Below are 57,671 nucleotides of genomic sequence, written 5' to 3'. Positions count from 1 at the left end.
TAAGGGACACCCCATTTGACCAGCACCGATCAACGTCGCCAACTCCCGCAACAAGCCGTTCCAGCAGGCCATCTCCTACATGACGGGCGGGCATGGCGCGTGGGGCAGTGTCGTCATCGACGACCAGGGCCGCATAGCCCTCAACGCCAAGTACGCGGTCGTCGCCGCGGCGAACCACTTCGACGTCCTCGCGTGGACCTGCCCGTCCCTCACCGGCGAGTACGGCGTGTACGACTGGACCGGCCCCCGGCAGCCAGCTACTGCCCGGTACTCACGCTTGCCGTCGGCGCGGTAGCAGGCAGCGGCGTCTGCCACGGGATCCACGACCACTGGCCGATCGGGCCGGGCTGCGCGTACACGACGCTCGCCTCGGTCTCGACCCTGTTGTGCAGGAGGTTGAACTGGATCTCGTCGCTCAGGCGGACCTTCGTGCCCAGCATGACCGCCGGCGTGTGCGTGATGCCGAGCGCCTTCATCGCCTTGGTTCTCTGGTGGCCAGCGACCAGGGTGCCGTCGGCGTTGAGGATGACCGGCTTGACGATGCCGTGGCGCCCGATGGACTCCTTCAGCCGCTCGAAGGCTTCCTCGGACAGCAGGCGCGGGTTGTAGTCGGCGGGCCGCAGGTCGGCCAGCGGGTACGCCTCGTAGAACGTGGTCGTGGGTGCGGCGGTGCTCATGCGTCCTCGTCCTCCAGGTCCTCGTCGCCCTCGCCGCCGTCCTCTTCCTCGTCGTCCTCGTCGACGTCGCAGGCGGACTGGTCCTTGCCGGGCGCGGGCTCGACGGCGACGGCCGGGGCCTCGGCGGTCTCGGTGTGGGTCTCCTGCAGCAGGTGCCAGCCGAACCCGAGGTCCGAGCGGTTCTCGGTGGTGAACCGCTCGTAGATCTGGTTGAGGGTTTCCGCCTCGGCCGCCGTGATCTGCACGCGCATGTTGGACCACTGCAGGTAGCCCCACTGCAGGTACTCCACCTTGGCCATCGCGCCGGTGCCCTGACCGTCGGAGGGCAGGTCGATCGTCTCGGGCAGGGCCCGGTGGTCGAGCAGCTTGTCCAGGGCGGTCTGGTCGTAGCCGGTGCCATCGAGGTCGGGCAGATCCTCGAGGATGTCGGCCGGCAGCTCGCTGTCGTACCCGGCGAGGTCGGAGGTGCGGTTGTCGACGACGACGATGCGGGCCGCGTCCTCGTCGGTGACGTCGACGAACGTCGCGGCGATCTGGTCCCAGCCGAGCTGCTTGGCGGCGGCCAGGTGTGGTTACCGGCCAGGATCTCGTTGGGGCGGCCGGTGTGGGTGCCGCGGTTGACGACGATGGCCTTGTACTGGCCGTTGACGCGCAGCAATTCGGCGATGGCGTCGACGTCGCCGGTGCGCGGGTTGCGGTAGTACTCGGCCAGGTCGTCGATCGGCACCGCGAGCGGCAGTAGCGACTCGGGGATGCGGGCGGGCGCAGCACTCACAGCAGGAGCCCTTCGTGTAGGAGCGTGCCCCCGCGCCCTACGCTCGCCCAGACTAGAGGATCACGCGCTCAGCAGCTCCAGCTGCGCCTGCGGCTCGGCGTCGGCGGCCGGCTTGTAGGCCGCGCGCAGCAGGTCCCCACTTGGGGCCGACCTGCGACGACGCATCGGGACGGTCTGCCCGGAGCAGTTTTCGGAGGTCACCGAGACTGACGACGAGCCTCCCACGCCAGGTGAGCAGCGCGCTGTGCCTTGTGAACGCTAGCTGCTTCCTCCTGTGAGGCAGGGATCGTCCGCAGGCTGGGACTTCCTTCTGCTGCGCTGGTCCGGATCTCGTCACTCCCGATTCGGGCCCCCTCGTGCGTGGTGCTCTCGGCGACATCAAACACGTGCCAGGTGCCGTGCTCGTTGTTGTCCTCGTCGTCCTCGAACTGCGTTCCCTCCCATTGCCGCCCTTCGAAGTTTCTGACATACCGGCCGATATCGAAACCAAGGTGGTAATAGGTGTCGATCTTGAGCTGGTCGGCGTCCGTTACTGCTTCGCCGGTGCGCCCCCACAGGCGGAGCTTCGCAAGCGCGTCACCACTGGCCGCAGCCTCTTGAAGCTGCTCAAGTGTGGGTTGCTCGCGTTCTGCACGCTTGCGTGCCTCTTCCTTGCCGGCGGGGGTTAGGTAAGGAAACGTAACCGGCAGGCCGAGCTCGGTTTCGATGCGGGTCAGGTGCTCCTTGACCTTGATCGTGATCATCAGGTCGTCGGCTGGCACTCCGTGGTCAAACCACCAACTGAACTGCGGGCCGCGGGCGCCCTTCGTAATGCGATAAGTGACTCCGCGGCCGTCGTCCAAGAGGGGTACGTGGCGGCTGAAGCCCAGCAGCCTGGGCGGGATTGGCGACGGATGCGCCTGTCCCTGACCGCCATCACGCCACGTCCTGGTCTGCTTGAGCGCGATGGCCGGGATGGCGAAGAAGGCAAAGATAGCTGTGATGTAGCCAAAGAATGACGTCTTTGGCACGTAGGGGATCGGAGCGAAGAACAGGACCGCCCACGCAGCCCAAGAGACGGCGAGGACAAGCAGGGTTCGAGCAGCTCTCTTTGCCATGACGTCGTGTCCTTCTCCGAGGTCGAGTCGTGCGACAAAACAGGTCAAGCAGACTGCATCTCCCACGTTCACGGAAGCACCGTTCGGTAACTTCCTGTCGTCGAGCATGAGAGAGCCTGCCATTGTCAGCGACGGCTCAACTGCACCACGAGCCCCATTCAGGGCTCTTCCCAATAGAAGTCCGTGCTTTGTATAGCAGGCTGCGGAGTCGTGGTCTCTGCGGATGATGCCTGCCGCCATCGACGAGCCGGCAGGCGAGGACGACGCGAGCGGGGAGCCCGCCGCGCTCACTATCGTCGACCGCTACTTCCTCGCCCTGACCAACGAGAGGGGCCGGCTGATCTGGATATCCGCAGCACGGCCCAGCGGCACCCACGACAACACCGCCGCCCGCCACGACCACGTCCTGGCCCACCTGCGCACCGCCGGCCTCGGGGCCCTGGCGGACCTCGGCTTCCGCGGCCTGGACAACGACGTACTCGATCCCGTGATCGTCACCGGCTTCCATGCCAACCGCACCCACAAGCTCACCCCCGGCCAGAAGACCGCAAACCGCGTCATCGCCGTCGGCCGCGCACCGGTCGAACACGGCTTCGCCCACCTCAAGAACTGGCGGATCCTCACCAAGCTCCGCACCGAGTCCGCCCGCGCCACCCACCTCCTGCGCGCCCTGCTCGTTCTGACGAACCTCGAAGTCAGCCGCTGACGGACGATCTACTCCGCGGACTGCCGCCGACGAACAGCGTGAGCACCCCCAGAGCCGGTCACACCAGCCCTATGACCTGCGGCTTCAAGTTGGCGGAGGCTCACTGCTGCACATCCATGCGACGGGCGCGGGATGGGACTTGCGCAGAGCATCGCCGTATGGGCTCCGGCGAGCGCTTGGCGAGGTATGGCTCTGTACCCGATGCACGGGCCGGTCATCGTCACCCTAGGTGCTCAGGACGGGGGAGTGGCCGCCCTGGACGCCAGCCTGGCCCAGCACGCTGCACGTGGTGGCGCAGACCGTACGGGAGACACTGGGGAGTGGCGCACCAGGCCGCCCGCGTCCAGCGAGGCGGCCGTGAGCGACCTGTTCGCCTACGCAGCCCGCGACGTCGCCCACAGCCGATAGCGGCGCGCTGCGCACCTGCGTATCCAGCTGCTACAAGGCCTTGCGCACTGCCGTGCCCGGGCCGTTGAGGAGCTCGCTGATGAGCTGAGTAGTCTCCAGCTCCAGCGAGCAGTCCAAGTCCCGGTTGACCTGTTGCACGCGGGTGATCGCGGTGTGGAGCCCGGAGCGGTTCCCGCGCGCAGCCTCAAGACGCATCCAATCCCGACAGAGGAGCTCGGCCGTGGGGTCGACGTCGAGACCGGTCGCGACGGCCTGGCGGGCGGCGCTGAGGTCGTGGTGGGGGCCTGCGGGGATGCGTAACTGGCCACGGTGTGCGCGACGTCGATGATCCGCGTGATCATTTCCTGCTGGTAGGGCTCGGCCCAGGGCAGCGGCCGGCCGCCGAACGGCTTGCCCCGCACCAGGGTTAGCGCTTTCTCCAAGTCGGTCAGGGCGGACGGGCCTAGCGGCAGTGCGCGTTCGTCTACGTGCCGCGCCGCAAGGCTCTTCGCTGGGCGGTCATGACAGGGGTCGGCCTCCAACCCACAGGAGACCGTCGTCACCCACGACACCCGGCTTCGAGAAGGGTGCCGCCCGGTCCCGCGTGATATGTCGCTATTCGGGCAAGGCCGAATCAGGTCGAGGAGTGACGTCTACAAGCCGAAAAGTGGGCGCAGCGCCTTGCGCGGATCCAGAGTCCGTCGGGGGCCCAACGAAGGGGAGCAGTACCTCATGATCGCGAGAAAGCGCCGTTTACGGGGCTTCGCCGCCGCCTGCGCGCTGGCGGCGATGGCGCTGTCATCGATGCCTGCCGCTGTCGCACAGAGCGCACCGGGAACCGACAGCCGATTAGTGCAGACGTCCGCAACGGGTGCCGACACATCGGAAGTGGTCACACCCGTCTCAAGCCTTGACGCGGCCAAGAAGGAGAGCCGGTTGCGGCAGCGGCCGGACGGCGATGCCGCCAAGGTGGCCCCCAGCCCGGCGGCCAGGAAGCTGCCGGCAGTGGACTTTGCCACCGCTGAACGGCGGAACCGGCAGACCGCGATGGAGTACCACCAGACCAGCGACGGGGGAGCCGTCAGTCCTCAGGCGGCCCCGCCGCCCATCGGTGACACACCGGACCCGAAGCTGCTGCAGGAATGCTTCAAGGCCGACGGCGCTACGAGCGACTTCGGCCGGGTGCACAACCGCTTCACCTACTGCAACGAGCGCCACGCCCGAGTGAACTTCTACTGGAAGGTGCGGGGGCAAAAGATCTGGCGCGGCACCAACACGTTCACCTACCAGATCTTCGCCCAGGGCGATGAGACTTCGCGCCGTATTCGGGTGTTCTCCCGCGTCAAGGCAGGCACCATGAGGTACGACTGGGCGTTCCCATGGGACCAATGGACCACTGGCCCCGATACGCGGTTGAACCTCATGGCGAACTGCCCGGACAGCTTCACCATGTGCCATGCAGCCCCCAGTTCGGTCAGCATGCCGTTCATCGCCTGGGACCACAACACCAAGTGGTTCAACTGGGATGTCTTCGGCCACAAGGGCGCAGGCCTCGGCCGGGACAAGATCACGCTGAGCCGATTCCAGATGGATTTCTGGCCTGACTGGAGCAACCCTGCGGAGGTCGACGCCGGTGCGAGCACTCCCCGCTGGATGCGCTGTGACTCCGCCAACTACTTCCGGCGCGGCTCCAAGAAGCTGCCAGAGGCGTGTGTCTTCAATGAGGTGACGCCCCGCTTGACCTACCGGACGGACGCGGGATCCGACCACCGGTCTGTGGCATTCCACATCTACACCGCGCAGTACCACCCCAACCAGACCTACCCCCTGTTGGTGCCTCCCGGGGTGCCTCAGCCGCGGGACAAGCGCATCCCCGGCCGGTACGACCCCGGCCACCCCAATGCGCCGGGCCTGCATCGGATCACCGAGAAGCTGGAGCCGGGCCAGTACAAAGCCAACCGCGACCACAAGGACGGAGCCTGCTACGGCAAGGGCCCGTACCGCGATGAGTATGCGGACACCGGCCTGCCCGCTGACGAGCGGCCCCAACCGCCTGCCTACCAGTGCGACGAGTACCCGTTTGCCTCGACACTGGAAGGCGCGGGCAATCCCTACTGGGACTTCTCTGTCAAAGCCGTCCCCCGGCAGGAGAATGGGGCCGCCGGCATCTTGCTGAAGGGCTACTACGTCGACGACCGGATCCTGGTCTGGGACTCCTCGCTACCCAACCCTGAGGCCAACAACGACCGCTTCTTCGTCCACATCAGCTAGCCCGGCAGCCTCTCGGGGCCCCTGCGCAACCGTCGGGCCCCGAGAGCCGGACCATCAACCGCCGTATGGCATCACTCACCTGGGAGGATCGTGGATGCAAGCCCCCTTCGACCTCACTGAGGCCTTCGGGGAGGCATGGTGCGTGACCATGACCAGCCTGCCGGTGGAGGAGACACTGCACCACATGGGGGTGCCCGTAGTCACGGAGCTGCCAGATGGACTGCGCCAGGTATCCCAGCGACTCGCAGACGCCGCGTCCTCCCGTGACCGCGCGGCCCTGCTGCTGGCCAAGCCAGCGAGCGGAACAACCATGGTGCTGGAGTTGGAGGGCCTGCGCGGATGGATCGGCAGTGACGCCGACGTTCTTGCTGCCCTGTCCGCACCGGACGGCATCGCCTGCTCCATCATGAGTGATCCCAACCAGAGCGAGGCGATGGTCGCCCGTGCCGGCCGGGTCCAGGCCGGCTTGGACACCTTGACCGGTCGCCCATGGGGCACTCTCGGCGACGATCTCATCCGAAGTCTCGGCCACCTCGGCTTCCGCGCTGCACCGGGCGATGACGCCTTTGCCGTACCCGACCAGTGGAACTCCTCGCAATGCGCCGCCTTGGTACTTCAGGCAACCACTGGGGTGCGCCTGACCACACAACACTGCAGCGATCCCTGGGTCGGCGGTCTGTCCCGCCGGCCCGATCTTGGGTAGGTATGGACCGCCGAGCAGAGCCGCTGACGCGTGATCCAGGTCCCGGCCCTCCGGCGCCATCCATGGCCGGCATTCTGCCCAACCCTCTTGCCGGATACCGCGGGGACCGACGAAAGAAGATGGACGGGGCTTCAAAGGGCCCGTTGCATTCCTGGCCCTTCGCCGTGGAGCAGCTCGTTGATGAGCTGCTCGGTCTGGGCTGGGGGTCGCGGCGGATCGCCGAGCGGCTGGGAAGGCCGGTGACGACGGTGCGGGGCTGGCTGCGGTGCTGGTCCCGCCGGGTGGGCCGGACCGCGGCGGTGTTCACCGCGTGGATGGTCGCGTTGGCCGACGACCCTGCCCAGGTGCTGCCGGCGCCGGCGGGGTCAGCGGTCGCCGACGCGGTCTGCGCGGTGACGGGGTTCGCCTTCGCGGCCAGGGCGAGGTCGGGGATGTTGAGGGTGCCTACCTGGTTGCTGGTTTCGGCGGCCTGCCACGGGCGGCTGCTGGCGCCGGGCTGGCCGCCGGCCTGACCACGAAGACGATCAACACGAGCTCACCCTGACGGAAGCGTGGGGCCGGTTCCATCCTGGCGGTTGGCATGTCCGCAACCGTCCTGGGAGGGCTTCGGATGGCGTTGGTCGATGAGGAGGAGCGACGGCGGGCCGAACGGGCCCATCAGGTCGTGGGCAGGCTCCGTTGGAGCGCTGGCTCACCGGGGCACCGTCCCCCACGCCGACACCGGACGCACTGCGGGATGCCTTCCGCTGGTCAGAGCGGCGGAAGGTCGCCAAGACCGCCACGGTCTCGCTGCAGTCCAACACCTACAACGTCGATGCGTCGCTGGTCGGGCGGCAGGTTGAGCTGGTCTTCGACCCCTTCGACCTGACCGACATCGACGTCCGATCCGGCGGCCGCTCGTTCGGCAAGGCGATCCCGTACCAGATCACCCGCCACGCGCACCCCAAAGCGAAGCCCGAGACCCCCGCCGCGGCCCCGCCCGCTCCGACCGGGATCGACTACCTGCGGCTGATCGACACCGAGCGCACGAAGGAGCTCGGCCGGCGGATCAACTACGAGGTCTTCCTGCCGGGCCAGGACCAGCCGACCCCGGCCATCGACCTGAGCGAGGAAAGCTCGTGACCAGCGGTAATCAGGTCCACGAGGGCTTGTCACACGAGCCGGTCACGCGGACGCCTGGGCGCCTGGCTCTGGGGCCGCCTGGAAATCGACGAAGAAGGTGCCGGGGTTGCCGGGCACGACACGGCAACTGAAGTGGCGCCCGAGCAGCGAACCGACCTCGGTCTTGAGGTTCTGCGAGAGAACGGCGGCCGAAGTCACGTACTTGTTCGTCGGGTCGTCGACGGCATGGGCGTCGACGAGCGCTCCGCGGATCCCGGTCACCACGTATTCGACTCGTCGACCGCCGCTGAGGTCGGGCTCTTCGCCCTCGTGGTCGCAGTTCACTACGTGGGCGAGCACGTCACCCAGGCCGGTCTTCGGATGGTCGCTCATGAGCGCACACGCTACTTGGCTGCCACCACGGCCGCACAGAGCCTGCGGCTCTCGGCCTGCCCGCTTCTCCTGCCGGGCCGAGAAGGCCGCCGCTGAACGGGACTGCGCAGTCGCCTACTTGGAGAGGATAGACGGACATTGATAGACAAACTGGCCGCGCACTGGGGCTTCACGCGCATGCTTCGGCAAGGACCTGGCGCCCGCGATGCTGCACCGGCACTCTGCCCATGCGCAGGCCGTCGCCCGGATCACCTGGTGCATCGGCGAACGCGCCCTCGGGGTGATCACCGGCGAGGTCGGCGCGGACCGGGCAGCGAGGTGATCGCTGCGCGCGTGTCCGTCATCCTGGAGCACCCGGCCGGGCGCGTGCCGGGTTGCGTGTCGGGTGGGGTGGGTCACGTACGCGGGCGGCGCCGTCGCAGCAGGCGCCGTCGTCGTCCGGGAGCGCGGAAGACCGCATAGAGCCCGGCGGCAAAGGAGAAGGTGAACAGTCCACCGGCTGTCGCGGCGATGATGTGCGCGGGGGCACCGGCCGAGGCCAGGACCGAACCGGCCGCTGTCATGGCCAGGACCGCGATCACCCCGACGGCCAGCAGCGGAATGCTGCGGGCGGTGGGTGACTCGGCGGAAGTCACCAGCCGTACTTCGGCCTTGAGGTGCCGGACGTCGATGACGACGGAGGCTGTCTCCTTGTCGAACAGGACGCCGCGGCCCTCGTCGGGCTGTTCGTTTGTCAGATCGGTTGTGCGGGTGGCTGAGCTGTTGGCGTGGGTCATTGCGCTTGCCATCCATCGCGGTGTCGATGCTGGATGAGCCGTGGCCGTCGTTCGTGCACGGTCTCGGCGGAGCGACTGCAACCACCCTTAGTGATCTTGAGTCGACTCTACGCAACAAACTAGCACCGCGATAAGAGAATTGACCAGATTATGCATGCCGATAAGACGCTCAATGCATGCTGTTTGTATGCCCACTTGGGGTGTGGGATGGCTGCCGCTGCACGTGAGGCCGGTGTGGGCTCGTCATGTCGCCGCCCCGGGTGCCGCTCTCCTGTCGTGACCTCAGGGCGAAGCTGCGGGTAGGCCGGTTGCCCTGCTGGGTAAAGGCGTTGCCACAGGCAACAGTCAAGATGCCCGGCTGCCCGAGATGCCGGACGGCCGGACGGTCGGCCTGTCAGGGCGGGAGAGTGGGGCGCGGGTGTCTGTCCTGGGTGGCCGGCCCTCTCGATGCGATCACCCCCCGGGGCGGCGGCCCCGGGCTGTGCGCGCGGATATTCACGCGGCTCACGGAGCCTCAGGAAGGCGTCTGACGACCGCCCTTCCGTTCACGCGCCGCCGCAGCGGAACGCCGCCCGCCGAGGGCGCGAGTTCAATACTGCACGCGAGAGAGCAGTGCAACAAGCAGCAGTTAGATGGTTTTTGGCTTGACGTCACGGGGGATAAGGAGTGTACTGGTCCGGCATCACCACACTGGCACAGGTGGGGAGCTACGGGGGCGCGGGCCCATGGGCGATCATTGGCGTTCGCTCGTGGGTACCGATTGCACGACCCGAGGGAGGGAAGGCAACCGCGGTATGGGCCGGGGTGGGCCTTCTTCGGCGTGTCGATCGCCCGACGTGTGCATGCAGTGTGGTCCGTCACCGCCCGACGGGGGTCGGCGGTGCGACGATTGAGGAAGCGTAGAAGATGACTGCGAGCACAGCATCCAGCCGACGAGAGACCACCACCGCCGAACGCGTCACGGTCAACCTCAGCGCCCGGTCATCCGCGGCTCTGGAAACCGCCGCCGGACTATCAGGCGACACCAAGACGGACACGATCAACCGTGCAATCCAGGTCTACGCATACCTGGAGGAGATCGCCAGTCGCGGCGGAGAACTCTTCGTCCGGGAGCCCGACGAGCAGTCCCCGGTCCGGCTCCGGTTCTTCTGACACCCGTCGGCCCGTTCCAACCGCCCGGCGCGTTCAGCCGACCTGTGTGAGGGAGGGACACGATGCCCCAGGACGACCAGCGGGTCCTTTGTCCCTCGGCGCAGGCCGCGCACCAACTTCCGGCAGAGGACCCTGAACGTCACGGCGCCGAACAGCTCGAACTGCTCCGCCAGGGCTTGAACCGCCTGTCTGCGACGATGATCACCGTCGGAGTCCTCGGGTACAGCTCTGCCGGCAAGGCCACGCTGCTTGCCGGGCTGTTCAGTTCGCCGCCCCGACCGGCAGCGTGCCTGCCGGCGGGCGGGCGGATGCGCGCCGCGGACATGCCGGGGCTGTCAGCTGCCGCTCCCGATCGGCCGATGGGCGAGGGGGAGCGCAGTGCACAGTCAAGGCAAGGCACACCGAGGTGCCCAGCACGGTTGCCGTCCAGATCGCGTGGGTGCTGGGGGTTGACCGCCGGCGTGGAGCGAAGGCGGGCGGCGGGTCAGCGGGCGTCCCCCGCAGTGACCTGGCAAGCCGGGCCGTGGCCCAGGAATGCACCCGCGGGCGGTGGGCCGTCTGCGCAGCAACCGCGCTTACGTTCGGTGCAAGCCCATGACACAGAGTGGGACGAGGGCCGAGGGGCCGCCCGGCACCCCCTTGATCAGGGTGCTCGGGATCTGCGCGCGTTCCGGCGCTGCCGCTGGACCACGTGCGCACGCTGGGCCTGGCTCCCCGGACCCTGACGGGCTCTGCACGCCGGTGCGGCGTAACGTCGTCCTTGTGGGCTTCACTGCGGACAGTCTTGTCTCCCGTGCCGCGCGTGAGGTCAGCCTGCGAGCAGACCAGCTGATCCATGATGTGGAGCGGTCCTTGCAGCGCGGAGTTCCTGAGGTCTGGGAAGACCCGGACATCGCCCGTATGACGGCGAAGAACGTTGCCGAGCACGTTCTTGCGGCCTTGGCCGGCCTGGCGGATGGCATCGAACCGGGCCGGATCGAAACGCCGGCTGCCGACGCTGACCGCACGGGTCGGCTAGCCCGCCACGGAACGCCCCTCAGCGTGATACTGCGGGCCTTCCGGCTCTGGCAGGGTGTCGTCGTCGACCGGCTACTCGAAGAGATGCCCCGGCTGACCGGCGACGCCGATCTGATCAGCGTAGCCGCGCGTAAACTGATCGTGACGATGGCCGGTTACGTCGACCGCATGTCGGAGCAGGGCGTGGCGGTCTACCAGAGGGAGCGGGACCGGCGACTGCAGTGGCGGCTGTCGATGGTGAACGAGGCGGGCATGCGCATCGGCACCACGCTGGACATCGCCCGCACCGCGCAGGAACTGGCGGACCTCGCCACCGAGCGCTTCGCCGACCTCGTCACCGTCGACCTGCTTGACTCCGTGCTGCACGGAAACGACACACCGGTGGACGGCCCTGTCACGCTCCGGCGGGTCGCCCAGCGGTCGGTGGTGGAGGGCGACCCGGCATCGGCGATCCGGCCGCAGCCGCTCCACACCAGCCCGCAGGGTTCGCCGCCGGCTCGTGCCCTGATCACCGGTCAGCCCTCCCGGCACATCGGCCCGGCAGCGCCCCGTGATGTCGCCGGTGGTGACCAACTGGCCCACTCGACGCTGGTGGTGCCGCTGCGGGCCCGGGACTCCACGCTGGGCGTTGCGCAGTTCATCCGGCACCACAACCCCGACCTCTTTGACGACGAGGACCTGCTCCTTGCCCAGGAGATCGCCGCCCGGGCGGCGGTGGCCGTCGATAACGCCCGCCGTTACAGCATGCGCGTGCCACCGCCCTCACCCTGCAGCGCAGCCTGCTCCCTCAGCACACCGCGGAGCAGTCGGCCGTGGAGATCGCCTACCGCTACCTGCCCGCGGGGGCCCAAGGCGGGGTAGGCGGCGACTGGTACGACGTCATCCCGCTGTCCGGGGCCCGTGTCGCCCTGGTGGTGGGTGACGTGGTCGGACGCGGCATCCATGCCGCCGCCACCATGGGACGGCTGCGGACCGCCGTCCGCACCCTGGCCGACATCGACCTGCCGCCCGACGAACTCCTCACCCACCTGGACGACGTCGTCATCCGTCTGTCCGCCGAAGCCTCCGCAGGCCCGGCCATCGAAGCGGCCGGGGACATCGGCGCTACCTGTCTGTACGCCGTCTACGACCCCGTCTCCCGCCAGTGCGCCCTCGCCCGCGCGGGGCACGTGCCGCCCGCCGTGGTGAGCCGGGACGGAACCGCCGACCTCCTCGACCTGCCCCCCGGCCCGCCGCTGGGCCTGGGCGGCCTGCCGTTCGAGGCGGCGGAGTTCGACCTGCCCGAAGGCAGCCTCCTGGCCCTCTACACCGATGGCCTGATCGAAGCCCGCGACCACGACATCGACGCGGGTATCGCCCTGCTCCGCCAAGCCCTCGCCCAACCCGCTCCCTCCCTGCAAGCCACGTGCGACACCGTGCTCGATGCTTTGCTACCCGCTGATCGACCGCACGACGATGTCGCCCTGCTCCTGGCCCGCACCCACGCCCTTGGAGCTTGCCAAGTCGCCAGCTGGGACGTGGACGCCGACCCCGTCGCCGTGGCCCAGGCCCGATCGGATGTCGCCCAACAGCTGAGCAGGTGGGGTCTGGAGGAGCTCGAGTTCACCACCGAACTGACGGTCAGCGAACTGGTCACCAACGCCATACGCTACGGCCGCCCTCCCATAGGGCTGCGCCTGATCCACGACCGTGCCCTCGTGTGCGAGGTCTCCGATACAAGCAGCACCACGCCTCACCTGCGCCGGGCCCGCACCTTCGACGAGGGAGGACGGGGCCTGCTCCTGGTCGCCCAACTCGCCGAGCGCTGGGGAACACGCCACGCCCGGCAAGGCAAGACGGTCTGGGCCGAGCTGAACGAGAAGCCGTCCGCCGGATTCCCGACATGGGACTCCCTATAAATTCAGGACGATCCCGGCTGCCAGGTGCAGCCGTCCGTCAGAGCGGCCACCGATCGGGTGACGGCCGGCGGCTCACACGACACCCTCGCCCAGATCGCCGCCGGTGTGGAGCCGTGTCCCCCAGGGATAACGAAGCTCCCGGGCGGTTGAGCACACGGCCAGACGCCGGCTCGCGGGCGTCACCCTGCGGGCCTCGGTCAGCAGGTGTGCTCGAGCAGAGCCTGAGCCAGCATGTCACGGCTGAGGAACCACTCAACTGTCCAACTCCGGTCGAGAGGGTAAAAGGTGGCACGGACGGCATAAGGATCATCCGCCTCATATTGGAGTGCTACACGCATCGATACCGACAGGTCGTGCGACACGACAAGCCGCGCGGGCAGTTCGTGTGCCACGGTTCTGACCGATTTCACTGTCCCTCGCTCTCCTGTTCCCGCTCGCTCGGCACTGCGATCGCTTCCCGCGCCCGAGGTATGGGACATGGCGGCACGCGGCGCAGCCAAAGGCATCGGAAGAAGTGTTTTCTGCGTGTGTCCCGTTCCGTCGGGAAGCGATCTCATCGGCCCGGTCCTGATGTCGGCCTGGCGAGCGGTCGTCCGACGTCGTAAGGACGCAGCCTCCGGTCGCGTCCTTACGACGCGTCAAGCCGGCCGCTACGGCCTGCAGCCCCTACCAGCGCTGACCAGCACGAGTTGGTCCAGGTACCAGCAGCCGACACCGGCGTCGTGCCACGACGTCACCTCGACCCACCGGTGCCCGTTCCAGACGTACAGGTGGTGACCGACCCATCGCTTTTCCCACCTGCGGTGGTGGTGCCGGCCATGGTGGTGACCTCGGCGGTCGTCGTCCGTGTGCCAGCCACGGTGCGCGTCCCGGTCGTCGTCCCGTTTCCCCTGGCCGCTTGCGTGTCCGTCGTTGCGGTAGTCGTCACGTCCGTCGCCGGTCCCGAAGGCGGCGATCGAGGACTGCGTGTGATCCACGGGCCCCGCAGCCGTCGCCGCTGACGCCGAGCCGCCGGCACCGAGAAGGGCTCCGCCCGCCATCGCCACAGAAGCGAGAGCGATCGGGACGCGCCTGATCCAGCTGTTCATAGCCATCTCCTTGTGATGTACCGCGATTCCGCCGACCAGGCGGCCGCAGCCATGTCCGTGATCTGCGATCCGGAAATTCCGGATCAGCTGGGCGCCGAGGGACGGGGGTATCCGGAGGGGACCCTCATGTTTGGCTCTGCCGGAGCACTCTTGGGTGCTTGCGGCGTCTTGGCCGCCCCTCAGTGGTTGATGCATCAACCATCTCAGGATTTAGTTGATGCGTCAAAGGGCCTGGTCGAGGTGTTGCGGCAAGCCGGGGTGAGGAAATGCCGTCGCCGCGAGCCTGCTCGCCGTCACAGCAATGAGGCGGCGGGAAGGGGCTCGGTCACAGGCCCGTCGACTGTCGGTGAGCAGGTCGTAGCCGTCGGCAATGAACTGCAGGTCGGCGAAGCCGGTGCATCTTCGGTGTGCATCGGGGGAGTGGCTCGCCGGGACCGTCGACGATCAACTAGTAGTTGACTGGTTAACAAGCTGGGGTATGGTCGTGCTGTCGCCCTGATCGGGGCGGCAGTCTCTGGCTTCCTCATTTCACAGGAGATGCATCATGTCTGGTATTACCAGCAGGCGTTCGGTTCTGGCGGCGTCGGCCGCAGGTGCGGCTGCCGTGGTCGCTGGAACGGGCACCGCGAACGCCGCGGGCGCGGGTGCCGGCTCGGCGGGGGCGAGCCCGGCCGGTGCGAGCGGGCGTCGGCACTGGGATCCGATCAGCGCCAAGAACTCGGTCTTCGTGCTCGTGGACCATCAGCCTTCCCTTCTGGCCGGTGTGAACAGTCACCCCACGACGACTGTGGTCAACAACGTGACGGGCCTGGCCAAGGCAGCCAAGGTGTTCGGTGTCCCCACCGTGCTGACCAGCGTCCTGTCCGAGCGGGGCGGCAAGCTGATCCCCCAGATCCGCGACGTCTTCCCCGGCCAGGAGGTGCACGATCGCACCACGCTCAACGCCTGGGAGGACGCCAACGTCGTCAAGGCGATTCGCAAGACCGGCGCCAAGAAGATCGTGATCGCCGCGCTGTGGACCGAGATCTGCCTGACCTACCCTGCCCTGGCCGCGCTGGACGAGGGGTACGAGGTCTACGCCGTCACCGACGCCTCGGGCGGCACCAGCGTCGAGGCCCACGACATGGCCGTGCGGCGCATGGCCGATGAGGGTGTCGTTCCCATCACCTGGAATGCCGTGATGGGCGAACTGCAGCGCGACTGGTCGCACACCGCCACCATCCCGGGCGTGGCGAAGATCAACAAGGAGCACTTCGGAGCCTTCGGCGCCATCCTCGACCTCGAAGAGCAGCTCCTCAGCCACCACTGATGCCCCCAGCCCCGCCCACGGCGATCTGATGTCGGGGGAGCGCGCCCACCAGGGCCTCGCTCATAGGAACGAGGCCGACCAGCCGGCCGCCTGGCCGTCTGCGAGCAGCTGGGGCTCTGCGTCCAGGAAGTACGTGAGTTTCCCTACCCCTCTCGCTGGTCAATGGCCGGATCGCTCGAGCGAGTGTCGTCGTTCTTCCCGTCGGTGTTCCGACGGGAAGAACGACGGCCAACGCCCCGTCTTGGTGGCTCGATCACATCCGGGCAACAGGCCATGGGGCCACTCTCGTGCTCTGCACGGCCGATCCGTAGCGGGCTGCCGCTGGGCCGTGCAAGCGGCCGTGCATCACCGCCCGCCCGGGCGCGGCGTAACCCTCACCAGCCCACACTGGAGCCGTACATGTTCTTCGACATCGGCCCGCTCGAAATTGTGACACTGCTCGTGCTGGCCGTGATTCTGCTCGGGCCCGAGAAACTCCCCACGACGGTGTCGACTGTCGCGAGAAACATGCGCAGGCTGCGCGAGTTCTTGCAGAGCACTCAGGCCGACATCCGGGCCGAACTCCCCCCTGAAATGCAGGGCATGGCCTTGGATGATCTGAATCCGAAGTCGCTCGTCCGCAAGCACCTGCTGAGCGCCGAGGACCTGAACCTGTCCGAGCCGGCCTCCGGCTCCGGCCCGGAAAGGGAATTGCTCGGCAATCCGGCGGCGAACACCTCGCAGTCTCCAAAGAGGTCTGTCGGATCCGGCCCGGTCCCGGCGGCTGTTGACGACCACCACGAGCAGCAGCAGTCAACGCAGCGGACCGCGACGAACCACTGACGGCCTCGCGTGCACTGTCTGCCACGGTCAGTTCACGCCGTCGTGCCCAAGCGCGTCCATGCGGCGCCTCCGCCCGGCCCATCTGGGCCCACTGACCCAACTACGCGTACCCAAGGCAGGCTTCACATCCGCCTGCGGCCAGATCACCTGTACCGGAGCGCCGCTCCTGTACGTCAGTCCTCCAGAAGGGAACCACCCATGTTCGGCAGGCTCGGAGCACCGGAGCTCCTCGTCATTCTCGCTGTCGTCCTCCTCCTCTTCGGCGCCAAGCGTCTTCCCGAGATGGCCCGCTCCTTCGGGCAGTCGCTGCGGATCCTCAAGAGTGAGACCAAGGCCATGAGGCAGGACGACGCGGGCGACTCCCACACCGACGCGCAGGCCACCACCCCCGCCGTCCAGCACGCGCACGACGACCGCTCCACGGTTTTGCAAGCGTCCGAGGCAGACAACGCTCACCAGCGTTGACGCGCCACCACCACCGACACGGACATGTGCGGCAGATGCCGCACTCGAAGGCACCGGGACTGCCCATGCCCAAACACGCCTCGCACGACCCTGCGCGGATGCCCCTGGGAGAGCACCTGCGCGAGCTGCGGAACCGCCTCGTCAAGGCCGTTGGAGCAATCCTGCTCGCCACGATCGTCGCAGCCCTCTTCTACAAACAGCTGATTGCATTCCTCATCGATCCCCTACCCGGTTGCGTTCCGGGCCGGCCGACCGGCACCGCCGAGGCGGCACACTGCGGCCTGATCTCCGTCAACGGCCTCCTCTCGCCCTTCACCCTCGCACTGAAGGTGTCGGTCACCGCGGGAGTCGTCGCGGCGAGCCCGGTGTGGCTCTACCAGCTGTGGGCTTTCGTCGTACCAGGCCTGTACCGCAAGGAAAGGAAGTACTCCCTGGCCCTCCTCGGGGCAGGTGTTCCCTTGTTCTTGTGCGGCGCCGCGATGGCCTACTGGCTCCTGCCGACCACGGCGCGGGTGCTGATCTCCTTCACCCCCGAAAAAGCGACCAACCTCCTGCCCATTGACGGCTACCTCAACCTGGCCACCCGCATGGTCGTCGTCTTCGGCCTGTCCTTCGAACTGCCGTTCCTGCTTGTGCTGCTGAACCTCGGTGGGGTGATCACTGCGCGTCAGATGATCGGCTGGTGGCGCGGGATGTTCATGGGCATCGCCGTCTTCGCCGCGGTCGCCACCCCCAGCACGGACCCCCTGAGCATGCTGCTACTCGCCGTACCCATCGGCCTGTTGTACCTGGTTGCGTGCGCGATCGCCTGGTGCAACGACCGCCGCCGAGGGCGCACCCGCGTCGGCGGGACGGGCGGAAGCCCGCGGGACGTGGAGGCATGCCCCCTGGACCTGACTGCGGCCCCCATCGAGCCGCCGAGCAGCATCGCCGCTCCCCGCCCATGACAAACCCCATTCGATCCGCATCGCTCCACGAAGAAGGATCAGGCCATCACGGACACGGACGCCGACGCCGGTGTGGCCCTTGGGACGGCGGCTGACAAGCAGCAATCCGGCGTTGGGCAGGTGGCAGAGGTGGGCGTCTTGTGGGCGCTGCGCGCCAACCGTTCGTGGACAGTGGCTGGTTGTTCGGATCAGACCGTCCTGGGGTTCTGGCCGTAGCGGCAGCGCCGGCGTGTGGTGAGCTGAAGCGACGAGGAACGGGCCCGGCATCGGTCGCCTGTTCGCTGACCCGCTACAGGCTGCACGCCGCCCGCTGAGGCGCTGACGTCCCACCTCACCCACCAAGCCCTTCCCGGCAGGCCGATCTGGCACGGGGCCGGTGCCGGTGCGCGGCCGACTCCAAGCTCACATATCTCCTCTGCGCATGACGAAAACAGGGATTTCTATGTCATCCCCTTCCGTGGAACACTCCGTACAGTTCGCTCCCACTGCGCCGACCTCGCCTCCCGATCGCAGCTTCACGCCGTGGCTGGCGCTGATCGCCGTGGTGTTGGGGCAGTTCATGGTCGGCCTCGACGGCAGCGTCGTGTCCAGCGTCAATCCGGAGATCGGGCGGGACCTCAACGCGTCCAACGCCGGCCTGCAGTGGGTGACGAACGCGTATCTGCTGGCTGTGGCCGCCACCCTGATCCTGGGCGGCAAGCTGGGTGACCGCTTTGGCCGACGCGTCATCTACATCACGGGCGTCGCCGGATTCATCGCCGCCTCGATCGCCATCGGCCTGTCCCGGACGATCGATGAGGTCATCTTCTTCCGCGTCGTCCAGGGATTCTTCGGCGCCCTGATCATGCCCAACACGCTGGGGCTGCTGTGGGACGTGTTCCCTCGGAACAAGCTCGGCGTGGCGGTCGGTGTGTGGGCCATGGTCTCCTCCGCGTCGGTCCCGCTCGGTCCGGTCCTCGGCGGGTTGCTCGTCGAGAACGCCACCTGGCAGTCGGTCTTCTGGATCAACGGACTCATCGGTGCGTTCGCCCTGGTGGCGAGCGTGCTGGCGCTGCCGCGGAGCAAGAACCCTGATCGGGGGCAGCGCTTCGACGTCCCTGGTGTCCTCCTGCTCGCGCTCGGCCTGGTCGTCCTGGTGTTCGGAGTCGTCAACGGGGCGACCTGGGGCTGGGGCGCGGGCGGGACCGTGGGCTGCATCGCGGGAGGCCTGGCCGTCCTGCTGTTCTTCGGCTGGTACGAGACACGCGTGAGTCATCCGCTGGTGCCGATGCGGCTGCTGCGCAGCCCGACGCTGACCAGCGGAACACTCGTGACCGCCATCAACGTCTTCGTCCTGCTGGGGACCCTCTTCCTCGTCATGCTGTACCTGCAGAACGTTCGCGGCTACACCCCGCTCGAGGCGGGCTGGCGCATGATGCCACTCAGCGTGGCCTCGATCGGCGCTTCCCCTCTGGGGGCGACTGTGACCGAGCGCTTCGGTGCCCGACTGACCCTGCCCCTGGGCATGCTGCTCGAAGCCGGTGCATCCTTCGGGCTGCTCGGACTGGACGTCGACTCCTCGTACGCCGCCATGTGGCCGTCCTTCACGGCGCTCGGACTCGGCGTCGGCATGGTCACTGCGTCCGGCGGCGCCGTCGTCGGCAGCGTGCCGGTCAAGGACGCGGGTGTGGCCGGCGGAGTGCTGACCACTGCGCTGCAGATGGGCGGCGCGCTGGGAGGCTCCGTGCTCGTCTCGCTCATCGGCAGCCGGGTCGGCTCCGGCCTGGCCGGCGAACTGACGTCGGCCGGGGTGCCGGGGCCGGTGGCATCAGGCCTGGCCGGGGCCAAGGACTCGGTGGCCCTGGGGGTGTGGCCCCTCTCTCCGCACATGACCGCACAGGTGAAGGCCGCAGTGATCGAGGGCAGTGGTCACGCGTTCATGAACGGGGTGCACACTGCAGCTTCGGTCGCCGGGGTGCTGTGCGTCGTGGGGGCCGTCGTTGCGGTCATCGGCGTGCGGCCCAACGCTTCCGCAGCCACGAGCGGCTGAGTGCAGCCGTCATCGGCCGGCGGCCCAGGGCGTTTCAGGCTGCCGAGGCGCCGTCGTCCACGGGGAGGGCGGTGCCAGGGCTTTGGCTCCGGGTGTTGTCGGAGCCAGGCGGTGAAGTCCTTGCCGGTGCGGTCCGGCAGCACGCCCACGCAACGGCCGGTCTCGATGCCGGTGAGCACGGTGCCGTAGACGTGGCCGCGTCTGAAGGTGAAGCCGTCCATGTCCAGCAGTCGCGGGCTGGTCTGCGGCGCATTGGTCGGCAGGGCCCGTATGCGGCGGAGCAAGGTGTTCGGACCGGCCTGGCGGTGCAGCAGGCCGGTGAGGCGGGCTCCGGGGCGCCCGGCAAGAAAAATCGGCGCGATGATCTCCAGCATCATTCGCACGTCGGCACGGCACCCGCTTCGGCCTGGCTGAGGAGTCGCTGCGCGCTGTGCTGACTGGCCCGCCCATGCAAGACGTTGCCACGGGCATCGCCTCCGGGCGGTACACCTCACGGAATCAACGCAGGACACGCCGTTGCCCTCATCTTCGCGTGCGCGTCCAGGACGCTGTCCGGAACCGCCGGCAGCTGGCCAGCCGACTCCGGGTGCGGGCCGTCTTCCCCGGGAGGCCGGGGCGTCCTGGAGCTGGTCTGGTCCCCGCCACTTCGCGACTCAAGGGATGGATGACAGGTCAACTATCGGATTACGCTGGTGCCATGAACAGCATGCCGCAATGGCTCAGTCAGCAGGAATATGCCGCCTGGCGCGAGTTCATCCGCATGGAGGAGAAACTGGTCGGTCGGCTGTCGCGCCTCATGCAGGCGGAGTCCAGCCTGTCGGGCGCCGACTATGCGGTGCTCGTCGAGCTCACCGATGCGCCCGAAGGCCGACTCCGCTTTATGGATCTGGTCAAGGCCGTCGAGTGGGAGAAGAGCCGGATGTCCCATCAGGTCAGGCGCATGACGAAGCGCGGGCTGGTGGCCCGGGAGGAGTGTGTCGACGACGGGCGCGGTGCGTTCGTGGTCATCACCCCGACGGGACGCGAAGCCATCGCGGAGGCCGCCCCTCGTCACGTCGAGGCCGTACGCCGCCTCTTTGTCGAAGCCCTCACCCCGGAAGAACTGGATTCGGTCGCTCACGTCTCGAGGCGCATCCTCGAACACCTGGAGAAGGTGCCCGACTGAACAGGGGGCGCCGAGATGTCAGGATGCGGGGCATCCCCCTGAGCGAGTGCTGTCTCTGACATGACAGCAGGTGCCCCCCTTTCTTGTGGTGCAACCAACAGGGAATGAGCACGGAATGCGCTGCTCAGGGATGCGTTCGAGGATATAGTTGACCCATCAACAAGGAGTTGAGTGTGATGCAGTTCGGGATCTTCACCGTCGGGGACGTGACCACCGACCCCAACCACGGGCCGGACACCGACCGAGCATGAACGGATCAAGGCGATGGTCACCATCGCGCAGAAGGCCGAAGAGGTGGGGCTGGACGTCTTCGCGACGGGTGAGCACCACAACCGGCCCTTCGTGCCGTCGTCTCCGACCACGATGCTGGGCTGGATCGCCGCGCGCACCGACCGGATCATCCTGTCGACCGCCACCACGCTGATCACCACCAACGACCCGGTGAAGATCGCCGAGGACTACGCGATGCTCCAGCACCTGGCCGACGGCCGGGTGGACCTGATGATGGGCCGCGGCAACACCGGCCCGGTCTACCCCTGGTTCGGCAAGGACATCCGCCAGGGCATCAACCTCGCCATCGAGAACTATGCCCTGCTGCGCCGGCTGTGGCGCGAGGACATCGTCGACTGGGAGGGCAAGTTCCGTACGCCGCTGCAGGGCTTCACCTCGACCCCCCGCCCGCTGGACGGCGTAGCGCCGTTCGTCTGGCACGGCTCCATCCGCTCCCCGGAGATCGCCGAGCAGGCGGCCTACTACGGCGACGGCTTCTTCGCCAACAACATCTTCTGGCCGAAGGAGCACTTCCAGCGCCTGATCAGCCTGTACCGGGAGCGATACGCGCACTACGGCCACGGCACCGCGGAGCAAGCCATCGTCGGCCTCGGCGGACATGTCTTCATGCGGCCCAATTCCCAGGACGCCATACGCGAGTTCCGCCCGTACTTCGACCACTCCCCGCAGATGGGCAGAGGCCCATCCCTGGAGCAGTACATGGAGGAGACCCCCCTGACGGTCGGCTCCCCACAGCAGGTCATCGAGAAGACGCTCACCTTCCGCGAGCACTTCGGCGACTACCAGCGCCAGCTTTTCAATGTGGACGGCGTCGGGGTACCGCTGAAAACCGTGCTGGAGCAGATCGACATGCTCGGCGAAGAGGTCGTGCTCGTGCCGGGGGTGGGCTCGCCGGGCGGCGGTGGCTGTCCGTCTCGGTCAGATGTTCTCGGGCAGCAGTCCGAAGGACTGGTAGAGGCGGACGTAGTCGACGGTGTCCCAGTGCTCGGCAGCGACGCCGTCCTCGATGCGCAGGAAGTTCGCGGAGGCGAAGTCGACGGCGGCGCCGCTGACGGTGATGGTGCCGTCCCAGACGCTGATCGAGGCGACGCGGTCGTTCTCGGACACGACGTGGGTCTGGATCGCGAGCCCGTCGGGCATCGCTCCGCTGCCGATTGCCCAGGCGTTGCCGAAGTAGTGGCGGCCGTTCGGGGTCCAGCCGGTGTTCTGGATGTAGTCCTCGTCCAGTGCGTCGACGTCCTCGGCGATGCCAGTGGTGATGGCACCGTCGTACAGGCGCCGTCCTACCGCTCGTGACTCCTCGCGCGTGGCGGGGCGGCCCTTGCGGAGTGCGCCGAACTCGGTTCCCGGCTTCTCGACGAAGATGCCTTCGGGGGAGTCCGGCACGCCGAGCAGTTGCTGGAACTGCGCGGCCACGCCAGGCAGTACTATGTATGTGTATTTTTTGGTTGATGTGTCAACCGCGCTGGTGGGCCGCGCTTCCGTAAGGGCCAAGACTGGCTGGCGAGACCGAACCGTTGAGGGGGCGCCGACGCGCCCGACCTAGCCGTCGTCGCGGCATGCCGAAACGCCAAAGAACGCCTCAGTCACCCGCCCGCCCGGGTCCCTGGCTTCTCACAGTGAGGCAGAGGGAGTGGAGGCCTGGGTCTGCCCAGCACCCCTCGACCAGGGAGATCGTGAAAATCCTGGACACCCTCCCGGACGCTGCGAAATCCCGGGTGCACCATGGACGGCAACGCCTGGACTGGCTACTCACCTGTAGCGGCGCCCAGATGCGCCGTCACCACGGCACTGCCACGCAAAGCGGCAGCCCTCAGGGGCCCCGCGAGATTATTTCGTTAACCCGTTAACATGTCCTCATGGATACCCAGCCGTCCCCCCTTGGCCCCGCGGAGCTGAACCAGAAATGGTTGGCCCGCCCGGACCTCGACACGTCCTCCATGCTCGTCGTGAGTCCGCTCAAGCGGGCCCAAGCGCTGCTGGCGGTCGCCTTGGAGTCGGTGTACGAAAGTTCTGAGCTCACTCCCTCGGAGGTGGACGTCCTGGTTCTCCTCCGGTATTTGGAGGAGCCAGTCATTGCGCGGCGGCTGGCGCAGTGGATGGGCCTTTCGCGTGCTGCCATCAGCAAGATGCTGGCCAAACTCGAGAGCCGGGGCCTGATCGAGCGCAGGGCGAATCCGGCCGACCAACGCAGTGCCCTGGTGACGATTTCCCAGGATGGCGTGACGGCCATCGACAAGACATTTCCCCGCCATCTGGAGCGGGAGGCCCAAGTGCTGGCAGGACTGGGACCCGACCGGGAACGGGTCATCGAGGCCCTGGAGCTCCTGGTCCAGGCACTGGAGCGCAGTGTGCCCACCGCCTGACGTCCGGGCTCCGCAACCCTGCGGACAGGTGCCTACCCGAGGCTGTCATCGGCTTCGTGCGGAGCCCGATCACCATCGGGCACGCACCTTTCTTCCCCCGTTCGGCCCGGCCAGCTCATAGCCTGGGCGGGCGTTGATGCGTTTCCTCTCATACGTGCGCCGTCAACTCCCCTGCGCAGCTCGGCCAAACCGGTGAGCCTTCGCGGTCACGGCATCAGCGAAGTCGCCGGATCCTAGATGCGTACCGCTGTGTCCGGGCTGTTGAGGAGTTCGTTGATGAGCTGTGTGGTTTCCGTTTCGAGTGAGCAGTCCAAGTCCCGGTTGACTTGTTGGATGCGGGTGATGGCGGTGTGGAGTCCGGAGCGGTTTCCGCGGGCGGCTTCGAGACGCATCCAGTCTCGGTAGAGGAGTTCTGCTGTGGGGTCGGCGTCGAGGCCGGTTGTGACGGCTTGGCGGGCGGCGTTGAGGTTGTGGTGGGGGCCTTGGGGGGTGCGGTGGGTGGCGACGGTGTGGGCGACGTCGATGATCCGTGTGATCATTTCCTGGGCGTGGGGCTGGGCCCAGGGCAGTGGTCGGCCGCCGAACGGCTTGCCCCGGACCAGGGTGAGTGCCTTCTCCAAGTCGGTCAGGCCGGACGGGCCCAGCGGCAGCGCGCGTTCGACGAGCTGGAGGAAGCGGGTCCAGTCGCAGCGCACGCCGGGGGAAAGCCGGTAGGGGTCCTCGCCTGTCTTGCGGCGTGGCACGTAGAGGTTGCCGGCAGGGTCGCTGCCCAGACAGCTGCGCAGGCCCTGCATCCGCGCGTTGAGGGTGCTCGTCGACCAGGGGCTGACGGGATCCATGTCGGCACACAGGACATCCGCGCTCCGGCCGGGTCGGAAGTACAACAGAGCGGCGAGCTGGGCCATTCTCGGGCCGTGGCCGGTGCTGCCCACGCCCGTCACCTCGACCGGCCCCAGGACCCGGATCTCCGGCGCGTGCAGGTCATGCGCCTCACACTCTTCCCCCTCCGGCACCGCAGACTCCTCGAGGGCGCCCCCCGGGGCGTCAGCGTTTGCCGCGTCGGTGGAGTCGGCAGCGGCCGGGGACGCCGGGGCTGGAGACACCGCCGTTTCGGTGTCCGGTCCGGTTTCGTCGTGGGGCTGGGTCGACGATGCGGTGGGGGAGTGGAGACGGAGCCCGGACGGATCGGTGCTGGCGGCGAGTAGGGCCGGGAAGACCTCGCTGCTCACGTCCGTTGCCGCCGCCGGTGACGTGATCGAGGCGGCAGTGGTTGCGGGCGCGGACTCCTCCGGCGACGCGTGCTTGGGCTGCTGCGCGCCGCCGAGCTCATCCGGGACGTCTTCCCAGGGCCCCTCGGCCGGGTGGGACGGCTGTGCGGACACTTTCAGCGCGGTGGTGATCTGCTGGTAGGCGGTGGTGATCTGCTGGTAGGCGGTGTGCTCGAGGCGCTGGATGGTGATGTCGGTGCCGGTGTAGTCGAGGTTTTGCGGCGTGTTGAGGGAGGCGTTGAGGATCTCCGCTTCGGGGAAGTGTGCGGCAGCCGTGCTCGCTGGGGCGATCAGCGTGACGGGCACCGCTCCCGCCCGGTCGATGAGGTCGGCGAGCTGCCAGGCGGTGTCTTCGTCCAGGGAGGATGCGCACAGCAGCAGATACGGCTGGCGCTGGGTTTTTGGCATCTGGTGTGCTTCCAGTAGGCGTTCGCTCAGATCGCGCAGCGCGTGGGCGGGCTGGCGCATGTGTGCGATCCGCGTGGTGGGCAGCAGCTGCGGTAGGTCCTCGCCGAAGCCCACGGTGACGACCTCGACGTCCGTCCCCCACGGGCTCATTCCGAGTTCCAGGGCGAGCGAGGTGCACACTTCGGTGATGTGGGCTGGGTTGCCGTCCAGTAGCAGCGCGGGCAGCTGCGCGAGGTTGAGCAGCAGCAGGTCGCCCGTCTTGGTGCTGCCGGTCGTGACCAGTCCCGGATACGGTGCCGGCACCTCGCGGGCGGCCTCGTCGTCCAGGAGGGCGGCTTCAGCGGGCAGGACCCACCAGCCGCCCTGCCCGGCAGTGAAGGGAGCGAGCGGTTCCTGGGCGAGGTCCTCGGGCAGCACCTGAACCGTTCGGGTCCCGATCCGGGCGGCCCGCAGCGGCGGCAGAGTCGTGTCGCTCTTCTCCTGCTGGGCGACGTGGTGGGCCAGGGTCCGCAGCGCCACGTCCAGACGGGCAGCGCCGCCGGGCTCGGCGGCCGCCGCCAACTTGGCCTCGGCCGGGGAGGTCTGTGCTGCGATGGCGATCTTCTCGCCCGGCTTGCGGCGCCGGCGTTGCAGGGTCCGGCGCAGGGCGAGCGCACCGGTGACGGCGGCGGCGAGCAGCGCGCCGGCGCCGAGCACGATGCGCAGGTTCAGTGGGCTGCTGGCCGGAGTTGTCGCCGGGGCCTGGGGCGCGGGGGAGGAGGCAGCGGAGCCGGACGGCTCGGCCGGCGCCGACGGCGTAGCGGTAGAAGACCAGGCGCTGGCGCTGGGCTCGGGCGTCGCGGACGCCGCCTTGGACGGTGAGGGGTGATCCTGCCCGGGCTGCTGGGCAGGGCGGCTGGATGGTGCGCTGGGTGCCGACGACTGTGGTGCAGGCGCCTGGGTGTGGCTGGGCGCGGGCGCTGGTGCATCCCCCGTGCCCTCGCCCGGCGTCTGCGTGCCCTCGGGGTTCTGGGTGGCCGGAGCAGTGGTTTCCTGGCTGCCGGGGTCCTCACCGTGGCCGTGGTCTGGGGGCGGCTGGTCGGGCCGGGCCTCGGGCACGGTGACCTGCTGCCCCGCGTAGATCACGTCGGGGTCGGTGATGGGGGGCAGGCCGTGCGGCTGCGGCTTGCCCCGGCTGGCTGCGAACAGCTGCGGCCAGTCGTCGCCGTCGCCGAGCTCCTTCTGTGCGATCTTCGACAGGTAGTCGCCGGAGTGGACCGTGACGACGTGCCCGCCCTTCGCATCCGCGGCCAGGGTGCTGTCACCCAGCTGCGTGTGGACGTCTCCCGCTCCAGCTGCCGCGGCCGCGGTCGTGGCGGTCTGGGGCATTTGCAGGTGCCAGCCGGGCTGCAGAAAGCTGTTCGCACGGAAGACTGTGCCGTCGGCCATGGTCCGGCCCTCGTTCAGATGAGCAATCTCCCTCCACCGCTCGCCGTCCCCCAGCTCCCGCTCGGCGATGCCCCACAAGCTCTCTGCCGGCCGCGTCTCGCGCACCGTGTACGTGGCGCGGGGCGCCGGTGTGCTCGCCGCGGGCGTCTGGTCCTGCTCGGCCTCGGTGGCCTGCGGCGCCTGGGCCTTGCCGGGGACGCGCTGTGCCGTGGTGGCCTGTGCGGCTTGGGCGTCGGAGGCCAGCGCCGAGCTGGTGGGCAGCAGCACCAGGATGCTGCCGATCAGCAGGGCCGCGGCGCGCTGCGAGGCGCCCATCCCGCGCGGGGCATGCCAGGTACGGCCCCGCACCTGGGCGATCAGCTCACGTACGGCGCAGAAGCTGAACTGAGCCCACCCGATCCAGCCCACGCAGGCGAGCAGCAGCAGGAACACGCTGCCGGTGTCCTGCCCATCCAGCAGATGCATGACGTCGTCGTGGGTGGCAGCCCAGATGATGGGGGTGGCCCAGGCCAGAAGCAGCGGCAGCCCGGCGACCGCGACCGCCAGGACCAGCAGACTCAAGCTGGCTTTGAGGACCCGCGCCAGGGTGCGGCCGGGGGCTGCGGTGGGGGAGGGGGTGGTGCGCATCATGGTCCTTCGGGAGCGGTGACGCCGTGCAGGAGGGTGGCCTTGCCGTGGCCGGTCACCGGCAGGGAGCCGATCCCGACCACCGACAGGAACTTCGTGTCGTACGTGCCCGTGACAGTGACGTTGAGGGTCTTGCCGTCGCCGGAGACGCTGACCGTGCCGGTGGCACCTGCGGAGCGCAGGTAGGACTGGGCTGCGGCGGCCGCGGCTTGCGGATCCACGACGATCGCCTTCCCGCTGATCGCGTCGGCGGGATCGATGGCCTGCCCGCCGGCTCGCGCGGCTTCGCCGGCGATGTAGTCCGCGCGTTCCGCGGCACGCATCTTGCTGCCACCGTCGACGGCGACGCCGATGATTCCGATCAGCGCGATGACGCACACGGCGACGAACACGGTGACGCCTCCCCGGTCGTCCAGCCGCGCTCGGCGCAGGCACCTTTGACGGGAGATCATCCATCACCCCGCTGCCTGTACTGGTCGACTACCGAGGTTGCTGTGGAGGTGAGGGTCTTGGTTCCTGGCACGCCTGGCAGTAGGAGGTCGGACAGGTTGACTGTGCAGGTCACGGTCACGGTGACCGTGCCGATCTGCCCCACCGGCACGCTGAGACCGCCGGTGTTGATGTTGACGGAGGTCGACGCGCATGTGATGCCCTGGTCGTTGAGGGACTGGGCGGCCGCCGACTGCGCGGCGCTCTGGGCGGCTGCCGCTGTGCGGTGGATGGACGCCTCTCGTGCCGCGTCTTCAGCCGCGGAGTCGATTTTCGCGCCGGAGGTGACGATCCGGCCGCCGGCGATCGCCAGACACAGGAACATGATCAAGGCTGGGAGGACGAGCGCCGCCTCGATCGCGGCGCTGCCCTCGTCGCTGCGCAGTCTGCGGGCCCGAGGGGCCGTGGTTCGCACGTGGGTTCACTCCCTTGGGGCGGTCCAGCGTTCCACGGGGGCGGACGCCGACTGCGTGATGTGCAGGCCCGGCACCCCCGGGATCATCGACAGGGCGGTGCCGGACACCTGGACTTGCACGCGCTGCCCGTCGCTGCTTGCGGCGACGCTGTAGCCGCGCAGGCTGTCACCCGCGGTGCGCCCCAGCACGTTGCGTGCCTGGGCCGCACCGTCGGCCGGACTCGACTGGTAGGTGCGGGCGGCGCTGGCGCCTTCGCGGGCAGCGGTCAGGGCGATCTGCCGTGCGTAGTACCACAGGGAGGCCTGGATGACGGCGACCGTGGCGAGCAGCACGAGGGGGAAGATGATCGCCATCTGGAGGGATGTGTCCCCGTGGTCGTCGCGCCATCGTCGCCCCTGCCACCAGATGGTCAGCTTTTCGGGACGGGCCATCACAGGCCGTTGAGCTTGCCGTTGTACTTGGCGATGACCACGGCGATGGTTCCGGCGATCAGGACGGCGCCGGTGACGGCGGCCACCCAGATGATGACGGTCGTGGTGGAGATGTCGCCGCGGTCCGGCCGGCGGGCGGCCTCCTGAAGGCCTTCCTGCACGCGGGTGGTCAGCCGCAGGACCGCACCGTTGGCGCGCGCCCAGGCTCGCGTGCTGCGGCGGCCGCGGCCCGGTGCGCCAGATGCGGTGTCCGGGCAGGGGTGCGGGTGCGTGGTCGCGCGGAGCACCGCGCGGCGGGTGCGGGCTGCGGTGTGCTTCATGTTCCCTTGCCTCTCTTCAGCGTTGGACGAGTCGGAGTGGTCTGGCCTTTAGACGGTGAGCATGCGGATCACGGCGGGGAAGGCCATCAGCAGCATCACCAAGACGGCCAAGAGGGCTCCCGGGGCGGTCATTTTTTCGCTGGCCGTGTTCGCCTCGGCGGCCTGGTCGGCCAGCAGTTCGGCGTTGAGGGCGGCGGTGCGGGCCCGAAGTGCCTTGTAGACGGCGGCGCCGTCGGTCGCCGAGCCGCGCATGATGTCGGCGACGTCGTCCAGGACGGGCAGGTCGTAGTCGTGGGCGAGTTCCGTGAGCGCTTGATACGGGGGGATCTTCTCCAGCCGGGCCCGGCGCAGCGCGCCCTGCAGATACACAAAGGGCCAGCCCTCGCCGACCTCGGCGGCCTTCTCCAACGCTTCGGCGGGGCCGGCGTCGGCGGCCCGCTTGAGCGCGACCAGGTCGAGGTAGGCGGACAGGGCGTGCGCGAACTCCTCCCGCGCCCGCTTGGCCTGGTCGCGCACCGCGAGATCCGGGGTGATGAACAGCAGCACCGCGACGAGGAGTCCGACGCCGGCGGGCACATAGAACGGCAGGCCCACGCCCGCGATGATCCACGGAATCGTCGCGATCACCGGGCAGAGCAGCCCCAGCGCGGCGAGCGCGGCCTTCTTCAGCATGAACTGGCCCGGCCCCTGGCCGAGCAGGGCCAGGTTCGTGGTCGGGACCCGTACACCCGGCAGGCGCTCGAGGCGGGCCAGCAGCCACCGGCCCCAGACCTCCTCGCGGTCCAGTTCCGGCTCGGGCATGGTCAAGGTGGCAGGGGAACTGCGCTTCAGGGCAGGCCCCAACGCGGGCTGCGGCTGCAGCAGTTCCCTCATCAGCAGTGCGAGGCCGGCGCCGAGAGTGCCGCCGGTCAGCACAACGGGCAGCAGGTTCACAAGACGGCTCCTTCCGGCTCCCCGGAGGCGGCCGGCACATCCGGTTCGGGCGCGAGCACCGGCAGGCGGACGGTGCTGGTCGGATCGGGAATGAGGAAGCGCGGGATGCGGCGGAAGTTGCCCAGCTGCCGCATCAGGGCGAGCACGCCGACGAACCCGGCCGTCAGGAAGGCAAGTACGAGCTGACCGAGGAGTGTGGAGTAGGGCTGGGTGTAGGACGGCACGAAGAACCCGGCCACCACGACGCCCACGGTGATGATGGTCATCCACCGCACGGTGGTGCGCGGCTTGGCCCGGTCCGCCTCGATGGCGCGCTTCCTGGCGACCTCCTCGCGGACGGTGCCTGAAAGGTCCTCCAAGGCCTGCGCCAGGCCCGGGCCGCGGTCGCCCGCCGACAGGATCAGCGCGGCGACCACTTTGTCCGAGGTGACATCGCCCAGTTCCTCGGCGAACGCGCGCAGCGCTCCCTCCGGCCGCCACCCCAGACGCAGCCGGTCGGACAGATTGATGATCTGCCCGGCGAGTTCGTCCGGCGCTCCCTGACGACTGGTGATCATCGCCTGCTCCAGGCCCATGCCCAGCCGCAGCAGGCCGGCCAGCCGCTGCGTCCACTCGCTCAAGCCCTCCAACTGGCCGATGCGCTCCTGCGCCATCTGCGCCGGGGTGATCAGCCAGGGCACCCCGATGACGGCCGCGCCGAGCAGCGCCCCGCCGACGAAGTTCCCCGAGACCAGCCACACCGCGGCGAACACCACGACGGCCGCGACCATGAGGGTCCGCTGCCGCAGCCGGGCGTCCTCGCTCTGGTTCCTCCCGCCGCGCCAGGGCGCCTGCCAGCGCCGGCGCAGCGGGACCCGGCGCGGCACCGTGGTGCCCACGACACCGGCCAGGACACCGATCAGCCCGCCGACCACGGCCATGCCACTGAGCAGCCCCAACAGCAGCGTCATCGGCTCGCCCCCACCTTCAGCGGCAGCGGCGCCGCCCAGGCCCCGTAGGGCTCCTGCAGCACAGCGGAGTCGAAGCCGACACGGCGCAGGTCGTCGATGCAGCCCGGGTCCATCCTCGGCACCGCCCGCAGCTCCCCGTACTCGCGACCGGGGGAGAACACCTCGTTCGTGGCGGGCCGGCCCGTCTCGCCGATCCCGGTCACTTCCAGGACATGGGAGACGTAGCGGTGGCGGCGGCCGCCGATCTGCGTCTCGTCCGTCATATCGACGTACACGATGAAGTCCAGGCCGTTGGCGGTCTGCCGGTAGGCGAGCTGCTCGGACAGGTTCCCCTGGGCGAGCGCGTACAGCTCGGCGATCCGGTCGAAGACGATGTCCGGCCGCCGCGCGTGGATGGTGCACAGGTTGCCGCCGGAGCCGTTGGTCAGCGCCTGCATCATGGCGACGACCTCGGGGCCGCGGACCTCGCCGACCACGATCCGCTCCAGCGACATCCGCAGCGCCGGATGCATCAGGTCCAGCAGCGTGACCTCACCAGCGCCGCGCCCGGTGACGTCCTTCTCCCCGTTGGACTCCCGCCCCACCAGCGACACGACCTGCCTGTGGTAGCCGCCTGTGTGGGCGAACAGCTCGTCCTCACTCTGGATGGTCGCAAACCGGCACTCCGGGTCGAACTCCTTGAGCATCGCCCGCATCAGCGTGGTCTTCCCCGCCTTCTGCTTCCCCGCGATCATGATGTTCTTCTCGGCGCGCACGCACGCGCCGAGGAACTCGCGCAGGATCGGATCGATGGTGCCCAGCCGCACGAGATCGTCGAGATCCGCGTGGGAGACCCGGTGCCGGCGGATCACTGCATACGTCATCGGCCCGAGCCCGGTGATCGCCTGCAGCCGGGAGCCGTCCGGCAAGGACAGGGCGAGGGTGGGGTTCGCGGTGGAGATGGTGCGCTCGCTGTGCCCCGATGACCGGGCCAACTCCCGCAGCAATTCCAGCAGTTCCTCTTCGGAGTCCGCGATCGGGCCGACCCTGCGGCGTTCGCCGTCGCCGTAGTCGAGCCACACCTCGTGCGGGCCCTGGATGATGATGTCCTCAACCCGCTCATCGTCCAGGTACGGCTGGAGCCGGCCGGCCCGAAAGAGCAGGTCGTACACGGCGCGCCGCAGCGCCTCATCCTCTTGGGGCGTCATCGCCTGGGCGTCCGACCACAGGGCGACGGCCTCGGCGATCCAGTTCAGGCAGCGCTGCTCTTCGCTGGCCCGGTCCATGCCGGGCTTGGTCTTGAGCAGTTCCTCGCGCTGCCTGGCGACCTGGGACGCAATGTCCCTGGCCACTCGGTAGTCGACAGTGACGTGAGGAGCCGCCGTGCCGAGCACCTGGGTACTCGAGGCAGCACCGGCCGGTGTCGGCGCACCGTTGCTCTCGTGCACCCACTGCTGGGGCAGCGGTGCCACCGTGGGGTCGGGGTGCAGGGGCTTAGCGCGCATGGGTCACCTCCCCGCCTGCAGCGTGCAGGCCGCGTGGATCGAGGCGGGCTCGGCGCATGGCGGCCCGCTGGACAAGCAGCGTGCTGCTCGTTCGGGCGGCCTTCATCAGCGGCGACCTGGTGAAGTGGCGCGGCTGTTCGGCCCCGTCGGAGAGCACACGGGCGTCCTTCGGCGCATACGGAAGGGTGGCGATCACCGGCACCTGCAGCACGCGCTGCACCTCGCCCGCCGGGTACGGGCCCTCGTTGATCATCAGCACGCTGACGTCGCCGACGCGCTCTTCCAGTGCGCGCACGCGGCCCTCTGCTGCCTGCAGGCAGCGCAGGGTATTGCGGACCACCACGAAGGCGGCGTCGGCCTGCTCGGCCAGGACCCCGGAGGGCCCGTACGCGCCGCGGCGGCCGAGGTCGATGAGGACGTCGTGGCCGCTCTCGGCCTCGATGCCACGGAACATCTGCGCCAGGATCTTCCAGACCTGGCCCAGGCTCGCCGCCTGTGCGGGGTCGGTGATGCCGGGCAGCAGCAGCCGGTCGCGTACTGCCTCCTGCTTGCCGTCCTCGCCGCTCAGGTCGATCAGCTGACGCCAGAAGGCGTCGCTGAACTCGCCTTTGCGGGCGGCCACGGACAGGTTGCGCAGCCCGTACCGGTCGCCGAGCGTGCCCTGCAGCAGCCCGTGCAGCACGGCCCCGCCGTCCGGGTCGCACTCGGCCAGGATCATCCGCCGGCCCGCCTCCAGCGGCCACGACAGCAGCAGGGCCAGAGCGCTCGTGGTCACCCCGGGCGCACCGCTGCATCCTGCGAGCGCGATCACAGCCATCAGCTACCGTCCGGGGCAGCGAGGACCAGGCGCAGGGTGCCGGCCGCCTCCCATGCGGCGGCCGTGGCGCCGTCAGTGGCAGAGGTGGCCACGTCGACGACCACGATTCCCGTACCCGGGGCGGCAGCAGATGCCTTCACGACCCGGCCGTCGATGGTCTGCGGCGCAGCGCCGGACGTCTTGCCGGTATCCGTCGTTCCCTGAGCCGGGACGTGCACCAACTCGACCTTCTGACCCGGCACTAACGAGGTGGCCGGGATCTGCTTGGGCTCCAGGCCGATCGGCACCAGCTGCTCGCCGGCCTTCACCAGGCTGTCCTTCGTGACCTGCGAGGGGGCGAGCAGGGAGCCCGGCTTGAGTTCCACGGCGGCCCGCTTGCCCACCACCGACTCCAGGCCGTCAGCGCGTACCGCCTTGACGGCTGGGTCCAGGGCAACGGACGCCTTGCCCAGGTCGTCCTCGGTCAGGACTTGCCCGACCTGGACGTCGCGGACCACGGTCACCACCTCGGTGCGGTGGCCGACCTGCAGCAGCAGGACGGCAACACCGGCGCCTCCTGCGGCGATCAGCGCCAGCGACAGGGCGATGACACCTGGTCGCCGCCTACGAGCCGACACCCGGGGCGGAGCCACCGGACCGGCCAGGCGTCCCTGCTGGGAGACGCTGTTCGGAGCTGTGTCTACACGTTCTTGGGTCTTGCTCACCGTTGTGTCCTTCCGGCGGCGTTACCTGACGACCTGCAGCTCTCCGATCGCCACCTGCGTTTGGGACTGCCGGGTCTCGACGAGCTGGCCGTTCTGTCCGCCGCCCTGCCAGTTGATCGTCCACGTCGAGGTCGCAGTGACCTTGTACTTGCCGCCCGGACCAGCGGCTGAAATCTTCGAGTAGACATGACCGCAGGTCGGGGACTGTGCCATGCCTTCGGAAGCGGTGTAGGGCGTGCCAGGGCCGTTGCAGGTCACGGAGGCGCCGTCGCCCATCTTCCACATGATCTTCGACACCTTTGCGGTCGCGGTGACGGTGATGCCGCCCGCCGAGGCCGACGCGGTGTTGGGCCCGTACGTCGTGGCGCTCTGGCGCACCCACATCCACATCGGCACACCAACGGTGTACTTCCCGGCCGCGCGCGGGCTGGCGATGTCCGGACCTTCGAGCTTCATCTTGTCGACGGCCTCCTGGGCGAGCTGCGCGGGGTCGACAGCGGCCGCGGCTGGTGGCTGGGCCATCCACACGAAGCCCTGGGCCAAGGTCTGGTTGCCAGGAAAGCCGAAGGGGCAGCTGCGCTGGTAGATCGCCCCGTCGCCTGGCTTGTGCCCCTGCCAGGCGGGATCACCGGCCGGAGGCTGGGGATCGGCCTTCTTGAAGTAGCAACCTCCGGAGAAAGAGCCCAGGTCAGGATCCTCGCAGGGCACCTCGTACTCGCCGGCGCCCTTTGGGTCAAGTGAGTGCTTGCTCCCAGAGAAGTAGGTGCTGCAGGTACGCTTCCCGTGCGAGGACTTCGTGGTCTGCTTGCCGCTGCTGCCCTTGGACGGCTTTGCATCGGATCCGCTGGTGCCGACGCCGATGCACACTCTCATGTCGCCGCAGTCCGTGGGCGGGGCAACGGTGGGGCCACCTCCCGCATGGGCAAGGTGAGAGGGGCCCAGTAAGAGCCCTAACGCTAATGGGGCAGCTGCGGCTCTGGACCGGATCAGCATGTGCGCGCCTTGTCCACCTGGTAATCGACGACCTTCCACTGCGTGCCGATCGTGCGAACGGATCCGGTTACGGTGTAGCGCTGGACCTGGTTGGGACTGGTGACGTTCTTGCTGCCCTGCATTGCCTTCCAGTCGGTGGTGTCCAGACACTCGTGGATGCTGGCCGTCTGCGGAGCTGACCCCACGTCCACGGTGGTCACCTGGGCTGTCGACTTCGGCTCCCCTTCAAAATGCACTCCAGCCCGGCGGTACTGGAACAACTCGCTCTCGATCTTCGAGAGAGCCTTGTCCGCTGCATAGGCGGAGAGCTTGGTGCCAGAAGACCTGCCCTGGTGGTACGCCTTGACCATCTCGGCGTCCATCCCTCGCCAGGCGGTCAGCGCGGCATCCCGAGCGGTCTGGTCCTTCGAATCCTGGATGACGGACGGGCTGGTAGCAGTGGATGTTGGGGAGGCGGCGTGCTTGTCAGAGGTGCTGCACGCCGAAAGGGCCAGCACGGCGCAAAGCCCCAAGGTCGCCGTGGTGCGATTTCGGAAGCGAACAGCGGAGCGGGCGGCGTGGTGTGCGCGGCGTGTCACGATACCTCCCCGTGCGGCGTGCCATGGACGGGGCTCTCGACGAGGTCGCGCCCCCATGGCTCGCCTGAAAACCTGGTCAAGCTGCGCTGATGCGCATCGTGTAGTCGTCAGGCTACGCATGGTCTGGTCAACTTCCCAACTGTGTAATTGAGTTCCCTCGTGCAACCCGGGACGTATTCGGTCACTTTCGGAACGGGAAGTCGATTTGCAGTCCTTCCCGCTCGCTCATCACGCGCGCGAATCAGCCTTGTTCCGCCCCTGCGTTGACGTCGTCTGTGCTCCAGGCCAACGACGCACCGCGGTGGAGGAGTGGGAAAGAACTCGGCCATTCCGCGTCTTGGGCCTTCTGCGCGCTGCCCGTCGTGTGACGCCCGGTGGGGCGGGCGGTTCGGATTCCGCTGCGCCTTGATGCGGAAGGCCGACAGGCCTTCGCACGCAGGCGCAGGATCACAGCTTCGTCCATGGACGACGTTCGCCGCCGCCTAGCGGCACCCAGGCATCGCTGGTTGGCCCGTGGAGTTCGAGGTCGTCGAGGACGGCGGCGCCGAGTGGCACTTTGCGGGCCATGGTGGCGACGAGTGGGTGTTGGGCGGCCATGGCCTGCAGGTCGCTGATCCGGTTGTCCAGGACGTACCGGGAGGCCCCGGTCAGCACGAACAGCACCCGGGGGAACACGGGATACCAGCGCAGCCACACCGCCCCGGCTTCGGTGGGCTGCCGCGAGCGTGGCCGTCCCGCGGGCTGCGGCTCGTACGACCACAGCCGCGCGTACTCGATCAGCTTGGAGGCAAGCCGTTCGCTGCCCATGGTCGCCCGGTCGACCTCGACGAATGCCCGTAGCTTCGTCCGCTCATCCTCATCGATGAGGGTGTAGTGCATCACCGCGTCAGTGATGATCCTCTCGCCGTCGCTGAGCGGGTGGGAGACCTCGGGCGTCCAGTCCAGAGGGCCGTGTTCGTCGCCGCGCAGGCGGGCGTCGGTGACGAAGGCCAGGTGGGTGCGGACCACGGTGAGGGTGTGCGGTGTCTTCAGCGAGGCAGCCGTGGCCGAGGTGATCGGATACGGGGGCCGACCGCGCAGGGCGGGCAGGTCCCGGGCCAGCCGCGCGCCCTCGCTGGTGAGGTACCAGGCGCGAGTGCGGTTGGACTGGGGTAGCACCGTGTAGTCCACCAGGCCTTTGCGGCGCAGTTTGTTCAAGGGGGCGGAGACGGTCTGCCGTGCTGCGCGGGGTCTCAGCAGGTCGTGGAGCTGTTGCGTGGTCGCCATCCGGTGCTGGCCAAGCGCTACCAGGAGCTGATGTGGCAGCGGCTCGGCGGGGCTCGGAGCGCGCTTGGAGGAGACAGTCTGGAAGGCGGGGGTCACTGGTATCTCCCCTTCTGCAGCCGGACGGCGGACATGGTGGGGGCTTGCTGGGCAAGGAAGTCACTGACGCGTGTGAGCTGGTCAGCGGCCCGCGCGGTGAGCTCTTCGAGCGGCGCTGTGCCGGCCGTGGCTCGAGCGGACTGCTCCAGTTCCGCTGCTCGGCCGGGGCGGGCCTGGTCTGCGAAGACCTCGTCGAGGTGGGGGCCGCTGATCCGGGCGGGGCCGACGCGACGGCCGTGGACCGTCAGCGACATGTAGTGCTCGAACCGGTCCAGGGCAGCTACGGCATCTGGGCCCGGTTGGTCGCCCCACTCGGCGGTGATCGGCGCGACGGCGGACCGCGAGCCCGCGGTGGTTGCGAGGGTGGAGGCGTTCTGTATCAGTGACAGCCGCACGGGTTGGGGCAGGCGGGCCAGCAGCTGGGTCATGCCGTGGATGTGGACCTTGTATTTCCGGAAGTCTTCGAACATCGCGGCGATCGTCTCCGGTGCGGCACCGGTGAGGGTGATCAGCTCGTCGAAGTACGGGCGGAACGGCACCCGCTGGTCTTCGGGAGTGTCGCGGCGGGAGCGCACGGCGCGCAGCAGGTCCCGGGCGAGGAGTGCCGTGATCAGGCGGTCGGTGGGGCCGTTGCCGCCGGGGCACACCCACACGATCATCCGGTGGTCCATCGCTGCGCGGATGTTGTAGACGCCGGCTGGCTGTCCGAGGAAGGCGCGGGTGACGGGGTTGGCGGCCAGGCGGGCGATCGGGTTGAGGACGACGGCGAAGGCGTCGGCGGGCAGGGTGGGGAATACGGTCTGCCACCAGGAGCGGGTCTCGTGATCGAGGCGTCCCTCGACTGCTGCGAGTGCTGCAAACCGGAAGGCCGGGTCCGCGAGCAGGGCCCGTACGTGAAAGATGGTTGCCTGGTCTCCGGGTCGTCCGGCCTGGCAGGCGGCCTCGTTGACGGCTACCAGTACGGCCAGGGACGAGGTGAGGATGGTGAGCGCGCGGGGTGCGCTGGCGTCGTCCCAGCCGAGAGCGGAGGCGTAGGCGTCGGTGACGGCTTCGACGACCTCGTGCGCCGTCTGCCCTTGGTGCATGCCGATGGGATTCCACGAAGCCACCTGCGGGTGGCGGCCGTTTGCGTTGAGGTCGATCAGCGCGATCCGCTCCATCAGGTGGTCGTGGGCGAGGAACGGCAGCGCACGCGGCCATGAGTCGCGGTGCGGGTCGACGAACATGAGCCCGCCGCCGGCGTGGGCCCAGCCGATCGCCTGGGCGAGGGCACGCTCCGTCTTGCCGCCGCCCGCCTTGCCCACTGCGACCTCGAACAGCGTCTCCTTGGCGTAGGTGGCGACCAGGCGTCGGCGGCCGTCCGGCCCGCGGTAGATTCCTTGCAGCAGCAATTCGGGATTCCCATGCTCGAACGTCGGCAGGTCTCCGGCGAGCAGCGGCAGGCGGCAGTGCGCCGTGGGTGGCTTGAGCAGGCCGGTCAGCTCGTCCAACCGGACCCAGTTCGGACGGGGCGGCTGGCAGTGCCCCAGATCCCAGCGGCGTGCGAAGCCCCGCTGGCTGGGCCACCGGTCCGCCCCGAACCGCCACGGGCCCACCCTCCAGCCGCGCATCGCCCAGCGGGAGCCGCCGCCGAACACATCCAGCGCGGCCTGTAGCTGAGCGAGCCGGGCCTCGGCGCGGCCCTGGGTGTTCGAGGCGCACATCACGAGCAGTTGCACGCGCACCAGGTGGTCGTCCTCGGCGAGCTTGCCCAGCGCTTCCTGCGGGTCTACCCGACGAGGGACGGGCGGCATGACCAGACGGCGCCCGCCCCCGCCCCGCTTGCCGGTGAGCAGTTGCTGCAGATGCCAGGTCAGCGAGTCCTCGATGCCGGTGGCGTCCTGCCGCATCCACCGGGCGGCCCGCTGGGCCTCGCGCCGTTCCTGGCGGCGGGCGTGTGCCATCAACTGCAGACGCCGCGCCCGCAGCGCCCACTTGGGGGCCCGCTGGATGTCGAGCCGGATCTCTGCCAGGTCGCCCAGCTCGGCTCTCAGGTCGGCCACAGCGTCGATCAGGGGCTGCGGGGGGTCGGGGGTGAGGGGCACTTCGCGCAGCGGAGACGTGGGCTTGCCGCGCAGGATGAATTCGGCTCGTACGGTGTGCTTGCGCGGCTTGTCCACGATGGGCCGGGCCCGGTTGACGGTGACGTCCGGCCCGAACGGGGTGATCGACAGCAGCCGTTCGCCGCCCGCGGGGCCTTCGATGCGGTAGCGCAGCGGCGCAGTGCCGTCGGCGCGTAGCCGGATCTGTACGGCCTTCGTCCGGCGCGGCGCCCACCACGGCATGCTCGTGGAGGCGCGGGCGAGCTGGACGCCCCGGCGGAAGATTTCCTCAAGGCTGGGGTCGAAGTGCCGCGATGGCATGAGCTCGAGTGCCATGCGCTCCGCGGAGGCTTTCCGCGCCAGGCGGCGCACGGCCAACTCGCTCGCGACCCACAGGGCGATGGCGGACACGGCGGACACCCACCAGTAGGCGATCACGCAGCCGACGGTGTGAGCCAGGCCGGTGAACACGCCGGGTACCGAACCGGATGTCGACGGTGCGGCCAGCCCGGTCAGGTACGGGGCTGCGGAGTCCATGTGGACGCCCCCTTCCTTGTGGTGGTGCGGGTGAAGCGCCAGTCGGTGATGCGGCCGTCGGTGAAGGTGCCGCCGCGGTCGGCGCCGGCCCACACCAGGTGCACGACTGCGTGGTCCTTGGCGCCGTCCCGGCGGGCGATCGCGGCCTGGATCCGGAACTGTGCGGTGGCGAACGCCGGCGCGAGGCCTCCTCTGGAGGTGGGGAAGACGCCGGGCCATCTCGCGCGGCCGATCCCGGTGGCGTCGGCGCGCAGGAGGCCACGCCCGGCTGCCAGCAGTTCGCGTTCGTCGCGGGCGGGAAGGTCTGGGGGCCAGGCGGCCTGCAGCGCCTGCTGAATGGCCGTATCGCCTGCGGTGCCCTCGCCGTGCGGCGGAAGTGCGGACTTTAGGCCCGCCGGTGTCGATGCGGCGGGCGTTGAGGCAGCCGTGCCGGTGGGCGGCGTGCCCGCGAAAGGCTCAGAGGCCGGTGAGGGTTCCGTGGCCGTGTGCACGGTCGACGACGTCGCCGGGGCCGACGGTGCCTGGCCGTGCGGCATGCGCAAAAGGGCGACGCCGGCGACGGCGAGCGTGATGGTGCTCAGCAACAGCAGACGCGGTGAGCGTGGCGTGGCGGTCACAGCAGCCGTGCTCCGCCCGCATAGCCGGACATTGCGGTGACCGAGTCCAGCCGTACGGCCGTGCCCGGGCGGGCGGCGTTGATCATTTGACCGCTGCCGGCATAGATCCCGACGTGGTAGATCGTGGAGTCGTGTCCGGGGGCGTAGGCGTAGAAGACGAGGTCGCCCGGCTTGAGGGCGCCAGTGCCGAGGCCGGCGGGGATCCGCTGGCCGACACCGGCCTGCTCGGCCGCGGTGCGCGGCAGGCTGATGCCAGCCTTGGCGTACGCGTACAGGGTGAGCCCCGAGCAGTCGAAGCCCTTGATGTTCGCGCCGCTCTTCCCGCTCGGCGAGCAGCAGATGCCGTACGACGGGCCGTTCGCGTTGCCGCCGCCCCACGAGTAGGGCACGCCCCGCCGAGACAGGGCCGCCTCCATGACGGTGCGGACCTTGCCCTGCACGCTCCTGAGGTCGGGAGCCTTGGCAGCTGCCGTGTACTGGTCGATCCAGCCCAGCACGTCGGTCACATACTCGCCGGAGTGGTTGTACCGCCAGATCGTGGCCTTGAGCTCGGAGCGCTGGGCCAAGTTCCGGCCCTCGCCGCACAGGTAGACGGCGGCTCCCAGAGCGGCGTCGTCGGCGTTGTGCGGGTCGGCGACCCTGTCGCCGCCTGCGTCCTTGCCGACGGAGCCCCAGGTGGAGGGCAGGAACTGGAACGGGCCGACGGCTCGCTCCCCAGACGCGGTGCCGTCCCAGCGGCCGTTGTCGGTGTCCGGCAAGGCAGTGGTGTTGCCGCCGGCGCCAGAGCCGTTGAGAAGTGCTCCGTAGATCTTCGGGCGGATGTCCCCGTTCTCGGCGATGTTGTGTCCGATGGCGTGGTTGGACTCGACCTTGGCGATCCCGGCGAGGATCGGCCAGCGCATTGCCTTGCACTTCGGCACGTACCGGCCGACCTGCTGGACCGCCTTGTGGTAGGCAGCGAGCATGCGCGGCGGGATGTCCGCGGCCGTGCCGCCGTCGGTGCCGCCGTCATCGCTCCTACCGGTCTGCAGGGCGACGTACGCGCTGATCGCGTTGGAGATCGGAGCAGCGCAGCATACGGCGGAGAAGAACAGCAGCGCTCCGATGCACCCCCATCGTGCCAGGCGGCGCCGGGCTGGCCTCACTCGTCCTCACCACCTTCGCCACGCCGCCGCGTGCGCTCGTGACGCAGCCGCTCGGCCTCGGGTCCGGTCCTGCGCATCAACTCCTGCATCCGGGCGCGCGCCTCATCGCGAGCCCCGCTGCGTGCGCTCCTGCCGCCGGGCAGAACCGGCGTGTCCTGGCCGGGCACGCCGCTTGCGCGTGGCGGGGTGTAACCGGGTCCTGGCCGCGGGGCAGGCTCCGGATCTGCCGTAGGGGCGTGGCCGCTGGACGGGGACGGCGGCGTGCCGGTCCGCGCTGCGGCCGTACCTGTTCGGCCTGCCGGGGTGCGGGGCGTGGGCGGGTGTGGCGCAGTGGCCGCGTCCCGGGTTGAGGCCGGCGCGGCCGTGGCTGGCAGGCGGCGGCTGTGGAAGGGGCCCATGCCGCCGCGGTCGTCGGTGTGCTCCCGCATGACCCGGGAGACATGCCGGCCGGTGTCCGCCCACGCCCGACTGTCCTCGCGGACGGTGTTGCCCCACACCCGTACCTGCTGGCGGGCGTCCTGGGAGTAGCGCGAGCCGCCCGCCCGCGCGCGGCGGATGTTGGCCGGCAGGCCGACCGTCGCCCCGTACGCTGCGCGGCCGCCCCGGTTGAGGATGCGGTATCCGCGGAATCGGACCAGCCGGTTGTGGGCCCGGGTCGACAGCAGTGTGCGGTCGGTGTTCTGGTCGTGCAGGACCTGGCCGGTGTTGCGGTCGACGATCTGGCCTTGCTCGTTGCGGTAGCGGTCGGGCGGGCCGCCGGGCCTGCGCGGTCCGCCGCTGCCCGAAGGCGGCGGTCCACTGCCCGAGGGGCCGCCCGCCCGCGGGTCGTCGCCGTCGGCGGTGGGCTTGCGCCACTTGGCCAGCTGCTCCTTGTCCGGCCGTTTGCCGATGAGCAGCCAGTGCGCGCCCTTCGTACCGAGCTGTGCGCCCAGGGCGCCCGCAGCTGCGGCCGCGGTCAGCGGGGCCAGGCCGCGCCCGGCTTCGGCTGTGGCGTCGGTGAGGATTGCGCCGGTGTCCACCGGCATGCCCGCGCCGTCGAACAGCGAGGTGAGCGCGCCCATCAGCCGCTGCCGGGTGCCGAGCATCCCGAACCTGCCGCCCCCGCCGGTGAAGGCGCGCAGCCCGGCGCCGTATCCGCCCAGCGCTGCGGGGGAGTTCATGGCGAGCGCGGCGCCGAGCTCGGAGGTGTCGCCGGGCAGGTGGGTGCCGCCGACCTTGGCGTAGCGCATCCGCATGGCCATGCGACGGCCGAAGGAGGCGATACCGGTCAGCAGGCGGCGGTGCCCGGCCGCGCCGGCGATGGCCAGGACGTCGATGAGCAGGATCCGCTCCACCATCAACTGGGGGCCGTTGGTGATGGTGGCGTCGACGGCGATACCGAAGAACGGGATGAACGCGCAGATCCCGACCACGGCCAGGACCGCGATGCCCCACAGGGACAGCCACTTCCACACGCTCTGCCGCGGCGGTCCCGGCAGCATGGCGGCGATGAAGGTGACGCCGCCGGCGGCCGCTGCGGCCGCGCAGATGCCCTGGGTGCCGAGCAGCACGATGGCGCTGGAGAGCAGCATGCCGCAGATGAACAGGGCGGCGATCAGGAGCAGGAAGGCGCCGCCGAGCCGCCACCAGGTGGGCTTGTCTGCGTAGGCGGCGCACGACTTGCCGACCGGGCCGGCCTTCTTCATGTCGGCGAGGAACGCGGCGAAGGCCTGGTCCTCGTCGGTGACGATGGCGTTGGGGGAGTCCAGCAGTTCGCCGCCGGGGGTGAACTGCGGCAGACGGTCCCCGCTGCCGGGGGAGGCGTCGGCGTTGCGCTCGCAGTACTTCTTGCCTGGGCCGTGGACCAGCCTGCAGGCGTCCTTGGCCTTGTCCGAGGGCGTGCCTGCCTTGTATCCGCCGATGACCCACTTCAGATGGACCGCGTAGGCCTTGCGGTCGGACTCCTTGGCCGGGTCCAGGATCCGCCCGTACTGCAGGAGCATGTACGGCTTGACGATCAGCGCGTTGGTGAGGGAGTCCTGGATGGGGCGGGCCACCTCGGTTGAGGAGACCGGTCCTTCGCCTTCGCGTCCCAGGCACTTGAGCTCGGCGTTGCCGGCCATGCCGGCGCACGGGTCCTTGCTGGCGAGCTTGCCGCCCCAGTCGTAGGAGTTGACGCTGTGCTGGGCGACCTCGGCGGCCACCTGCTGGGACTGTCCCAAAGGGCCGTCCGTGCCGAGCAGGGTGTCGGGGCGGATGAGAGCGGAGGCGGCGATCGCCCCGATGAACAGGGTGAGGAAGATTTCGCCCAGACCGCGGCCGACCCGCCCGCGCACGATCATGAATCCGGCGAAGACGAACGCCCAGGCCAGCATCAGCCCCTTCAGCCCGAGGGTGTCGACCACCACGGTGTCGTATGTGTCGGCGACCTTCTGCGCCGGGCGGGCGAGGATCTTCAGCAGCGGGAACCGGAAGGCCACCTCGATCGCCCACCCTGCCAAACCGACCAGCAGGCGGATCAGGGTGAACAGTCCCGATAGGGCGAAGGCCAACGCCTGGCTCTTGAAGGCGACGATGGAGCCGCCTGAAGCGTTCAGGTCGTAGCCGTCGATCGGCACACCCTCGGACGAGTAGATGTTCAAAGGGGCGAGCAGGTCTCCACTGCCGCTGTTGCTGCTGGCCGCGTAGACGACCTGGGAGTTCACCAGGAGGAACACGCCGGTGAGCACCACGACGAACCCGGCCGAGCGGAGCGTTGTGCGCTGTGGACGGAACATCTTCAGCGCCGCCCTCGGCCGGTCGGCCTGCGCCGGCGCCAGACGACGAGCGCGCCCGCTGCCGTCGCGGCAGGAGTCAGCTTCCCCACGGCGGCGTCACCACGGCCCCGGGCAGCCTGGGCGGAGGCGGTGCCGCGCTCGCAGTAGGCCTTGGTCGGACCTGCGATCAGCTCGCACGGATCTGCGTTCCGGTCAGCAGTAGCGAAGGCTGCTCCAGTGCGCGGCCACCACGTCTGCGGCAGGCTGACCGTCAACGTCATCGGGAGCAGGCCTGCGGCGACAGTCACCGTGAGGGCGCTGGCGGCTGGGGCGAGGCGCTGGGAGCGGCTGGGGCAGAAGGCGGTCATCGAAGGTCCTTCGGGCGGTCGCCAGCGCCGGCGCCAGCAGCGGTGGCCGGCGTGGACACGGGCGTGGTGGTGCGGCGTCCCGGGGTGGTGGTGATGGACGAGGCGATGCGTGCGATGCGAGGGATGACGACCTTGATGCGGCCGGTGTTCTGCCGGGGACCGGTGATCAGGAACTCGCCCTCGCGGCCCTTGTGGCCGACCGGGGACAGGCCGGTGGTCACCAGCCGCAGCAGCTCGGGGTCGCCTGCATCAAGGCCGAGGAACTCCAGGCCCCGGCGGGCGCGCTCGCGGTCGGCGGTGCGGGCAAGTGCGCGGTAGGCCATCAGGCCGCGGTCCGGGCCGAGTTCCTCGGCGTCGTGGGAGCCGGCGATGAGGCCAGCGCTGTGCTTGCGGCCGTCGTGGAGGATCTCGTGGACCAAGGCGGTGCCCTCGGCGGACGAGGTGAGCCAGTACAGCTCGTCCAGCACGACGGCGGTGAACCGCTCGGGGTCCTCGAACGCCCTTTGCCGGGCGATCGCGGCGATCAGGTAGAGCACCGCGCGGCCGATCAGCGCCTCCAGCGGCTGCTGGTTAAGGACTTCGGGCTTGTCGAACGCGGCCTTCGGGGGCAGCTTCAGACCGGCCGTCGTGATCACGATCATGTCGGAGGTGCTGGAGGCGTCCAGCTGTACCGGCGGCAGCGTCGGGTCGAACACCATCGCGGCTAGCGGGTTGGCGGCAACGACGCGGATGAGGCCGGCGAGGGCGGCGGCCGCGTCCTGCCGCTTGCCCGCTTCCCGGCCGGCCATTTCCTCGAGGACCTGCAGCACGCGGTGCATGGAGGGGGCGTCGCTGGCGGCGGCCTGTTCGACGGCGTGGTGCAGGACCTCGCCATTGGTGCTCATCGGGCCGATGCCGAGCTGCAGGGTGAGGTAGGACAGGGCGTAGTGGCGGCCCTCGGGCCCCTCGAACATGCGCAGCGGGTCGATAGAGACCTCCGCCTGCGCGGCGTCGATGATCTGGCAGCGGTCGGCGGCCGCGCCGCGGGCGAATGCCGCCCACTCCCGCACCGGGGTGCGGTCGATGCAGATCGCGCAACCTCCGCGCGCCCAAACCGCCTCGGAGATCAGCTTCTCCAGGACGCTCTTGCCCGCGCCCAGGTCGCCGACGATGCCCATAGATGCCGAGGCGTCCTGTTTCGGCGCGTCCGCCACGTTGACCATCACCGGGCGGGTGGTGCCGCAGTCCAGGTCGATCCCGAGGAGCATCCCGTTCGGATCGCCGACTTCCGCAGCGGTGAAGGCCCCGGAAAGCGCCCAGTCTTCGCTGACCTGGTGCTGGGTGAACTCCCGCACGACACCGGGCCGGGTCGTGCCGGGCAGGCCGAGGGTGAACAGGGCTTCCTGCAGGCCGGCCGGGCGCACGGCCCGGTAGTCGGCTCCGCCGAGCAGCGCGGCCAGGGCCCGGGCGCGGGCGTCGCAGACGGCTGCGGTGGGCCCCCATACCGTCAGCACCGTGACGGACTGCACTTCGACCTCGACGCTGGTGCGGGAGAGGCGGGCATCCAGCTCGCCCAGGTCGCGGGCGGCCTCGGTGAGTGAGGCGGGCATGCCGGTGGGGCGGGCGTCGTACTGGTCGGCCTGGTCGACGAGTTCGTTCTTCTTGCGCCGCACCTGATCCCGTGCCTTGTCCGCGGGCACGAGGGCGAGGTCGACGGTGTAGTCGACGGGGAAGTCCAAGGTCTCCAGCTGGGCGAACAGGTCGGCGGCGTCCTGGCTGACGGCGGGCGGGCACTCGGCCAGCGCCAGGTGCGCCTGGTAGCCCACACCGGTGTCCGATTCGACCTGCAGCCACCGGCGCCGCAGCGGGGAGGACGTCTTCAGCCGCCACCAGGCCTTCCGGCCCGACCGTGCGATTTGGCCGGTGCCGGCCAGGTCGTCAGCGTCGTCGAGCATCGGGTCGACGCCGCCCTCCTGGAGACGGGCCTGCCCGAGGTCGGCGTAACTGGGCGAGGTGAGCACACCGTCGCGGACCTGCCCGCCGTACAACTCACTGGCCTCGGCTTCCGCCAGCACGGGCTCCGGCAGACCCCGGTGGAGGGCATGCTGGATCATCCACACGATCTCCGCCGGGCGCGCCGGGCGGAACGCGACGCCTCCAGCGAGCGCGGCCTCCACCCGGGAGGCCCGCTCGAAGTAGGCGGTCACCTCCCGACGGGCGACGGGCGCGGCCCGCATCCCCAGCAGCGGCGCGACTTCGGCCCACATCGCTCCCAGAGACGCGGCGACCTGCCCGGCCGCGGCGCCGCTTTGCAGCGGAACGGCCAGCCACAGGGTGCGGCGGTGCATCTCCTGCTCGCTCAGCAGGTCCAGGGTCGCTTCGACGTTCTCCACCCACGGATGCACACCCGTGCCCGCGGCCCGGTCTGCGGGCTCGACGCCCTCGATCATCCGCAGGGCCACCTCGCCCGGGTCGACCTGGGCGCACAGGCCGTACAGGCGCGGCGCCCCGGACAGCGAGCGCACCAAATGGGTGATCTTTGCCAGCTGTTCATCGCGGACCGCAGCCGGCACGTACGTGCCCTGGACGGCCTCCTCATGGCGGCCGCGGGCGTCGGGCCCGGGATGGAGCCGGTAGACCGCCCACACGCTGCCGTGCGTCGACCACACCAGGTGTCCGGCGATGTGACGGACCGGCACCCTCACCGCGCACCTGCTTGCTCGGCGCGTGCCAGCAGCTCCTGGACGCCCGACAGCACTCCGGTCGGCGCCGGGGGGACTGCCGGCGCCGTAGAGCGGCGCGTGGACGAGCGGGGCCGTGCCGGGCGGCGCGGCGCCCGCGCTGCACACTGCCCAGACGCACGGGCCGCTGCGGCCGCCGTAGCGGGGCAGAGCGTGTCCTCGATCGTGAAGCCGCCGAGCAGCGGGCGGGCTGACCGGTCGCGGGCGGCCCGCCCGCCGATCCGCCCTCCGCGGGGCTGCCAGCCGAGCAGGAGCCAGCCCGCAGCGGCCTGCAGCGGGGCGCGGCCCCGGACCTTCGGCCGGCGCAGCGCCCAGATGGCCAACAGCCACGCGGTGACGGGGACCGGCCCCATCCAGGACCACCAGCTGATCGTCTTGACCAGGAGGAAGCCGCCGGCGATGGCGAGTGCGATCTGCGCGGGCGTGTAGGGGCCGAGGGGGATCCTCCAGTCGGCGACCTTGCCCAGTACCCAGGGGTGGCGGCGGGCGGCAGTGTAGAAGCGGCCCACCCGCCGCGTGGTGGTGGCGCTCACAGCCAGCCTCCGACGCCGGGCGAGTGGTCAGGCGAGGCCGGCAGTTCGGACTGGACGATCCCGGGGATGGCGGGGGCTCCCTTCGACGGGTTCTTCACCTCGTCGGTGAACATGTCCGCCAGGTCCTCGCGGGAGTTGTACAGACCCAGCGCGATGACCATCAGGAGCAGGGCGCCGATTCCGGCCTTCAACGAGAACTTCTGGATCATGATGACGACCACCAGCACGACCAGACCGGTCTGCAGGCCCTTGGTCGCCCACTCCTTGAACATGCTGATCCAGCTGTCGCCGAGGTCGTTGAGCTGCCCGGCGAGCATCAGGCTGTGCATCGTGTTCACCGGGCGCCTCCGTCCCGGACCGTGCCGGACTCCAGCGCGCTGACTTCCCACCTGCCGGAGCGGGCCTTGAGCGCGAGCTCGTACGCCAGCGGCCAGCGCCCGTGGCCGTCCCGGGCCTGCACTGCCGCGCGGACGCGGACCGCGGTGCCGTCGGCCGGGACCTGCGCGGCGGCCGCGGCCTGTTCGGCGGCGGACACCTGCTGGACGGTGACCGCCTGGTACGGGGCGGGGGAGACGGCGGTGAGGTTCACACCGGGCGAGAGGTAGCGGCTGACCTCGCCGGCTCCGGTTAGGTAGGCGGAGAGGAACTCCCCGACGGCGGAGGACACAGCACCATCGGGGACGGTCACGCCGTACGGCGACTTCGGCACCTCGGCCCGCGCCGGGCCGGCGACCACGGCGGGCGCGCCGGTCACCGTGAACGAGGTGCCTGCACGGTCGGCGGCCACCGGCACCGCGTAGTAGCGCAACCGTCCGTCGGCGTACTGCGCAGCCACTGTCACCGACCACGCGCCGGCGTCGCGCTGCCCACTGCGCACGGCCGTCACGGACTCCGGCGCCGAATGCGCAGCGGCGGCCGGATCGGGCAGGTCGACGTCCGGCGCCATCGACTGCGCAAGCCGCGCCTGCGCACTCTCGGCGTCGTCGGCGTTGCTGCGCAGCCACGCGCCGACGAACAGCTGCGCATAGCCCGCCGGGTCGGCCGCGACCGCCGCGGTGCGTACGGCGGTGGGCTTCGTGGAAGGGGCGGCCGCCACGGTGGCCGGACCGGACAGCACCGCGATGCCCAAGGCGACCGGGCCGGCCGCGATCGCGGTGCACACAGCCAGCTGGGAGAGGCGGACGCGCCTGCGCATCCTCTCCAGCCGGGCGCCCGCGGCCGTCGGGGCGCCGGCCTCGCTCTCCGAGGCCTGCTTGCCAGGAGACATGGTCAAACTCCCAGGTCAGAACGTGTACTTGCTGACCTTGAGAAAACCGGCCGCCCCCGACCCGACCACCGACCACGAGACCCCGACCACGGTCACGAAGAGGACACAAAAGCCGTGGTCGGCGTCGTGGTCGGCCCGACCATGACCCCGACCACGGCCCGGACAGGGCCCGGGCGACGTCGCTATTCCGCAGGCGGCGGGACAGGGGAGCCGTCCAGAGCGGGTCAGTGGATGGTGCGGAGACAGGAGCCGGGCCCGTGATGCTTCCGGAAGTGAGCAGCCGGGGTGCGCAGGCCTACGGCTGGCTGCGCATCCCGGCTGCCAACGGCACGTACCGATTGCGCAGGACCCGCGGACTCGTTGCGCAGCCCGATGCGCAACGAATGCCGACCCCGTTGCGAGCCGCGATTGCGCAGGCCTCCGGAGCCCCATGGTCGGGCTCGTGGCCGGCCCGACCACGAGCCCAACCACGGCAGCCCGATGCGCATGTCGCCGGATCGTGACCGATGGTCGGGGGCTATGGCCGTCAGCGCGGTCGGGGGCGCCGGATGAGCTGGCGGCATGCATCTCGCGCACCGCTCCTTATCCGGCAGCCCCGCTCCCTTCGACCCCGCGGACGCGCACCAAGGCGTCAGCCGCCGGGCGCGCGGTGGATCGCGATGAGCCGCTTCGGGACGGGGATCCGCCGCGGGGTGATGGCGGGAGACCAGTTCACCCAGATCGCCAACGGGCTCTTCCGCGACACCCGGCTCTCGTTCAAGGCGAAAGGGATCTTCGGCTGCATCAGCACCCACCGGACCGGCTGGCAGGTGGCGGTCGCCGACCTCGTCAGAGCGGGGCCTGACGGGCGGGATGCCGTACGCGCAGGCCTGAACGAACTGCAGCGGCACGGCTACCTCATTCGCGAACAGCTCCGGCACGACAACGGGACGCTCGGCGAGATCGTCTACTCGATCACGGACCGACCGGCGGCCATGGACGCCGACCTTATGCAGGCGGCCGGTATGGCGTTCGCCGCCGTCCCAGCCGGCGAGGCGGGGCGCAGCCCCGGGGCGGGGATCCGCCGCGGGGTGATGGCGGCGGACCAGTTCACCCAGATCGCCAACGGCCTCTTCCGCGACGGCAGGCTCTCCTTCAAGGCGAAGGGCTTGTTCGGACTCATCAGCACGCACCGGGACGGCTGGCGGATGACCGTCACCGACCTGGCGCGCCGCAGCCGCGACGGCGAGGCAGCCGTGAAGACCGGGCTCAGGGAGCTGGAGGAGCACGGCTTCCTGCGGAGGGAGCGCGAGCGCAGCCCCGATGGCACCCTCGGCGCGGCCGCGTACGTCATCACCGACCTGCCCAGCCTGCAAAGCAGCAGGTCGCAGCCGATGTCGGGATTTCCACCGGTGGATAGCCCGACGTCGGTTCATCGGCCCGCTAAGAACACCAACAGAAAGAACACCAGCAAAGAGAACACCAGACCCCTCCGTCCGTGCGGCCGCGGCGACGCCGCGCGGACGCTCGCAGGGACCAAGCAGCCGGACGCATCAGCGTCCTCGGCGGCCGCGGTCCCGGCGGACGACCTGCATCCGGGGACCCGGCTGCTGCTCGAGATCGGGGCGGGCCGCCCGGAACTGCTGCTGACCGGGAGGGCGCTGACTGATCAGGGCCGCGTGGTCACCGTGATGATGGAGGCCGGCTGGAGCCCGGAGCAGCTGCGCCACCTCATCACCGGCCGGCCCTTGCCCAGCCCGGTGCGTACCTCGGTCGCGGCGATCATCGCCGCCCGCCTACGAGCCGCCCAGGCCTACCCACCACCCGACACCTTCGTCAGCGATCACCGCGGCGCGCCCCCCAAGGACGAGCCGCCCGGGTGGCCGGTGACCTCGCGGGCGTCTACCGCGTCTGCCGCCCGCACCGTGACCGAGGCCCTGACCCACCGAGCGCTCGCCGAGTGCGCCGGCTGCGGTGCTCCCCACACTGCCCCCGGCCAAGGTCTCTGCCCGGCCTGCCTCGGCTGGCCGCTGTGCCACACCTGCCCCGGCCCAACCCCCCGGCGCGCCCGCCCCGACGGCGACGGCCGCTGCACCACCTGCGCCACCGCATCGACCAGCCCTCTGGAAGGGATCACCCCATGACCGACTGCACCCCGCCGGCGCCCAGGATCGCTCAGCGAGCCCCTTCGGGCAGCAGCCGCAGCGCTGGGAGAGAGAACGGTCCCGCGCTGTGCGCGGCGGGCATGTCTGCTCCGAGGCGCCGTGCACTACTGGCTGCGAACCTGTTCTGATCCGGGAACGAACCGGGTGGAGTTGGATTGACTGGACGGTGCTGACCGACGGTAGCCTTCGCGAACGGCCGCACCGGATCGCCGTCTTCACCCCGATCGCAACGAGCGCCTCGGTCTGTAGGCCGACCTGGGTTTTTCCATCTAGGACACTTGGTGCACTCGGCGCACGGATGCAAAAAGACGCTCCAACCCCCACTGTCGACACGCGTCTCATCCAGACCGCGGTCATCGGCGGCCGAGACTCGGACCAGTCGGTGATCCTTCCAGAGCACCCGCACAACCTCGACGAGTTCCTCCTCAGTTCGGAAGGGACGACTTCTGGTGCGGCACGCTTCTCGGCGGCTGTGGAGAACAGCTGCGCCCCAAGGGGTATGTGACGAGGGTCTGCCATTTCGCCCACGAAGCCGATCCGGGCCCTTCTCCACCGACAAAACGCGACAAGCTCCGGTCTCTATGGCGGTGCCTGGCCTGCGTTTGAGGCGGCTCGGGGCAGGACGGCTGGGTTGCCTCGATCCGGTGACGTACCGCGACTGGGAGCTTTGAGGCTCGGCTCGGTCATTTTGCCTATCAGGCAAGATCACGTTTGTGGCACGAGTGTGGATTGTGTGTACAGCGCATAGATATTCTGTGCCCCTGCGTGGTTGGCTCGTTTCGAGTGGTACCAGCCAGGGGTGGCAGGGGGCTGCTGTGCTTCTGACACTCCGGTCGCACGTGAACGGACGAGTCGGCGCGATGCGTGGGGGGAAGGATGTGCAGGGTGGGTGCTTCACCGGGAGAGTGGTCGATCCGCGTGACCAGCGTCGGACACCTGTAGGCCAAAGTGGCGGCAGCGGGAACTGGCGGGCTGCCGGAGTAGCCGTGAGAGGTGCTGCGGGCCGCGGCCGACGGCAGGCGGGACGGGAGACGTTGCTGCCCGCTGCGGGAGATACGTCTTTGCGTGTCGCGCGCCGTTAAGTTGGCCGGGCGGTGACGGTCGAGGGCTGCACGGCCGACGGGGTCGGCGCCTGAGGGGGCGTTCGGCGGCGCCCCGTTGTCGGTGGCGGGCTCTAGGGTGACGCGGAAGACCGTTCCATGCCCGGGGGGATTTCACGAATAGGGCATCGGGACCTCTCTTTTGGGGACAGCGTGGATCATTCTTATCAGGCGTGGCAGGAAGTGCTAGCCGAAGAGTTCTTCGGACGGCAGCACGCCGGCCACCCGACGCTGTTCTACGTCGACGATGACGTGGAGCAGGAACTCAGGCACGGTTACGGCATAGACCAGCCCCTCGTCCCGTGCGTGGGCAAGTTCCTGCGGCTGGGTACCGCGGAACCGTACAGCGCGCTGGAGGACTTCCGCTGGCGCAAGCGGCAGCAGGACAAGAACGGCGTGCCTGCCTTTCTGCCGCTGCTGGCCTGCTCGGTGATGGCCGCGTGCCGGATGGTGAACGACCAGAACCATCGGGCCACCGCTTACCACGCCCGCTTCTCCGAGCTGCTGACCGGCGATGAGAAGCGGCTGGGCAGCCAGCATTACGAGCCCATCTCCCGCATGTGGCAGGTGCTGGCCTCCTGGCAGTTCAGCCAGAGGGGTGCGCGGGGTCTGTGCACCATTCCCGCCCCCGCCGACCTGCCCTCCAACCGCAGCATGATCGGGTTCGCCCAGTCCCAGGCGCTGCTCAGCGGCGCGGACCGGTCCTTCATGCCGAAGTTCTTCCGGTCGTTGCGGGAGCACGGCACGACCTGGCCGCTGTCGGGGGAGACGCTGCTCGCCCAGATCGAGATCCGGGGCATGGAGCAGCACTTCTCCAAGGGCTTCCGCAACGCCTTGCAGGAGGAGTTCCGCTCCTTCCTCGCCAAGCTGATCGGCAACTACGCCGCTTCCTGGGACGGTTCGGACGAGCTGGTGCCCACCGGTGTCACCCGCGCGGAGCTCCTGGTGCGGCTGGACGCCGGCCGTCTTAGTTGGGTGGCGCGCCTGCGGTCCGCGGAGCAGAAGGAGCGCATCGAGCTCAAGGGCGGCGTCGTGCTTGAGCAGCTCGGCGACTCCGCCTACTACGAGGTGACGGGCCTGCCCGCCCCGAGCGCGGACACCCTCGGCAGGGGTATCCGGCGCGACGGGGACGACCTGGTGCTCAGCCGCCCTTCCTCCTCCGTCCTGGTGCTTGCACGGGACGACGTGCTCGGCGTCTGGGCAAGCACCGACGGCTTCCGCCCGGGAGAGGCGCACGTGGTGCTCGCTGCCCCGACCGCACAGCGCAACGTGCAGCGGGTGCTGGACAAAGCCGCGACGACGGGCAGGAACGCCGACACCAGCAGACTGGCATGGGTGCCGCAGGGGTGGTCCATGCACAAGCCCGTCATCTTCGATGACGCGGTCACCCTGCGTCGTGCGCTCCAGGAGGTCCAGGGCGCGGTCAGCCTCCTGCAGCCCCCGGCCCAGTTCAAGCTCCGCCTCGAGGGCGGCCTGAAGCTCGCGCCCTCGCTCGACCCCCACCTGTATCTGCGGGGCGGTGAGCCCCAGGTGGTCCTGCCGGACGCCATGGCCGGCACGCTGCTGGTCGACGGGAAGGAGCGGCCCGAGCTCAGGAAGGCGATTGCCGCGGGTCGCCCTGTTCCCCTGGCCGTGCTCCGGCTGGAGCCGGGCCGCCACGCGGTGAGCTATGCAGAGGTGGAGATCGGCTTCGCGACAGCGGACCGGGCCGTCGTCGAGCCGAAGATGACCAAGGTCTGCGGCTTCACGGTCGTGGACGGCAAGGCCTCGGAGTCGTCTTCCCTCCTTGTCGAGCAGATCCTGCCGACCGGCATCACCGGAGCCGACTGCATGGGTGCCACGGCACAGAGCACTGCAGCCGTCATGGAGCTGTGCCGACGGGACGCGGACGAGGTGCTGTTCGCAGCAGCCGACGGACGGTTGTGGACGCTTCAGGCCCCGCAACAGCCGGACTGGTGGATGCAGCGCCTGCCCGACACCCCCGCCCCGCTCCGCTTCGAGGCCGACTTCCACGGTATCGGCGGCTGGCTCCTGGAGCGCCGAAGCGGACGCTGGAAGGGCCGCCCGGTGAACCCCGGAACGCCGAAGCCGAGGACTGCCGGCAACCCGCGGGCATGGGCCCGCGCCGTCCTCAACGCTCAGCAGGCGTCTACCGAGCGCTCGTGGGCCGAGTACGTGCAGGCCGCCAAGGAGCTGGAACGATGAGCAGTGACGAGTTCGGCGGGATCCTCCTGCGGTGGCTGAGTGAGAGCCGCAGCGGCACGGCGTCCGCACTGCGCGACGGCGTCCGCAGCCAGGCCGAGGCATGGGGCCTGGAGCTGAAGGAGTATGCCGACTGGGAGTGGATGCGTAAGGTCGCCGCCCTTGGGTTCATCGACGTGGACTTGCGCGCCGACCGCTGGTCGGTGGCGCCGCCGGTGCTGACCCGGCTGCCCTACGCCGACGGCCTCATGCTGCTGACCGGCGCGCGCACCGCGCAGATCAGCGCGCGCGTCGAGGAGGCGGCGCAGGAGTGGATGGAGCTGATCACCGTCCCTCACCGGCCGGAGGCCGGTGAGGCGCCGTTGCCCGACACTCTCCTGTTGCAGTATGAGGACCTGCGGACCCTTCAGGAAACCGCAGAGCTGCTGGGGGCCCGTTATGTGCCCTGTGCCGCCCTGCAGTTGACGCATCTGCTCCCGCAGGCGGCTCTGGGCCCCGAGTCTGCGCCGCCCGGCGGCAGCACGGTGAACACGCTGGAGAAGTACGAACTGCGCCTCCAGCGGTTCGTCCCCGTGAAAACGGACGACGAGGACGGCCTGTACCGCTGGCGCGGAGCCGACTACGCACGCCTGAGCCGTGTCCGCCGTAACGGCGTCTTCTACGCGGTGGAACGTGAGACGGGCATCTACCTGGAGCTCGCCCGCCACCGCACCGGCGCGATGCGATGGAGGCCGGAAGCCGCCAAGGGCCGTGCCGGCATTGGCCGGCTCTTCGTCGACCGGTACGCGCCGCTGCCCGCCCTGCACGAGCGCGCGGCCGTCCTGTGTAGCGGCTTCCCGCCCTCGGTGAGCAAGCAGGCGCAGACCCGCGCGTACGACAACGTGCCAAAGGCGCTCGCCGAGGCGATCGCAGCCTCACTGCAGCAGAACCTGGAGATCATGCCGCGAGCGGTGGCGGCCACCGGCGGGAGGACGAAGTGAGCGTCGAACAGCAGACAGAGGCCGTGACGCACACCGACGTCCAGGACGTCATGGGCACCTTCGACAACCTGCGCAGCGCGCTCTTCCGCTACTACGACACCCCGTTCAGCGTCGACGACCGTTCCGTCATGGAGGAGCGGCGCAACCTGCTGGACCGGGACAACGGGGCCTGGCGCGACCCGCTGATCGAGCTGCGCCCGCAGTACGCCTCCCGGGGCATCAGCATTGCGGACTCCTTCGCCGTAGCAGGGGCGCACCCCGACGCGGCCGAGTTCGCCCGCTTCACGCTCCCCGACGGTGTGACCAGCCTCTACCAGCACCAGCACGACGCCCTGGCCGCCGCCTGCCAGGGCAAGGACTTTGTGGTCACCGCCGGCACCGGTTCGGGCAAGACGGAGTCCTTCCTGCTGCCGGTCCTGGCCGACCTGGTTGCCGAGTCCGCCCACTGGCAGGGCACGCGTGCGGTGCAGCGCGAGTGGTGGCAGGCAGACGCCGACTATGTGCCCAGCCGACAGGGAGAGCACGACCACCCCGCCGCCCTGCGCGTGCTGATCCTCTACCCCACCAACGCCCTCGCCGACGACCAGCTGGTCCGGCTGCGGAAGTCGCTGGACAGTCGCGAGGCCCACGCGTGGCTGGACCGCAAGCGCAACGGACACCGCTTCTACTTCGGCCGCTACACCGGAGCCACCCCCGTCTCCGGCCGCCGCGATTTCGAGCCGGCGAACTTCCGTCTGCGGCAGTACCTGCGGGAGGTCCAGGAACGGCAGCGTAAGGCCGACGACAAGCTCGGCGAGGAGCTGCGGGCCTTCATCCCGCGCCTTGGCGGGGCGGAGATGCACGCCCGCTGGGACATGCAGGCTGCTCCGCCGGACATCATGGTCACCAACTACTCGATGCTGAACATCATGCTGCTCCGCAAGCAGGAGGAGCACATCTTCAGCGCCACTCGGAAGTGGCTGGAGGAGACGCCGGGCGCCCGCTTCACCTTGATCCTCGACGAGCTCCACATGTATCGCGGCACGGCCGGCACCGAGGTGGCGTATCTGCTGCGCAACCTCCGTCACCGTCTCGGCCTCGACAAGAGCCCCGAAAAGTTCCGCGTGCTCGCCGCCTCCGCCTCCCTGGAGGCTGGACGGGACGACGAGTTCCTCGACGGATTCTTCGCCCTGCCCGGCTTCCGGCGCGTGATCATCCCTGGCAGAGCAAAGGAGGTCCATGGCGAGGGCGACCTGGCTACCCACACCGAACGCCTCGTCAGGGCCGCGAAGGCCCCCATCACCCGGGACGAAGCCGTCGCCCTGGCCCGGGAGACCGGCCTCGGTCCGGCGCTCCAGCGCGCGCTCACCCCCGGCGGCAAGCCCCGCGCCCTGCCCGCCCCCGAACTGGCGAAGAACCTCTTCCCGGCCGTCTGCGAGGAGCAGCGCCAGGACGCCCTCCATGGGGTGCTGCGCATACTCGGATCCGCTCAGGACCCCGAACTTCCCCAGCTTCGCGCCCACTTCTTCTTCCGGAACATCGAGGGCGTCTGGGCCTGCTCAGACCCGCAGTGCCCCGACATCCCTGTGGAGCACGGCCCCGAACGCCGGGTCGGCCGGCTCTTCGCCGAGCCCACCTCCCGCTGCACCTGTGGCGCCCGCGTGCTGGAGCTTCTTTCCTGCCAGGCCTGCGGTGACCTCATGCTCGGCGGCTACGCCAGCCCCAAGGACACCAAAAAGCGCATGTTCATCGGTGCCCTCCACTCCGACTTCCCGGACCTGGACCTGCTTCCCGACGAGGCCAGCGGCGCGCCCACCGCGGCGAACTATGTCGTGTACTGGCCGCGTACCAAGGGCCTCGGCCTTGACGACCCCAGCTGGCATGCGGGCCTGTCCGATGGAGGAGGGCAGGTAGAGTTCGCCTTCCGCCGCAGCGCCTATCAGCCTGCCACCGGACGTCTGGAGAACCGGGACGTCCACCACACGGGATGGTCATTCCACATCTCTGTGCCGCTGGAGAAGGAGGGCAAGAAGCCGGCCTATGACCCGGCCCGGCTGCAGGCCTTCCCCACCCGCTGTCCGGCCTGCGGCGATGACTGGGAGATCAAACGTGACCGGGACGGCCGTTTCATCCCGCTGGAATCCCCCGACCGGTTGCGCAACGCACCGGTCCGGCGGATGCGCACCGGTTTCTACAAGATCAACCAGGTGCTGGTGACGGAAGCCCTCGGCCACCTCCCTGACGGCCAGCGCAAGGCGATCGCCTTCTCCGACAGCCGCGACGACGCCTCCGAACTCGCCAGCGGTCTTGCCCTGCGCCACTACCAGGACCTTCTCCGTCTGCTCAGCGCTCAGGCCGTCGAGAGCCAGGGGGATCCGTTCGGAGACCTTCAGCTGGTGAAGGCCCACTACGCGGGGGAGTCGGTCGACCGTGACAGAGCCCGTGCCGCCATGCAACGGCTGCGGGACCGCAACCCGGCCGACTGGGGACGCCTGAAGGCGATTCTCACCGACGACCTCGATGCGGAACCGGAGCTCCTGCCCGACCTGGAGCGGAAGTTCTCCGAACTGCCGTCGCTGGACGACCTCGCCTCCGACCTCGAAGGCATGCTGCTGAAGTA

General features: G+C 69.5%; 49 protein-coding genes and 2 pseudogenes (1 of these 51 only partly in view). 21 read left to right on the top strand and 30 right to left on the bottom strand.

The genetic code is table 11. The annotated features are described in order from the left end of the window. The first annotated feature begins 79 nt into the window (after positions 1–79). On the top strand, positions 80–295 hold the full coding sequence (locus tag LZ604_RS23235; protein ID WP_234517371.1) for a hypothetical protein: 216 nt from the start codon (positions 80–82) through the stop codon (positions 293–295). Here LZ604_RS23235 and LZ604_RS23230 read toward each other — a convergent pair. Together LZ604_RS23230 and LZ604_RS23225 are read right to left on the bottom strand one after the other, a co-directional pair. Beyond that, positions 258–677, bottom strand: coding sequence for a ParB N-terminal domain-containing protein (locus LZ604_RS23230; RefSeq protein ID WP_234517370.1), 420 nt, complete (start codon positions 675–677; stop codon positions 258–260). The two genes, LZ604_RS23235 and LZ604_RS23230, sit on opposite strands and share 38 nt — an antisense overlap. Beyond that, a complete protein-coding gene (locus LZ604_RS23225) occupies positions 674–976 on the bottom strand; it encodes a hypothetical protein (protein ID WP_234517369.1) in 303 nt (100 codons plus the stop codon). The genes LZ604_RS23230 and LZ604_RS23225 overlap by 4 nt, the downstream gene beginning before the upstream one ends. Positions 977–1,030: 54 nt before the next feature. Between LZ604_RS23225 and LZ604_RS23220 the strand changes: the two genes are divergently transcribed. Beyond that, a complete protein-coding gene (locus LZ604_RS23220; RefSeq protein ID WP_234517368.1) occupies positions 1,031–1,378 on the top strand; it encodes a hypothetical protein in 348 nt (115 codons plus the stop codon). Positions 1,379–1,649: 271 nt separating this feature from the next. Here the strand turns inward: LZ604_RS23220 and LZ604_RS23215 are convergent, their stop codons facing one another. Next, a complete protein-coding gene (locus LZ604_RS23215; protein WP_234517367.1) occupies positions 1,650–2,549 on the bottom strand; it encodes a hypothetical protein in 900 nt (299 codons plus the stop codon). A gap of 223 nt (positions 2,550–2,772) precedes the next feature. Between LZ604_RS23215 and LZ604_RS23210 the strand changes: the two genes are divergently transcribed. Further along, on the top strand, positions 2,773–3,255 hold the full coding sequence (locus tag LZ604_RS23210; protein WP_234517366.1) for a transposase family protein: 483 nt from the start codon (positions 2,773–2,775) through the stop codon (positions 3,253–3,255). A gap of 438 nt (positions 3,256–3,693) precedes the next feature. Here LZ604_RS23210 and LZ604_RS36330 read toward each other — a convergent pair whose 3' ends face one another. Continuing rightward, positions 3,694–3,858: a hypothetical protein gene (locus LZ604_RS36330; RefSeq protein WP_372482183.1), complete on the bottom strand. Its 165-nt coding sequence runs from the start codon at positions 3,856–3,858 to the stop codon at positions 3,694–3,696. 516 nt (positions 3,859–4,374) lie between these two features. On the opposite strand from LZ604_RS36330, the gene LZ604_RS23200 reads away from it, so the two are divergent. From LZ604_RS23200 to LZ604_RS23185, 4 genes are all read left to right on the top strand, one after another. Then, complete coding sequence (locus LZ604_RS23200) at positions 4,375–5,913, top strand: NucA/NucB deoxyribonuclease domain-containing protein (protein WP_234517365.1); 1,539 nt, start codon at positions 4,375–4,377, stop codon at positions 5,911–5,913. 142 nt (positions 5,914–6,055) lie between these two features. Next, the gene (locus LZ604_RS23195) at positions 6,056–6,616 is read left to right on the top strand and encodes a hypothetical protein (protein WP_234517364.1); all 561 of its coding nucleotides are present in this window, start codon (positions 6,056–6,058) and stop codon (positions 6,614–6,616) included. 143 nt (positions 6,617–6,759) lie between these two features. Then, entirely contained in the window at positions 6,760–7,128 is a 369-nt protein-coding gene (locus LZ604_RS23190; RefSeq protein ID WP_234517363.1) for a hypothetical protein, read from the top strand. 166 nt (positions 7,129–7,294) lie between these two features. Further along, on the top strand, positions 7,295–7,738 hold the full coding sequence (locus LZ604_RS23185; protein ID WP_234517362.1) for a Mu transposase C-terminal domain-containing protein: 444 nt from the start codon (positions 7,295–7,297) through the stop codon (positions 7,736–7,738). 42 nt (positions 7,739–7,780) lie between these two features. On the opposite strand, the gene LZ604_RS23180 is transcribed toward LZ604_RS23185, so the two are convergent. Then, positions 7,781–8,110 carry a hypothetical protein gene (locus tag LZ604_RS23180; protein ID WP_234517361.1) on the bottom strand — a complete coding sequence of 110 codons (330 nt, stop codon included), beginning with the start codon at positions 8,108–8,110 and terminating at the stop codon, positions 7,781–7,783. A 395-nt stretch (positions 8,111–8,505) separates the two neighbouring features. Continuing rightward, positions 8,506–8,898: a hypothetical protein gene (locus LZ604_RS23175; protein ID WP_234517360.1), complete on the bottom strand. Its 393-nt coding sequence runs from the start codon at positions 8,896–8,898 to the stop codon at positions 8,506–8,508. A gap of 894 nt (positions 8,899–9,792) precedes the next feature. Here LZ604_RS23175 and LZ604_RS23170 point away from each other — a divergent pair. Continuing rightward, positions 9,793–10,038, top strand: coding sequence for a hypothetical protein (locus LZ604_RS23170; RefSeq protein ID WP_234517359.1), 246 nt, complete (start codon positions 9,793–9,795; stop codon positions 10,036–10,038). 762 nt (positions 10,039–10,800) lie between these two features. Next, positions 10,801–12,953 (top strand): annotated as a pseudogene (locus tag LZ604_RS23165) (ATP-binding SpoIIE family protein phosphatase). 197 nt (positions 12,954–13,150) lie between these two features. On the opposite strand, the gene LZ604_RS36325 reads toward LZ604_RS23165, so the two are convergent. Both LZ604_RS36325 and LZ604_RS23160 read right to left on the bottom strand, forming a co-directional pair. Then, the gene (locus tag LZ604_RS36325) at positions 13,151–13,291 is read right to left on the bottom strand and encodes an SsgA family sporulation/cell division regulator (protein ID WP_372482187.1); all 141 of its coding nucleotides are present in this window, start codon (positions 13,289–13,291) and stop codon (positions 13,151–13,153) included. Between the two features lie 312 nt (positions 13,292–13,603). Further along, positions 13,604–14,041: a hypothetical protein gene (locus LZ604_RS23160; RefSeq protein ID WP_234517358.1), complete on the bottom strand. Its 438-nt coding sequence runs from the start codon at positions 14,039–14,041 to the stop codon at positions 13,604–13,606. Between the two features lie 544 nt (positions 14,042–14,585). On the opposite strand from LZ604_RS23160, the gene LZ604_RS23155 reads away from it, so the two are divergent. The 7 genes and pseudogenes from LZ604_RS23155 to LZ604_RS23125 form a co-directional block, all read left to right on the top strand. Next, on the top strand, positions 14,586–15,350 hold the full coding sequence (locus LZ604_RS23155) for a hydrolase (protein WP_234517357.1): 765 nt from the start codon (positions 14,586–14,588) through the stop codon (positions 15,348–15,350). A 399-nt stretch (positions 15,351–15,749) separates the two neighbouring features. Then, positions 15,750–16,172 (top strand): Sec-independent protein translocase subunit TatB, encoded by a 423-nt coding sequence (locus tag LZ604_RS23150; protein WP_234517356.1) that lies wholly within the window; start codon positions 15,750–15,752, stop codon positions 16,170–16,172. A gap of 198 nt (positions 16,173–16,370) precedes the next feature. Further along, a complete protein-coding gene (gene tatA / locus LZ604_RS23145) occupies positions 16,371–16,637 on the top strand; it encodes a Sec-independent protein translocase subunit TatA (protein WP_234517355.1) in 267 nt (88 codons plus the stop codon). A 98-nt stretch (positions 16,638–16,735) separates the two neighbouring features. Then, a complete protein-coding gene (gene tatC / locus LZ604_RS23140; RefSeq protein ID WP_234517354.1) occupies positions 16,736–17,584 on the top strand; it encodes a twin-arginine translocase subunit TatC in 849 nt (282 codons plus the stop codon). Between the two features lie 442 nt (positions 17,585–18,026). After that, positions 18,027–19,613 carry an MFS transporter gene (locus tag LZ604_RS23135; protein ID WP_234517353.1) on the top strand — a complete coding sequence of 529 codons (1,587 nt, stop codon included), beginning with the start codon at positions 18,027–18,029 and terminating at the stop codon, positions 19,611–19,613. A gap of 697 nt (positions 19,614–20,310) precedes the next feature. Then, the gene (locus tag LZ604_RS23130) at positions 20,311–20,778 is read left to right on the top strand and encodes a MarR family winged helix-turn-helix transcriptional regulator (protein ID WP_234517352.1); all 468 of its coding nucleotides are present in this window, start codon (positions 20,311–20,313) and stop codon (positions 20,776–20,778) included. 176 nt (positions 20,779–20,954) lie between these two features. After that, positions 20,955–21,945: pseudogene (locus LZ604_RS23125) on the top strand (LLM class flavin-dependent oxidoreductase); the annotation flags it as partial. A gap of 42 nt (positions 21,946–21,987) precedes the next feature. On the opposite strand, the gene LZ604_RS36320 reads toward LZ604_RS23125, so the two are convergent. Further along, positions 21,988–22,455 (bottom strand): ester cyclase, encoded by a 468-nt coding sequence (locus LZ604_RS36320; RefSeq protein WP_372482186.1) that lies wholly within the window; start codon positions 22,453–22,455, stop codon positions 21,988–21,990. Positions 22,456–22,928: 473 nt separating this feature from the next. Between LZ604_RS36320 and LZ604_RS23120 the strand changes: the two genes are divergently transcribed. Next, complete coding sequence (locus LZ604_RS23120; RefSeq protein WP_234517351.1) at positions 22,929–23,435, top strand: MarR family winged helix-turn-helix transcriptional regulator; 507 nt, start codon at positions 22,929–22,931, stop codon at positions 23,433–23,435. Positions 23,436–23,668: 233 nt separating this feature from the next. On the opposite strand, the gene LZ604_RS23115 is transcribed toward LZ604_RS23120, so the two are convergent. The 21 genes from LZ604_RS23115 to LZ604_RS23015 form a co-directional block, all read right to left on the bottom strand. Beyond that, on the bottom strand, positions 23,669–27,166 hold the full coding sequence (locus tag LZ604_RS23115; protein ID WP_234517378.1) for a LysM peptidoglycan-binding domain-containing protein: 3,498 nt from the start codon (positions 27,164–27,166) through the stop codon (positions 23,669–23,671). Then, positions 27,166–27,618 (bottom strand): TadE/TadG family type IV pilus assembly protein, encoded by a 453-nt coding sequence (locus tag LZ604_RS23110; protein ID WP_234517350.1) that lies wholly within the window; start codon positions 27,616–27,618, stop codon positions 27,166–27,168. Before LZ604_RS23110 ends, LZ604_RS23115 begins: the two co-directional genes overlap by 1 nt. Beyond that, positions 27,615–28,070: a TadE/TadG family type IV pilus assembly protein gene (locus LZ604_RS23105; RefSeq protein ID WP_234517349.1), complete on the bottom strand. Its 456-nt coding sequence runs from the start codon at positions 28,068–28,070 to the stop codon at positions 27,615–27,617. Before LZ604_RS23105 ends, LZ604_RS23110 begins: the two co-directional genes overlap by 4 nt. Positions 28,071–28,076: 6 nt before the next feature. Then, positions 28,077–28,502 carry a TadE/TadG family type IV pilus assembly protein gene (locus LZ604_RS23100; RefSeq protein ID WP_234517348.1) on the bottom strand — a complete coding sequence of 142 codons (426 nt, stop codon included), beginning with the start codon at positions 28,500–28,502 and terminating at the stop codon, positions 28,077–28,079. Continuing rightward, positions 28,502–28,822, bottom strand: a complete 321-nt coding sequence (locus tag LZ604_RS36315) for a hypothetical protein (RefSeq protein WP_372482182.1) — start codon at positions 28,820–28,822, stop codon at positions 28,502–28,504. The genes LZ604_RS23100 and LZ604_RS36315 overlap by 1 nt, the downstream gene beginning before the upstream one ends. Positions 28,823–28,870: 48 nt before the next feature. Beyond that, the gene (locus LZ604_RS23090) at positions 28,871–29,755 is read right to left on the bottom strand and encodes a type II secretion system F family protein (RefSeq protein ID WP_234517347.1); all 885 of its coding nucleotides are present in this window, start codon (positions 29,753–29,755) and stop codon (positions 28,871–28,873) included. Continuing rightward, the gene (locus LZ604_RS23085; RefSeq protein WP_234517346.1) at positions 29,752–30,705 is read right to left on the bottom strand and encodes a type II secretion system F family protein; all 954 of its coding nucleotides are present in this window, start codon (positions 30,703–30,705) and stop codon (positions 29,752–29,754) included. Before LZ604_RS23085 ends, LZ604_RS23090 begins: the two co-directional genes overlap by 4 nt. Next, entirely contained in the window at positions 30,702–32,189 is a 1,488-nt protein-coding gene (locus tag LZ604_RS23080; RefSeq protein ID WP_234517345.1) for a TadA family conjugal transfer-associated ATPase, read from the bottom strand. The genes LZ604_RS23085 and LZ604_RS23080 overlap by 4 nt, the downstream gene beginning before the upstream one ends. Then, positions 32,179–33,006, bottom strand: a complete 828-nt coding sequence (locus LZ604_RS23075) for a CpaE/TadZ family protein (protein ID WP_234517344.1) — start codon at positions 33,004–33,006, stop codon at positions 32,179–32,181. The genes LZ604_RS23080 and LZ604_RS23075 overlap by 11 nt, the downstream gene beginning before the upstream one ends. Continuing rightward, complete coding sequence (locus tag LZ604_RS23070) at positions 33,006–33,710, bottom strand: SAF domain-containing protein (protein WP_234517343.1); 705 nt, start codon at positions 33,708–33,710, stop codon at positions 33,006–33,008. Before LZ604_RS23070 ends, LZ604_RS23075 begins: the two co-directional genes overlap by 1 nt. A 21-nt stretch (positions 33,711–33,731) precedes the next feature. Continuing rightward, complete coding sequence (locus LZ604_RS23065; RefSeq protein ID WP_267971701.1) at positions 33,732–34,583, bottom strand: ATP/GTP-binding protein; 852 nt, start codon at positions 34,581–34,583, stop codon at positions 33,732–33,734. A gap of 113 nt (positions 34,584–34,696) precedes the next feature. After that, the gene (locus LZ604_RS23060) at positions 34,697–35,281 is read right to left on the bottom strand and encodes a hypothetical protein (protein ID WP_234517341.1); all 585 of its coding nucleotides are present in this window, start codon (positions 35,279–35,281) and stop codon (positions 34,697–34,699) included. Positions 35,282–35,728: 447 nt separating this feature from the next. Beyond that, positions 35,729–36,643, bottom strand: a complete 915-nt coding sequence (locus tag LZ604_RS23055) for a replication-relaxation family protein (RefSeq protein WP_372482181.1) — start codon at positions 36,641–36,643, stop codon at positions 35,729–35,731. Then, positions 36,640–39,261 carry a type IV secretory system conjugative DNA transfer family protein gene (locus tag LZ604_RS23050; protein WP_234517339.1) on the bottom strand — a complete coding sequence of 874 codons (2,622 nt, stop codon included), beginning with the start codon at positions 39,259–39,261 and terminating at the stop codon, positions 36,640–36,642. The genes LZ604_RS23055 and LZ604_RS23050 overlap by 4 nt, the downstream gene beginning before the upstream one ends. Then, a complete protein-coding gene (locus LZ604_RS23045; RefSeq protein WP_234517338.1) occupies positions 39,237–39,878 on the bottom strand; it encodes a hypothetical protein in 642 nt (213 codons plus the stop codon). Before LZ604_RS23045 ends, LZ604_RS23050 begins: the two co-directional genes overlap by 25 nt. Beyond that, positions 39,875–41,023 carry a C40 family peptidase gene (locus LZ604_RS23040; RefSeq protein ID WP_234517337.1) on the bottom strand — a complete coding sequence of 383 codons (1,149 nt, stop codon included), beginning with the start codon at positions 41,021–41,023 and terminating at the stop codon, positions 39,875–39,877. The genes LZ604_RS23045 and LZ604_RS23040 overlap by 4 nt, the downstream gene beginning before the upstream one ends. After that, entirely contained in the window at positions 41,020–43,779 is a 2,760-nt protein-coding gene (locus LZ604_RS23035) for a hypothetical protein (RefSeq protein ID WP_234517336.1), read from the bottom strand. The genes LZ604_RS23040 and LZ604_RS23035 overlap by 4 nt, the downstream gene beginning before the upstream one ends. Positions 43,780–44,122: 343 nt before the next feature. Beyond that, complete coding sequence (locus LZ604_RS23030) at positions 44,123–46,810, bottom strand: ATP-binding protein (RefSeq protein WP_234517335.1); 2,688 nt, start codon at positions 46,808–46,810, stop codon at positions 44,123–44,125. After that, complete coding sequence (locus LZ604_RS23025) at positions 46,807–47,379, bottom strand: hypothetical protein (protein WP_234517334.1); 573 nt, start codon at positions 47,377–47,379, stop codon at positions 46,807–46,809. The genes LZ604_RS23030 and LZ604_RS23025 overlap by 4 nt, the downstream gene beginning before the upstream one ends. Then, positions 47,376–47,717 (bottom strand): hypothetical protein, encoded by a 342-nt coding sequence (locus LZ604_RS23020; RefSeq protein ID WP_234517333.1) that lies wholly within the window; start codon positions 47,715–47,717, stop codon positions 47,376–47,378. Before LZ604_RS23020 ends, LZ604_RS23025 begins: the two co-directional genes overlap by 4 nt. Beyond that, positions 47,714–48,646, bottom strand: coding sequence for a conjugal transfer protein (locus LZ604_RS23015; RefSeq protein WP_234517332.1), 933 nt, complete (start codon positions 48,644–48,646; stop codon positions 47,714–47,716). The genes LZ604_RS23020 and LZ604_RS23015 overlap by 4 nt, the downstream gene beginning before the upstream one ends. A gap of 659 nt (positions 48,647–49,305) precedes the next feature. Between LZ604_RS23015 and LZ604_RS23010 the strand changes: the two genes are divergently transcribed. The 4 genes from LZ604_RS23010 to LZ604_RS22995 form a co-directional block, all read left to right on the top strand. Further along, positions 49,306–50,769 (top strand): hypothetical protein, encoded by a 1,464-nt coding sequence (locus LZ604_RS23010; protein WP_234517331.1) that lies wholly within the window; start codon positions 49,306–49,308, stop codon positions 50,767–50,769. Positions 50,770–52,043: 1,274 nt separating this feature from the next. Beyond that, positions 52,044–54,095 (top strand): hypothetical protein, encoded by a 2,052-nt coding sequence (locus LZ604_RS23005; protein WP_234517330.1) that lies wholly within the window; start codon positions 52,044–52,046, stop codon positions 54,093–54,095. Then, on the top strand, positions 54,092–55,072 hold the full coding sequence (locus LZ604_RS23000; RefSeq protein WP_234517329.1) for a hypothetical protein: 981 nt from the start codon (positions 54,092–54,094) through the stop codon (positions 55,070–55,072). The genes LZ604_RS23005 and LZ604_RS23000 overlap by 4 nt, the downstream gene beginning before the upstream one ends. After that, a protein-coding gene (locus LZ604_RS22995) for a DEAD/DEAH box helicase (protein ID WP_234517328.1) crosses the window boundary here: on the top strand, positions 55,069–57,671 show its start. 2,863 nt of this gene lie beyond the right edge of the window; 2,603 of the gene's 5,466 nt are visible here — the first part of the coding sequence; the start codon lies at positions 55,069–55,071; the stop codon falls past the right edge of the window. Before LZ604_RS23000 ends, LZ604_RS22995 begins: the two co-directional genes overlap by 4 nt.

Origin of the sequence: Streptomyces glomeratus, assembly GCF_021462825.1 — a bacterium.
Lineage (GTDB): Bacteria > Actinomycetota > Actinomycetes > Streptomycetales > Streptomycetaceae > Streptomyces > Streptomyces glomeratus.
The sequence above is the reverse complement of the archived record's forward strand: the minus strand, read 5'-3'. Positions and strand labels throughout refer to the sequence as shown.

Coding starts and splice junctions, on each gene's coding strand:
- LZ604_RS23100 (WP_234517348.1), bottom strand. CDS start 28,502: ATGGCCCGTCCCGAAAAGCTGACCATCTGGTGGCAGGGGCGACGATGG.
- LZ604_RS23150 (WP_234517356.1), top strand. CDS start 15,750: ATGTTCTTCGACATCGGCCCGCTCGAAATTGTGACACTGCTCGTGCTG.
- LZ604_RS23115 (WP_234517378.1), bottom strand. CDS start 27,166: ATGCGCACCACCCCCTCCCCCACCGCAGCCCCCGGCCGCACCCTGGCG.
- LZ604_RS23065 (WP_267971701.1), bottom strand. CDS start 34,583: ATGAGAGTGTGCATCGGCGTCGGCACCAGCGGATCCGATGCAAAGCCG.
- tatA (WP_234517355.1), top strand. CDS start 16,371: ATGTTCGGCAGGCTCGGAGCACCGGAGCTCCTCGTCATTCTCGCTGTC.
- LZ604_RS23085 (WP_234517346.1), bottom strand. CDS start 30,705: ATGACGCTGCTGTTGGGGCTGCTCAGTGGCATGGCCGTGGTCGGCGGG.
- LZ604_RS23155 (WP_234517357.1), top strand. CDS start 14,586: ATGTCTGGTATTACCAGCAGGCGTTCGGTTCTGGCGGCGTCGGCCGCA.
- LZ604_RS23210 (WP_234517366.1), top strand. CDS start 2,773: ATGATGCCTGCCGCCATCGACGAGCCGGCAGGCGAGGACGACGCGAGC.
- LZ604_RS23135 (WP_234517353.1), top strand. CDS start 18,027: ATGTCATCCCCTTCCGTGGAACACTCCGTACAGTTCGCTCCCACTGCG.
- LZ604_RS23010 (WP_234517331.1), top strand. CDS start 49,306: ATGAGCCGCTTCGGGACGGGGATCCGCCGCGGGGTGATGGCGGGAGAC.
- LZ604_RS23215 (WP_234517367.1), bottom strand. CDS start 2,549: ATGGCAAAGAGAGCTGCTCGAACCCTGCTTGTCCTCGCCGTCTCTTGG.
- LZ604_RS23200 (WP_234517365.1), top strand. CDS start 4,375: ATGATCGCGAGAAAGCGCCGTTTACGGGGCTTCGCCGCCGCCTGCGCG.
- LZ604_RS23015 (WP_234517332.1), bottom strand. CDS start 48,646: ATGTCTCCTGGCAAGCAGGCCTCGGAGAGCGAGGCCGGCGCCCCGACG.
- LZ604_RS36330 (WP_372482183.1), bottom strand. CDS start 3,858: ATGCGTCTTGAGGCTGCGCGCGGGAACCGCTCCGGGCTCCACACCGCG.
- LZ604_RS23130 (WP_234517352.1), top strand. CDS start 20,311: ATGAACAGCATGCCGCAATGGCTCAGTCAGCAGGAATATGCCGCCTGG.
- tatC (WP_234517354.1), top strand. CDS start 16,736: ATGCCCCTGGGAGAGCACCTGCGCGAGCTGCGGAACCGCCTCGTCAAG.
- LZ604_RS36315 (WP_372482182.1), bottom strand. CDS start 28,822: ATGAAGCACACCGCAGCCCGCACCCGCCGCGCGGTGCTCCGCGCGACC.
- LZ604_RS23225 (WP_234517369.1), bottom strand. CDS start 976: ATGGCCAAGGTGGAGTACCTGCAGTGGGGCTACCTGCAGTGGTCCAAC.
- LZ604_RS23050 (WP_234517339.1), bottom strand. CDS start 39,261: ATGGACTCCGCAGCCCCGTACCTGACCGGGCTGGCCGCACCGTCGACA.
- LZ604_RS23000 (WP_234517329.1), top strand. CDS start 54,092: ATGAGCAGTGACGAGTTCGGCGGGATCCTCCTGCGGTGGCTGAGTGAG.
- LZ604_RS23110 (WP_234517350.1), bottom strand. CDS start 27,618: ATGATCTCCCGTCAAAGGTGCCTGCGCCGAGCGCGGCTGGACGACCGG.
- LZ604_RS23230 (WP_234517370.1), bottom strand. CDS start 677: ATGAGCACCGCCGCACCCACGACCACGTTCTACGAGGCGTACCCGCTG.
- LZ604_RS23035 (WP_234517336.1), bottom strand. CDS start 43,779: ATGTTCCGTCCACAGCGCACAACGCTCCGCTCGGCCGGGTTCGTCGTG.
- LZ604_RS23120 (WP_234517351.1), top strand. CDS start 22,929: ATGGATACCCAGCCGTCCCCCCTTGGCCCCGCGGAGCTGAACCAGAAA.
- LZ604_RS23160 (WP_234517358.1), bottom strand. CDS start 14,041: ATGAACAGCTGGATCAGGCGCGTCCCGATCGCTCTCGCTTCTGTGGCG.
- LZ604_RS23180 (WP_234517361.1), bottom strand. CDS start 8,110: ATGAGCGACCATCCGAAGACCGGCCTGGGTGACGTGCTCGCCCACGTA.
- LZ604_RS23075 (WP_234517344.1), bottom strand. CDS start 33,006: ATGGCTGTGATCGCGCTCGCAGGATGCAGCGGTGCGCCCGGGGTGACC.
- LZ604_RS23175 (WP_234517360.1), bottom strand. CDS start 8,898: ATGGCAAGCGCAATGACCCACGCCAACAGCTCAGCCACCCGCACAACC.
- LZ604_RS23235 (WP_234517371.1), top strand. CDS start 80: ATGACGGGCGGGCATGGCGCGTGGGGCAGTGTCGTCATCGACGACCAG.
- LZ604_RS23080 (WP_234517345.1), bottom strand. CDS start 32,189: ATGCGCGCTAAGCCCCTGCACCCCGACCCCACGGTGGCACCGCTGCCC.
- LZ604_RS36325 (WP_372482187.1), bottom strand. CDS start 13,291: ATGCGTGTAGCACTCCAATATGAGGCGGATGATCCTTATGCCGTCCGT.
- LZ604_RS23170 (WP_234517359.1), top strand. CDS start 9,793: ATGACTGCGAGCACAGCATCCAGCCGACGAGAGACCACCACCGCCGAA.